The organism is Micromonospora sp. NPDC051924 (assembly GCF_055586005.1).
In genome coordinates this window covers 19,535-75,337 of sequence record NZ_JBVJJA010000032.1, presented here as the reverse complement: position 1 = coordinate 75,337, position 55,803 = coordinate 19,535, and the positions used below count along the sequence as shown (strand labels likewise).

The window sequence follows — 55,803 nt, the reverse complement described above, 5'->3', positions numbered from 1 at the left end:
GGCGGCGGCACCGCCGGCTGCGTGTGCGCGGCCCGGCTCAGCGAGGACGGCGGTCGTCGCGTACTGCTGCTGGAGGCGGGGCCGGACTACCCGACGGTGCCGGACCTCCCGGCAGACGTCGCGGACGCGGCCGGACCGACCATCGACCACGACTGGGGTTTCGTGTCGGAGCCCGACGAGCTGGGGCGGGTGATCCCGCTGCCGCGTGCGCGGTTGGTGGGTGGCTGTTCGGCGACCAATGCCTGCTTCGCGCTGCGCGGCTGGCCCGCGGACTACGACGGGTGGGCGGCCCGGGGCAATGCCGGCTGGTCGTTCCGGGAGTTGCTGCCGCAGTTCCGGGCCGTCGAGGCCGACGGTGACGTCGGCGGGGCGTGGCACGGGCAGACCGGTCCCGTCCCGATCCGCCGGCCGAAGGACCTGTCGCCCCTGCAACGGGCGTTCCTCGACGCCGCCGTCGCCGTCGGTCATCCCCTGATCGAGGACCACAACCGGCCGGGCGCGATCGGCGTCGGCGCGGCGCCCCGCAACGTCCGCGGCGCGCTTCGGATGAGCACGGCGCTGACCCATCTGGCGGCGGCACGGGACCGACCCAACCTGACCGTCCGACCGGGTGCCGTGGTCGACCGGGTGGAGCTGGCCGGGTCCGCGGTGCGCGGGGTCCGGCTCGCCGGCGGCGAGCTCATCGAAGCGGAGACGGTCGTCGTGACAGCCGGTTCGTACGGCAGCCCGGCCGTCCTCCTGCGCTCCGGCATCGGTCCGGCCGCTCACCTGCGTGCGCTCGGCATCCCGGTGGCGGTCGACCTCGCCGGCGTCGGCGAGAACCTCGTCGACCACCCGCTGGTCGCCGTGGACCTGCCGGCACCGGCGGACGATGCGGGGCCCGGCTTCCAGGTGATGCTCACGCTGCGCTCGATCCGCGCGTCGCCCGACGGCCCACCGGACCTGCACCTGTTCGCGGTCGGGCCGTTCGAGGACAGTGGCAGCCCCAGCGGCCGGGTGTTCGGCGTCGTCGCCGGACTGGTGGCGGTGCGGTCGCGCGGGTCGGTACGCCTGCGGTCCGCGGACCCGGCCGACCCGCCGCGGATCGACGTCGGCCACCTGCGGCACCCCGAGGACCTGGCGCGGATGGTCGAGGCGGTCCGGCACGCCCGCCGCCTCAGTCGTACGCCGCCGCTGGCCCGGTTCGTGCGGGGGGTTGAGCTGGCGCCCGGTGGCGCGGTCGAGGACGGAGACGCCGTCGGGCTGGTTAGGGCGATCAGGAGCCGGGTCGGCTCGTACCATCACCCGGTCGGCACCTGCGCGATGGGGCCCGACCCGGGTCGGGGCGCGGTGGTCGACGCGTGCGGCGCGGTGCACGGCCTTCGGGGCCTGTGGGTGGCCGACGCCTCCGTGATGCCGACCATCCCGTCGGCGAACACCCAGCTGTCCACGATCGTGGTGGCCGAGCGGATCGCGGCCCGGCTGACCCCGGGCTGAGCGACCGTCGGGCAGGTCAAGGCCCATTTCTCGAACAACTGTGCGAAGATGTGCCGGTGTCGAGCGACGCGACCATCCTGCACGCCGACCTGGACGCGTTCTACGCCTCCGTCGAGCAGCGCGACGACCCGCGGCTGCGCGGCCGGCCGGTGATCGTCGGCGGCGGCGTGGTCCTCGCCGCCAGCTACGAGGCGAAGGCGCGCGGGGTGCGCAGCGCGATGGGGGGCCGGCAGGCGCGCCGGCTCTGCCCGGACGCGGTGGTGGTGCCACCGCGGATGGCCGCGTACACGGCGGCGAGCCGGGCGGTGTTCGAGATCTTCCGGCAGACCACGCCGCTGGTCGAGGGGCTCTCCATCGACGAGGCGTTCCTCGACGTGGGTGGGCTGCGCCGCCTGGTCGGGCCGCCCGCCGACATCGCGGCGACGCTGCGCCGGGAGGTACGCGCACACGTCGGCCTGCCGATCACCGTGGGCGTGGCGCGGACGAAGTTCCTCGCCAAGGTGGCCAGCGGGGTGGCCAAGCCGGACGGGCTGCTGGTGGTCGCGCCGGAACGGGAGCTGGCGTTCCTGCACCCGCTGCCGGTGGAACGGCTGTGGGGCGTCGGCCCGGTGACCGCGGCGAAGCTGCGGGAGCGGGGCATCCGGACGGTGGGGCAGGTGGCCCGGCTGGACGAGCCGACCCTGGTGTCGCTGCTCGGGCCGGGGGCGGGCCGGCACCTGCACGCGCTGGCGCACAACCGCGATCCGCGCGCGGTGCAGGTCGGGCGGCGGCGCTCCTCGATGGGCGCCCAGCACGCCCTCGGCGGCGGGCCGCACTCCCCCGCCGAGCTGGACGCCGTGCTGGCCGGGCTGGTCGACCGGGTCACCGGGCGGATGCGGGCGGCCCGCCGCACCGGGCGCACCGTGACGCTGCGGCTGCGGTTCGGCGACTACGCCCGGGCCACCCGCGCGCACACCCTCGGCAAGCCGACCGCGCAGACCGCTCCGCTGCTGGGCGCGGCGCGGGTGCTGCTGCGGGCGGCGTTGCCGGAGATCGAGGACCGGGGCGTCACGCTGCTCGGGGTGTCGGTGGGCAACCTGGACGAGGGGCACGTGCAGTTGACGCTGCCGTTCACCGGCGACCCCGGGGTGGAGCTGGACGCCGCCGTCGACGCGGTCCGTGACCGGTTCGGCTCGGCGGCGCTGACCCGGGCGGTGCTGCTCGGCCGCGATTCAGGGCTGGAGATGCCGCGCCTGCCGGACTGATACGGTCCGACGATGTCGATGTTCCGGACCCCGCAGGTGATCCTGTTCAGCGAGGACGTGACCCGGGCCGCCGCCTTCTACAGCGGGCTCGGCTTCACCGAGGTCTTCCGGGTGCCCACCGAGGGCGAGCCGATCCACGTCGACCTGGTCCTGGACGACTACCGGATCGGGATCGCGTCGGTGGCGTCCACCCGGGACGACCACGGGCTGGACCCGGTGCCGTCCGGGCAGCGGGCGGCGGTCATCCTGTGGACCGACGACACCGCCGCCGCGTACGAGAAGCTGATTGCCGGCGGTGCGCCGGCCGTCGCGGCCCCGCACGTCTGGCTGGACCGGCTGCTCATCGCCTGGACTGCCGACCCGGACGGCAACCCGATCCAGCTCGTGCAGCACCTGGCCGCCGAATAACGGGTCGCCCCAGGCCCGACCGCCGCCGGACAATCGGCCCGTCATGAGCACCCGACTGCGGGCGATCGCCCGCCACACCCTGGACATCCTCGACGCCGGCGCGTACGTCAACGGCCGGGGCGAGACCGTGCTGCTGGCCCAAGCGGTCCGCGCCGCGGTGGCCGGCACCCGCCTGCACCTGCCCGACGAGCCGCTGGACACCCCGCCGGTCGGCGGGCCACCGGCCCGGATCGAGGTGACCGGCGAGAGCACCCTGTTGGCCGCCCGCCGGCTCGCTGCCGACGGGGAGGTCGCCGCGCTGGTCTTCGCCTCGGCGAAGAACCCGGGTGGCGGCTTCCGCACCGGGGCACAGGCGCAGGAGGAGAGCGTCGCCCGGGCCTCCGCGCTCTATCCCTGTCTGACCGCTGTGCCCGAGTTCTACGAGTTCCACCGGCAGCAGGGGGACCTGCTCTACAGCGACCGGGTGATCCACTCGCCGCGGGTGCCGGTGTTCCGCGACGACAAGGGACGGCTGCTCGACGCCGCCCACCAGGTGTCCTTCCTGACCGCCGCCGCGCCCAACCTCGGGGCGGTGCGACGCAACCAGCCCGCCGACGTCGACCGGGTGGCGCCGGCGTTGCGGGCCCGGGCCCGCCGGGTGCTCGCCGTCGCGGCCGCGTACGGGCACCGGCGGCTGGTGCTCGGTGCGTGGGGCTGCGGGGTGTTCCGCAACGACCCGGCGACCGTCGCGGAGGCGTTCGACCTCGCCCTGGCCGACGCGGCGGGCTGGTTCGACCAGGTCACCTTCGCGGTCCTCGACAAGAACGGCGGCCCCACGTACACGGCGTTCGCGGCCCGTCTCCTCCCTGGGTAGGAGGCGGCGTTCCGACCGGCGGCCGCAACCGGGGCCTCGGGTCGGGCGCGATCGGGGTGATCGGTCACGAGCATCTACAGGCATGACTGCTACCTCCACTTTGCGCCGGGCGGCCCACTGGCACCGCCCCCTGATGCTCTTCGTCGCCGCGATGGCGGTGCTCGCCGTCGTCGCCGCTGTCGGTGTGTTCACCGACCCGCGCGTGCTCACCGGTGTGCCGATCTGGCTCAAGCCGTTGAAGTTCGCCATCTCCTTCGTGCTGTACGGCACCACCCTGGCCTGGATGCTCTCCCTGCTGCCCCGGCGCAGCCGGCTCGCGGAGCGGGCGGCCACGGTGGTCGTCGCCATGTCGGTGGTGGAGATGGTGATCATCGTCGGGCAGGTGTTGCGCGGCACGACCAGCCACTTCAACGAGACGACCCCGCTGAACGCCGCCCTGTGGCAGGTGATGGGGGCGGCGGTGATGGTGCTGTTCACCGGCCACCTCGTGCTCGGCATCGCGGTGCTGCGCCAGCGGATCGCCGACCGGACCGCCCGGCACGCGGTCGGGTGGGGGCTCGGCCTGACGCTGCTCGGCATGGCGGCGGCGATCCCGATGGTGGCCGCCGCGGACACCGGGATCGAGGGCGTCGCCGGGGCGCACAGCGTCGGCGTGGCGGACGGCGGTCCGGGTCTGCCCCTGGTCGGCTGGAGCACCACCGGCGGGGACCTGCGGATCGGGCACTTCGTGGGGCTGCACGCCCTGCAGGCGCTGCCGATCCTGGCGATCCTGCTGAACCGGTGGGGCGTCCGGCTGGACGAGGCGACCCGGGTGCGGCTGCTGGTCGTCGCGGGCGCCGCGTACGGTGCGCTCACCGTGCTGTTCACCTGGCAGGCGCTGCGCGGGCAGCCGCTGCTGCGGCCCGACGCGCTCACCCTGACCGTGGCGTCGCTCCTGCTCGTCGGCACCGCGGCCGCCGCCGGCCTGGTGCTGGCCCGACGGCGCCGAGCGGAAATGGCGCTGGCGGCATGACCGGCACGCTGTTCGGCCTGACGTTCGCCCTGGCGGCGCCGTTCTGGGCCCTGATGATCCTGGCGCCCCGCTGGTCGGTGACCGCCAGGATCGTCGGCTCGCCGCTGATCGTGGTCCCGGTCCTGGCGATCTACGCGCTGCTGGTGCTCCCGGCGCTCGGCGAGGTGCTGCCGGCGGTGATCTCGCCGACCCTGGACGGCGTCCGGGCGCTGCTCGGCACGCCGGACGGCGCGGCGGCGGCCTGGGCGCACATGGTGGGGTTCGACCTGTTCGTCGGCCGCTGGATCTGGCTCGACGGCCGGGAGCGGGCCGTGCCGGCGCTGGTCCTGGCTCCGGTGCTGCTGCTGACGATCCTGCTCGGGCCGCTCGGGCTGGCCGTCCACCTGGGAGTGCGGGTCCGGTGGGCGCCCGTGGTGGCGGCACCTGCCGCCGCGCCGCAACCCCTAGGCTAAGGCCGTGGGCTGGATGGGGCGGCTGTTCGACGCGCGGGACACCCTCGCCCGGATGCTGCTGCTCGACCTCAGTGGCGTGGGCTATCTGGTCTTCGGCCACCAGGACGGCCGGTCGCCGACGGTGACGCAGTTGATTCTGGCCGGACTCGCCTTCACTCTCGTGCTGCTGCTGCACCGGCGGCCGCTGCTCAACCTGCTCGGCCAGGCCGCGCTGCTGGGGATCGCCTTCTGGCTGATCGATGACACGACGATCAACCAGGTGGGCGCCGGCTACGCGTTGCTGGAGCTGGCCATGTGGGCCCGGCGGCCACGCACCATCTGGCTGGCCGCCGGCCTGCTGGCCGCCGTCGACCTGACCGACTCGATCGGCGACCCGCTGGGCCGGGTCGCCTCCGGATTCTTCGGGTTGACCGTCGATGTGGGCCTGCCGTTGCTGCTCGGCCTGGTCATCCGGACCACCCGGGAGCTGGGCCGGCAGGCCGCCGAGCGGGCGGAGGCGGAGCGGCGCCGGGCCGAGTCGGAGAGCCGGGCCGCGCGCGCCGACGAGCGCAGCGCCATCGCTCGCGAGCTGCACGACGTGGTCGCGCACCACGTGGCGTCGATGGTGCTGCGGGTCGGCGTGGCCCGGCACGTGCTCACGGATCTGGATCCACGGGTAAGTGCGGTGTTCGACGACGTGCACGCCACCGGGAGCGCGGCCCTGACGGACCTGCGCCGGCTGGTCGCGGTGCTGCGCGACCCCGACGGGGTACGCGGGGACGCGGCGCTGACCGCGATCGAGCCGTCCGCGCTGCCGGCCGCGCTGGACGCCGCGGTGGACCGGGCCCGGCAGGCTGGCGTCACTGTGGAGGCTGACGTCGACGCGGCGGCCGGCGCGCTCGACGCGGTACGCGGCATGGCGGTGTTGCGGCTGACCCAGGAGGCGCTGACCAACGTCGCAAAGCACGCCGGCACCTCGGCGCGGGCCCGGCTGGCGGTGTCCGTGGTCGACGGGGCGGTCCACTGGGAGGTCTCGGACAACGGCCGCGGGGTGCCGGCGGCGGTGCCGTCCGGCGGGGGCCACGGCATCATCGGCATGCGGGAGCGGGTCGAGGTGCTCGGCGGCGTACTCGAGGCCGGGCCGACCGGCGCGGGCTGGCGGGTCCGCACGGTCCTGCCGGCCGCGGTCGCCGCGGAGTCGCCGGCCGCTCCGGCGCCGGGCCAACGGGCGGCGACGGCCGCCCCGGAGCCGGCATGATCCGGGTCCTGCTGGTCGACGACCAGCACCTCATCCGCGCGGGCCTGCGCATGCTCTGCGACGCCCAGCCCGACATCGAGGTGGTCGGCGAGGCCGACAACGGGCGGGACGCGATCTCGCTGGCCGCCCGGCTACTGCCCGACGTGGTGGTGATGGACCTGCGGATGCCCGGCGTCGACGGGATCACCGCCACCAGTCGCATCCTGGCCGACCGTCCCGCCACCCGGGTGCTGGTGCTCACCACGTTCGGCGACGACGACCACCTCTACCCGGCGCTGACCGCGGGCGCCTGCGGCTTCCTGCTCAAGGACGCGCCGCCCGCCGACCTCCTCGACGGCATCCGCCGGGCCGCCGGCGGCGACAGCCCGTTCAGCCAGGAGGTGCTGCGCCGCCTGGTCCAGCGGGCGGTGCACGCCCGCGCCGAGACGCCCCGCCCGGTCGACGGCCTCACCGCCCGGGAACAGGACGTGCTGAACCTGGTCGCCGAGGGACTGTCCAACACGGAGATCGCCGAGCGGCTGCACATCGGCGTCACCACGGTGAAGACCCACATCACCAGCCTGATGACCAAGACCGACAGCTCCAACCGGGTACGGCTGGCCCTGTACGCCCGGGGGGCCTGAACCGTCCGGAAGGAGGCGGCGCCCGTGCCGATCCTTGACGACATCCGCCGGCAGGCGACGCCGGCTGACTACTCCTCGATCGCGCCGCCGACGGCGCGCAGGTGCTCGCGGAAGGTCAGCGCCGGGTTCTCCGCCCGGCCGGCCAGGTACGCGCCGAACCCGACCTGCGCGCGCAGCGGCTCGCCGGCCCGGATCCGGTCGGCCTGCCGCCGCTCGGTGTCCCGGATCGACTCGGCCAGGTCGAACAGCTCCCCCGCCCGGTCAACCGGCACGAACAGCACCCCGTCCTCGTCGGCCAGGGCGACGTCGGTGGGATTCACCGTCCACGCGCCGACCCGCGCGGACGCCAGCGCCTCGGCGGGTCGGGGATCGAGGCGCTGCGGCCCGGTTGGAGTGGCCCCGAGGCTGAACACCGGCAGGCCGACCGCCCGGATGTCCACGGTGTCGCGGTGCAGCCCCCAGACCACCAGGCCGGCCAGGCCGGCGGCGCGCGCCTCCAGCACCACCAGGTCGCCGACGCAGGCCTCGTCGGTGCGCCCGCCGTTGTCCACCACCAGCACGTCGCCGGGCGCGGCCCGGTCGATGGCCTCGAGGAAGATGTCCACGCTGCCGACGTGCCGGGTGGGCAGCACCCGCCCGGCCATCCGCCCGCCGGGCAACACCGGGCGGACCTCGGCGGGGGCGCAGCGCACCGCGACGCCCGCCCGCAGGCAGGCGTCGGCGACGTGGGCGGTGGTGAGGGCGGCGAACCGCTGGGTCAGCTTGTCCGGGTCCGTGGTCATGGCCCGACGCTAATCAGCCGGGCCGGCCGTGGGAGGGGCCAGTTTCCGGTCCGTGGCCTGCTGGGGCGGGCTCTGGTGCGGCGCGGCACCGGCCCACCGTCGGGCGGACGAGGGCCCTCAGGCCGTGACGCCGGCGGCCTCGGCGGCGCGCTCGAGCAGCGGCAGATAGAGCTCACGGTCGGCACGGTCGAGCAGGCGCCGCAACCGGGTGTCCAGGTCACCGCCGTCGACCACGGCCAGCGTGGTCGACACCGCCGGCCGCCCGGTGGTCGGGTCGCCCGAGCCGGTGTTCGTGAGCGATCTGCGCGCCCGGGCCACGTACGCCTCCGACCCCGCGTCCACGTCCCCGGCCAGGAAGCAGTGGACGTTGATCGCGCGCTCGGCGTACCGGGCGGCGATGTGCCGGATGTCCCGCGGCGCGGAGGGAGGCCTGCCGAGATAGGCGGCCACGGCCGACCGGATGCTCTCGGGCTCCGGCAGCCTTCCCGGTTTCGTCGCCCCGAGCAGCAGCGTTCGGCCCATGACGACGGCGAAGTCGAACGGGCCCTCCGCCGGTGCGAAGCCCCGGGCCGCAGCGAACTCCTGGACCAGACGACTCACGAACGGGGGCAGGGCGGAGGCGCCGATCTCCTTGTCCCGTTGCACCTTCTCGGCGATCGTCCGCCGTCCGTCGGCCCACGTCCTGATCGTCCGGGCGGTGCCGATCGGATCGGCGAGTTCGAAGACCGCGGCACCGAGCAGTACGACGGCCAGGATGCCCCCGGCCGTGCCGACGAACGGTGTCCAGCCCACCACCGCGTCGGTGAAGATGGCCCGGTACGCGCAGAACAACAGGGTCACCAGATGGATCCCGCCGACCGCGCAGGCCAGACCGACGGTCGTCGCCGCCAGCGGGTAGCGGCGCAGTCCGTAACCGGCGACGAGGAAGACCAGCATGAGCGCGCCGGTGGCGAGCGACGCCCACATCCCGAGGTCGTGCCAGCGCGTCAGGGTGAACCAACCGCCGGTGGTCGCCCACATCAGCCACGACACCAGCGCGAACGAGAAGGGTCCCGGGGCGACCGCCGGTGGGGTCAGTCGGCCCGTCACCGGTACGCGGTCCGCCTCGCGGGCGGCGGCCGCACGCCGCTCGTGGTCGAGCGCCCGGTGCTCGTGCGCCGCCTGGCGCGCCGCGCCCCGCGCCACCAGCAGTTCGGGCTCCTGCGGCGGGTCGACCGGATGACCGGACGCCGCCGCGACCGCCTGCGCGACCGGCGGCAGATTCGATCCGCCACCGGCGAGCACGACGACGTCCACGTCGCCCCAGGTCAGGTCGTGCCGGGCAAGCAGTCCGTCGCAGGTCGCCACGGTGGCGTCGACGCTGAGCCGGATCGCCTCCTGGAAGCCGTCGCGGTCCACCTCGAAGGTGAACCCCGGCTGCACGAGCGTCACGTAGGTGCGCACGCGCGGCTTGGTGCTGAGCAGGATCTTGACGCTTTCGGCGAGTGCCTGCAGGCCGGCGATGCGGTGCCGCTGATCGGCGTCGGGCGACGGGGCGTCGAGCAGTTCGCGGGCGGCCGGTGAGCAGGCCGCCATGGCGGCGAGGAGCTCGTGATCGAACAGGGCGGCACCGAGGTCGGCCCGGGTGGCCGGCTGCCCCACCGGGATCAACCGGCCGGCCCCGGTGCGGCGTACCAGGCTGCAGCCGAAGGTGGCGCCGCCGAGGTGGTAGACGAGCAGGTGCTGCGGCTTGTGGCCGGTCAGCCGCTCGGCGGCGGTCGAAGCCGCCGCGACGGGCCGGTCGATCAGCACCAGCCGCAGCGGGTCGAACCCGCCACTGGCGGCGGCCTCGAGGATCGCCCGACGCCGGCCGTCGCCCCAGTCGGACGGCACCGCGAGAGCCACCCGCGCCACCGCGCCCGGGACCGTCGCTTCCGCGGCAAGCCGCAGCTCGCGCAGCAACTGCGACATGAGCAGCCCGGGATCGGCCGGGAGCTCGCCGAGCCAGATCTGCTCATCCTGCCCGAACGCCCGGTTGAGTCCGCGGCGGTAGCGCGAGGGATCGTGGCGCAGCTCCCGCTGGGCGGACCAGCCGGCCAGGTAGCTGCCGTCGTCGGTGACGGCCACCGCCGACGGGATCACCTGCGCCGCCAGCAGGTCGAGGGAGGCCCGGTGGCGACCGACGGCCACCACGCAGTTCCAGTCGCCGATGTCGATCCCGTATACCAGGTCGGCAGCTTCTTCCGTGTGGTCACTCATCGCCGACGGCTCCCGTCGTGGTCCCGGATCCCGCTTCCACCGTGGACAGCCGCCGGCCGATCTCGTGCAGCCGGGCGGCGTACCCGGCGATGACGTCGCGCTGCCGCCGCAGCTCGGCGGCGCGGGCGGCCCGGTGGTCGGCGTCGGCCCGCGCCGCCTCCCGCGCCCGGTGTCGGGCCTGCTCGATGGTGGACAGCTGGGCCTGGTTGAGCGTCCGCATCTGCAGCTTCAGGTGCTGGAGCAGGTCCTGCTGGGTGCTCTCGATCCGGGCGGCGGTGTCGCCGCGGTGGTCCTGCAGCCGGGTGATCAGCTCGTCGGCGTACGTGCGCAGCGCCCGGGCCCGGGCCTTGGCGTTGGTCTGCCGCACGTGGTCGAGGAGACCACCGAAGAAGCCGACGACATGGCCGATCAGCCCGCCGATCGTCGTGCCGAGCGCCGCCCCGGGACCGGTGAACAGCCCACCGACCAGCCCTCCCAGTGCGGCCAGCGGCGCCCCCAGTGCGAGCGCCCCCTGTCCACCGCCGGTGACGGCGGGCGTGAACTCCACCCGCTGCCGGGTGGGCCGGGGCGGACTCGGCAGCTGCAGCGGGTCGTCGGCGCTGAGGTCGAGCACCCGCAGCGGTTGAGCGGTCCGGCGTTCCCACTCGGCGGCGACGGTGAGTGCGCTACGGCGCAGTTGCGCGAACGCCGTGGGCCCGGCCTCCGCGACGGTGCGCGCGAGTTCGGCGAGGGCCTCTGGCGTCACCGGTTCGGCGTCCTCCGCCGCGGCCTCGCGGACCTCCCGCAGCACCCGGTCGACGCTGTCGCGGAACCCTTGCTCGATCCCGCGGACACGGGCGGAGAAGTCCTGTTCGAGCCGGCCGCGGTCGGCCAGTTCGGACCCGACGGCGAGCGCGGCCCGCTCGTTCTCGTCGAGTTCCGCGAGGACCGCCGCGAGCGCGTCCGGGCCGCCGAGCGCGGCGAGCTCGCTGGCGATCGGCGCGGTGGCGTCCTCGGTGAGGCGGGTCAGCATGGCGACCGCCGCTCGCAGCCGGTGGGCCGCGGCCTGCGTCAGCAGGGTCGTCCAGATCTCGTTCTCCAGCGCGGGCAGGCCGGAGGCGGCCAGGCGCTGCTGGTCGCCCGCCCGCATGGCGTACCACGCCTCGGTCGACGAGACCGGCAGGACGTTGATCCCCTGGGGAGGCCGCCCCAGATGCGACGCCAGGCGCGTACGCGTCGCCTCGACCCGCCGGCCGATGTCGAGCGTACGGTCGGCCATCGCCAGCGCGAAGATGGCCGCCGGATTCTCGGCCACCGCGCGTCTGGCGAATTCGAGTTCGCTGACCGTGGCTGGTTGCACCGCCGACAGCACCACGACCGTGGCGTCGGCGTTCGGCAGAAAGCCCAGGGTGATCGTCGAGTGGACTTCGTCGACGCCGCCGAGACCCGGGGTGTCCACCAGGACGACGCCGGAGGCCAGCCGATCGTGCGGCAGCTCCACGTCGACCTGGCTCACCCGCCACGCCTGCGTGCCCTCGGCCGCCGAGACGTAGCGGGCGAGGTCGTCGAAGGGCACCTCGGTCTCCTCGACCGTGCCATCCTTGGTCGCCGTGCGGACGACCGCCCGGGGTGCCGGCCCCCACCGGAGGGTCATCACGGTGGCGGTGGTCAGCTCCTGCCCGGTCGGGAACAGCTGCTGCCGGCCGACGATCGCGTTGAGCAGGCTCGACTTGCCGCGTTTGAACTCCCCGCACACCACGACCTGGTAGGCCTGGCTGCGCACCGAGGCGGCGACCGCGCGTACCGCCTCGGCGGCGTCGGGCCCCACCTGGTCCTGCGCGAGGCCGGCGACGTCGTCGGTCAGGGCGAGCACCGATTCCCGCAGCGCGGCCAGTGTCCGCTCTGCCTCACGACCCTGCATGGCGGCCTTTCTCAGTCGACATTGTCCAGCAATGACGTGGCTTCGCTGATTCGAGCGATCAGCCGTTCGTAGGCACGGACGACCGTCGGCCCGAGCGCCGGCAGGGCCATCTCGCGCCGGCTCCAGTGCCGCTGCCGCTCGAACGCCCTGCGCCTCAGCTCCCGGACCCCCGTGTTCACCGGCAGTCCCAGGCGCTCCATGCAGGTCGCGCCGCACGCGCCGGTGAGTTCGGCGAGCTGCGCGATCTCCGCCGCGGTCAGCCGGTGCTCGTGCCGGTGGATCAGTCCGACCAGGGTCAGCTCGTCCAGCCCGAGGCTGGTGGCCCGCAGCCGTTCGATCCGCCGGTCCACCTCGACCACCTGCGTGGGCATCGCCGCGCCACCGAGCTGCCGCCGGGTACGTCCGTCCGCGAGGACCCTCTCCAGCGACCGCAGGTGCTGTTCGAGCTTGAGGTAGGTGCCACGCCGGACGAAGTGGTCGAGGATGGCCGTCCGCAGCCGCGCGACGCCGCTCTCCTCGTCGAGGTGCACCCGGAGCCCGTCCTCGTCTCCGGTCGGGTCCCGCAGGTAGTCGCAGGCCAACTGCACGCCCCACAGGCCGAGCCGCTCGACCAGCGCGCGCCGCTCCGTCGGGCCGGCCACCAGATCCGCCTCCACGAACCTGGCCTGGCTCTCCAGGTGGCCGGCGAGGGCGCGCGCGTCGCACCGCTTCGCCAGCCCGGCCAGCACCTCGAGCTGAGCGGTCGGGAGAGTCCACCCGCCCTCGGCGACGAGCGCGGCGACCGGCAGCACGGCGTAGAACAGCTCGTGATTGACCGGGTTGCGGTCGATCTGCCGGATGATCGCCCCGGCGTGGTCCCGCAGCGGATGGAAGCGGAGCGGATCCCGGGCCCCGCCGTGGTCGGGCCCGGGCGGCCAGGACAGGTCGCACGCGCTGATCACCGCCAACACCCTGGTCGGTAGGGGTTGCGTCCCGTCCCGGGCGAGCAGGCCGCGAAGGTAGCCGACGTCCGCCTGGTGCACGCTGCGGTGGAACAGATGCACCGCGCAGTCGGCGCGCAGGCCGGCATTGCCCTGCGTGTCGTTGACCGGACTGCCCAGCCCGGGGGTGTCGATCAGGCGCAGGTCGCTCGGGAGCGCGGCGGGGACCGTGGTGACGACGTGCGCGGGCGTCCGGCGTCGCGAACCACGGCGAGCCGGGGCACTCGCCGGCGTCTCCCCGGCCGGGGGTGACCCGGCGGCGAAGTGGAACTCGTGGAAGTCGGCGGTGACCTCGTCCACCCCGGTCTGCGCGATCGGCGCCCGGGTCAGCGCGTTGATGAGGGTGGACTTCCCGCGCTTGATCTGACCGGTGACGGCGAGGCGCATCGGCCGGTCGACAGCGTCGACGGCGTCGGCGAGCGCCGCCTGCACGGCTGCGGTCAGCGGGTCGGAGACCGGCGTCGCGGGCAGCAGCTGCGCCATCGCCCGAAGCTGATCGACGGCTGGCGGTGCGGCCATGCGCGGGCTCCTGTGTGGACCTTGGTGTCCGCACGAGTATCGGTGACCACTACGGAGCGCACAAGACCGCCGGCTGTCACCGATACGACAGCCGCCGGGTACGGACGACGCGGCGCGGCCCCGAATGTCCGGCCGTCCGGCGGTCGGCGCTCAGTCCGGGCGCACCGTCCGGCGGTCGGCTGGGCCGGCGTCGTACGACGATGGCGCGACGTTTCGTCCGGGACCGTGCGACGGTCGGAATTCCCCGTGCCGCCGGTCGTGGGTCCGCCGCATGATCCGGGTCCGGCGCCGCGCCCGCGGGGTGTGCCGCTCGGGCCGGACCATCTGTGCCCGCGCGGGCGGGCGCAGCTGCGCCTCCCCCGCGCCGGCCGCCCGCCGCACCGCCTGGTTGGCGTCCGTCGGCTCGCACCCGGTGGCCCGCATCAGCTCACTGTCGGCCGTCCGCAGGTCGGTGATGATCCCGTCGCCGTAGGAGCGGACGCCGCGGGCCCAGGCCCGGCCGGCCAGCTGGGCGCTCTCCTGCACAAGCCGGTGGGTGGCGGACATGTCGTCGCCGCCGGTGCGGCACTCCCGCTGCAGCTCGCGGACCGCCGCGCTGAGCCGGGCGACGGCGTCGGCCAGCTCAGCCGGCACCGGCTCGCCGTACTGCAGGGCGGTCGCCGAGCGCCGGGCCACCGACCGGGCGTAGAGGATCAGGCGCTCGAGGTGGTCGGTGGCGTTCGCGTACCGGTGGAACTGGGCGCGGCGCCGCCAGCGGGCCGGCGCGATGGTGACCACCTCCTCGGCGCCGCTGATCGCGTCGTTGAGCCGGCTCACGTCCGGGTCGAGCGCGCGCAGGTCGTCCAGGGCCCGGATCGCGGCGTCGGCGTCCCGGTAGGTCAGGGCGTGCGCGACCGCGTCGAGCCGCGCGGTGAGGCCGGCGAACACCGGCTCGGCCGCACGGTCCAGCACCCGCTGCGGGTTCACCGGCAGCAGCAGGGCCACCACGGCCAGGCCGACCACGCCGCCCACCAGGGCGTCGAAGATCCGGGGCAGCTCCAGGCCGGGTTGGACCGGGGCGAGGGTGGCGATCAGGACCGCCGTACCGCCGGCCTGGCCGACCAGGGCGCCGCCGCGGCCGGCGACCAGCAGGGCGGTCGCGATGGCCAGGGCGACCACCACCCCGGTCTGCCACGTACCCGAGCCGAGCAGGAACCGCAGCAGGTCACCCACGACGATGCCGAGGCCGACGCCGATGAGCAGTTCGAAGGTGCGCCGGGCCCGCTGGCCGATGGCGGTGGCGATGGTGCCGACCGCGGCGGCGGGCGCGAAGACGTGCGCGCCCGGGCCGAGGACCCGCTGGGCGAGCAGTGCGGCGAGCCCGGCGGCGAGCCCGGACTGCACGGCGATCACGGCGGTGATCTCCAACTGGCGCAGCCGCAGCCGGCCGGCCTGACCACCCTGGCTGCGCGCCCGCGCCACCGCCCGGCCGCCCCGCCGGGCGGCCCGGTCCAGCGGCGAGCGGACGGTGTCGGCAATGTGGCGGTCGTCGGCCATGGCGGCGGTTACCCCGCGCGGGGCGGGTGAATCGTCCGGTTGTACTCATCCTGTGCCCCGACGTGCCCCGGACAGGGAGGCAGCTGGCGACGGCGGCCCGAGGAGCGCTCCACCGGACGAGCCGTGAAATAGGAGAGGGAGAGATCACGAGGTGCGCAGCGCGCCCATGATCGACGACGCGGGCCGGTCGCCGCGGGTCAGCGGCCGAAGGTGCGATCGAGCAGGTCGAACAGAGCGGCCCAGTGCCGCTCGGTGGCCTGCTCGTCGTACATCGGGGTGTCCGCCTGGGTGTAGCCGTGCCGCGCCCCGGCGTAGACCTCGGAGGTGTAGGTGACCCCGGCCGCGTCGAGGGCCTTCTCCAGGGTGGCGATCTGCTCGGCGGTCATCGACTGGTCCTGGTCGGCGTGGCCGAAGTACAGCTCCCCGGTGACCGCGCCGACGCCCAGGTGCGGGCTGTCCGAGGCGTCGGTGACCACCCGCCCGGCGTGGAAGGCGGCCGCCGCGGCGATCCGGTCCGGGTGCGCCTCGATCGCCCGCAGCGCGTTCGTGCCACCCATGCAGTAGCCGGTGATGGCGACCGGGCCGGGCGCGGCGTCCGGCTGCCCGGTCAGGAAGTCCAGGTAGGCGGCCGTGTCGCGGGCCACCACTTCGGGGGTCAGCGACCTGATCATCGGGGTGAGCTGCTGGAACAGCGCCCCGCGCTGCGCGTCGTCACCGAGCCCGGACAGGTCGACCAGCGGCGCGCGGCCGAACCGGTGGAACAGGTTGGGCACCAGCACCAGGTAGCCGCGGGCGGCGACGGTTTCGGCCATCTCCGCCATGCGGGGGCGCAGCCCGAACGCGTCCATGAACATCAGCACCCCCGGGAAGGGGCCGTCGCCGTCGGGCCGGACGAGGTAGGCGTCGGCCGCCCCGTCGCCGGTCGGCACGTCCACGGTCGTCGTCCGCACTCTGGCCCTCCTTGCGCTGCGCGTACCGCACCGCACGCTACTCCCGCCCGTGGCGGCCGGCACGTCGAGGCCTTCCCGTCGGCGCGGCGACCGGGCATGCTGGGTGGATGGGAGAGGTGCGACCGATGCCCAGCTTCGGTGACCTGTTCACCGACCTGCGCGGCGAGGACCGGACGATGCGGGTCAGCTACCACCCCGACCGCGGCGCGGTGGTGCTGTCACTGTGGAGCGGCACGATCTGCCGCGGCTCCTTCCGGATGCCGGTCGACGACGTGGACCGGCTCCTGGTCCTGCTCGGCGAGGTGCGGCAGGCCAGCCCACCGGCCGGCGACGACGGCACGGCCACCGCCGAGGGCACGGTGGAGGTCCCGTCGCCGTCGGTGGAGCGCACGGGCGACATCACGGGTACGGCGCACCGCGCGGCGATCCTGCCGACGCCCCGGGTCGCCTGAGCGCCCTCCACAATCGAGCCGAAGAGGGGCAGACACCCTCGATTCCGCGAACTACCGTCGAGTCAGGAGTTCGCGAAGGGAGGGGCCATGCTTCCCGTCTCACCACCCACCACCCGCCGTCCCGGTGCCCGCGCCGCGCTCGGGATGGCCCTTCTGATTGCCGCCGGCCTGTCCGTGCCGGCCACCGCACCGCCGGTCGCCGGGTCGACGACCGGCACGCTCACCACCGTGACGCTGGTCGCCGCCACCAGCCAGCCGACCATCCAGCAGGGGTCCCGGGGCGCCGCGGTGACCACCCTGCAACAGCGGCTCACCGCCCTGCACTACGACGTCGGCGGCGTCGACGGCATCTTCGGCCCGTCGACCTTCCACGCCGTGGTCGCCTTCCAGAAGATCAACGGCCTGGTCCGGGACGGCATCGTGGGCCCGCGCACCTGGGCGGCCCTCGACCACCCCGTCATCCCGAAGCCGAAGTACTCGCACACCGGCTACTCGCTGGAGGCCAACCTGAGCAAGCAGGTGCTGTACCTGGCCCGCGGGGGGTCAGTGGTACGGATCCTGGACGCCTCCAGCGGCAAGGCCAGCACCCCCACGCCGACCGGCAACTACACGATCCAACGACGGATCGACGGCTGGCGGCAGAGCGACCTGGGCCTGCTGTGGCGGCCGAACTACTTCTACCGGGGATACGCGGTGCACGGCGCCACCTCGGTGCCGGCCTACCCGGCCAGCCATGGGTGTGTCCGGGTGCCGATCCCGGCGATGAACCGGCTCTGGTCGAAGATCGGCATCGGCGTGCCGGTGCACATCTACCGCTGATCCTCGCGCTGCGGCGGCTTCCGGGGCGTCCCGGGGGCCGCCGTCGCCATAGGATCGGCCGGATGATCCGGTTCCGGCTGCTGATGCTGGTGGCGGCGGGGTTCTTCCTGGCCGTGGCGCTCACCGTGCGGGCGCTCACCGACGGGCGGCCGGAGCAGTTCTCCGGCACCGCCCTCTACGCCTCGATGGCGTACGCGGGGGTGCTCTTCCTGTGGCCGCGGATGCGGCCGGTGCCGGCGGGGACGCTGACCCTCGCCTGGTGCTGGGCGATGGAGGTCTGCCAGCTGACCGGGGTGCCGGCCGCGCTGTCGGCGCGCAGCCTGCTGGCCCGGCTGGTGCTCGGGGTGCAGTTCGACCCGGTCGACCTGCTCTGGTACCCGGTGGGCGTGCTGCCGCTGGTGGCGCTGCACGCGCTGGTGCCGTTTGCCGGGGCGCTGAGGGGGAAGACCGGGCATCCAGCCGAGAGAAGGGCCCTGACGATGGACGACAACCAGTTCATCGGCCTGGTGGCGAAGCGTACCGGGACGTCGTCGGAACAGGCGACCGCCCTCGCCCGGGCCACGCTGACCACCCTGGCGGAACGGATCGACGGCGGCGAGGCGCGGGATTTGGCCGGCCAGCTGCCCACCGGTCTGCGGCCGTACGCGTTCGCCTCCGGGGAGACCGCCGAGCGGTTCGGGCTCGACGTCTTCGTGGAACGGGTCAGCGGGCGCGCCGACGTGGACGTGGACCAGGCGAAGGACGGGGTGACGGCCGTGTTCGACGTGCTCCGCGAGGCCGTGTCGCCGGAGGCGTACGGGCAGGTCGTGACCCAGCTTCCCGCCGAGTACGGCGAGGTCGCCGACCAGACCGCGCCGTTCGTGGAACGCACCCGCTGACGCGGCTGCTCGCCGTCGGCCCGGACTCACCGGGTGCGGTTCAGCCCAGCAGCTCCCGGACGGCTGCCTCCTCCAGCCAGGTCCGGTAGCGGTCGACGGTCCAGCCACGCTGGCGGCGCAGCAGCTGGTGCAGGTGCGGCGATCCGAGCGCGTAGAGGATGTCGGCGGCGGCGCGGGCGTCCAGGTCGTCGCGCAGCGCGCCACGGGCGTGCAGCCGCCGGGTGAGCGCGAGATGGACCTGATGGGTGGCCTCGGCTCCGGCGTCGGCGGCGGCCCGCATGTCCGGGTCGGCGCCGGCGGCCTCGACGCTGACCATGATCAGGTCACCGGCGCGTTCCAGCAGCGCCGTGGAGTAGGCCACGAGTCGGGCGATCGCCGTCCGGGGGTCGGGCTCCTCCCCCAGCGCGGTGATCTCGGGACGGTCGGCGACGCGGACCGGCTCCTCGTCGCCGACGGTGGCGACGCCGAGGACGTGCCCGAACAGGTCCGCCTTGGTGGGGAAGGCGTCGTAGAGGGTGCGCTCGCCCACCCCGGCGGCCCGGGCGATCTCCCGCATGGTGGTGGCGACGTAGCCACGGTCGACGAACAGGTGGGCGGCGGCCGCGCGGATCCGGGCGCGGGTCGCCGCCGCGGACGCCGCCCGGGCCGGGGACCGGTAGGACCTCTTGACGCTCTCGGCCATGGGGCGCATCATACCCATATTCGCCGCAGCGTCACTGCGGTCAAGTTTCCCCGGGGGGATGCCACCTGTTGCGCGATTCATCACTGAACCTCAGTCTTTTTCCGGTATTCTTCATCTTGTGAAGTTGTCCGAGTGGGCGAAGCGGGCTGGTGTGCACTATCAGACCGCTTGGGAATGGGCGCGGGACGGCAAGATGCCGGTTCCTGTGGTCAAGACGCCCTCCGGCTCGTGGCTGGTGCTGGAGCCGAAACCGGCGTCGAACGGCCGTGTGGTGGTGTACTGCCGGGTGTCCTCCGCTGACCAGGAGCCCGATCTTGACCGGCAGGTTGCCCGCGTTGTGCAGGGAGCGACCGCGCACGGTCTGGCCGTGGGCGAGGTTGTCACCGAGATCGGCTCTGGCCTGAATGGCAAGCGGCGCAAGTTGCATCGCATCCTCTCGGATGCGTCGGCGAGAGTGATTGTGGTGGAGCACAAGGACCGGCTGGCGCGCTTCGGCGTCGAGCACCTGCAAGCCGCTCTGACCGGTGCCGGCCGGGAGTTGCTGATCCTCGACCCGGAGGAGTCCACGGACGACCTGGTGAAAGACATGACTGACGTGCTCACCTCGATGTGTGCACGTCTCTACGGCCAGCGGGCGGCGAAGAGCCGTGCCGCCCGCGCTGTTGCCGCCGCAACCGGGGAAGAAGGCCGTGGGTAAGAAGATCAGCCCGCAGAAGAAGGCCGACCGCGCCCTGTGTCCGGTGCAGGTGGCAAACATCATGCAGTTGAAGGTGCATGATGTTGCGGCGGCAATGCGTGCCGCTGATGTGATCGAGCAGCTCACTCCGCAGCACGCCAGGGAGTGGATGAAGGATCCGGCCGCTGCGCCGCAGTGGTTCATCGGACTGCTGGCTGAGAGTGCGGCGCGGCAGGCGCAGCGGATCGCCCGCGAGGAACGTGAACAGCTGGAGCGGCGCCACAAGTTGGTCATCGCCGAGGAGAAGGTCACCCGCCGGCTCCTGGCGGGGGCCAAGCACTTGCGGAGCCCGGAGGAAGAGTTGATCGCCTCCGACATGGCATTTCGTGCCAGTAAGGAGCTGGTGCGTGCCCACACCGATACCTGCGGGGAGATCGACCCGCAGCTGTTGAGCGACCTGGACATCGCCGCCCTGCGATGGGCCGGTGTTGATCCGTGCAACCACTCGACGTGGGTAGTGCATCGTGGAGACTGCGGGCGGTGAAGAAGTTCGAACCGCGCCCCGGCTGCGTGGTGTAGGCGTTCCGCTTCGCGCTCGACCCAAACGCCAGTCAGCAGCAGGCGCTGCGGTCGCACTGCGGTGCAGCGCGTGCGGCCTACAACTGGGCCGTGTCGTGGGTTTCGGCACCGTGGTGGCAGCGCGGGGCGGAGGAGTCCTACGGCGTTTCGGGGCAGGATCTGACGCCGTGGCGGCCGTGGTCGCTGCCCGCGCTGCGCAAGGAGTTCAACCAGGTCAAGAAAACCGACCCGCGTTTTTGCCGATGGTGGCAGGAGAACTCCAAGGAGGCATACAACACCGGGCTGGCAGCCGCAGCTGCCGCGTTTGACAACTACGCCAAGTCCAAGCGTGGGCAGCGCAAAGGCCGGCGTATGGGCGTTCCTCGCCGCAAGTCGAAGCACCGGGCGCGCATGTCTTGCCGGTTCACCACCGGCACCATCCGTGTCGAGGCGGACCGGCGGCACATCACCCTGCCCCGGCTCGGGACGATCCGCACGCACGAGACCACCCGCAAGCTTGAGCGCCGCGTGAATAACGGCACCGCCCGCATCCTGTCCGCCACGGTGCGGCTGGAACGTGGCCGCTGGTTCGTGTCCTTCCAGGTGGAGATCGAACGCGCCCAGCGCACGCCGAGCCGGCCCGAAATGGCCGCCGGCGTGGACCTCGGCGTGAAGTGGCTCGCCGTGATGGCCGACTCGGCAGGTGAGATCCGGTACGTGCCCAACCCAGCCCAGTACGTGCCCTGGCCGGCGTCCACCACGTGAAGATCCCGGTCACCGACCTCGACCGCGCCCTCGACTGGTACGGGCGGGTCTTCGGCCTCCGGACCACCGTCGAGTTCCCCGACGCCGACGGGGTGGTGCGCGGCGTGGCCGGTGACCTGCCCGGCCTGGACGGCACGCTGGTGGCCCTGCGGGTCAACCCGCGGGCCGCCGAGGGCTGCCAGGGCTTCGACCCGATCGGTTTCGCCGTCGACGACCGCGCCGACCTGGAGGCCTGGGCCGGTCACCTCGACCGGCTCGGGATCGGGCACTCACCGGTGATCGAGGCGTCGCTCGGCTGGCTGCTGGTCTTCGCCGACCCCGACGGCCTCGAACTGCACCTCTACACCTGGGCGACGCACGGGATCGACCACTCCGACCGGCCCGGCTACGGCCGCCCGGTCCGCGCCCGCCCCTGACCGGGCCCGCGCCGGCATGACCGGCACGGCGGCGGGTACGCAGGGCGTCCGCGTACGTGACCGGACCCGCAGGGAGCCGCGATGACCGACTGGGACGAGCAGGGCGATCCGCTGCGTCGACCGCCGGAAGCCGACGCCCAGGAACAGCGGCAGGACGAGACCGTGGTCGGGCCGCCGGACCGGGCCTCGGACGCGGTCCCCGAGGCGTCCGAGGCCGACCTGGCGGAACAGGGCGTGCTGGCGCCGCCGAGCGACCGCACCGACCTTGCCCACGCGGTGCGCGACGACCTCACCCCGGCCGACGCGGTGGAGCAGAACCAGGAGATCCCCCTGCCCGACGAGGACCGCCGCGACTGACGCCACGCGGCCGATCGGACAACCACCCCGGACCGGCGACCCACGGGACCGAACGCCGGGTCGCCCCGCGGCGGCCCGGCCGCCCGGACCGGAGGACTACCGGTCGGGGCTGTCCGCCGGGGCCATGATGCGCAGCGCGTTCGGGTCCAGCCCGATCCGCACCGGGGTCTCCCCGTACGGCTCACCGTCCACCTCGATCCGGGCCGGCCGGTCGGTCTCCAGCCAGAGCTGACCGACGGCGAGGAACGGCTCGTCCCCGAGCGTGCGGCGGTGCCCGGTCGCGGCGTTGCGCGCCGTCGCGCGCAGCAGGCCACGCCGGGTCGGGCCGCCCACCGGGTACGCGACCAGCAGCCGGTCGTCGGCGTTGGCGTCGGCGGTGATCGGCCGGCCGGCGTGGAAGCCGCCGTTGGCGACGTACACCTGGTGGGTGGTGAAGGCGTGCTCGCGACCCTCCGCGCGGACGGTGACCCGCAGGGGCCGGTGCCGGGCGAGCAGTCCCAGGGCGGTCGCCGGGTACGCGAGCCGGCCGACGACCCGCTTCAGCTGGGGCGGCGCGCTGAGCATGATGTCGGCGGAGAGCCCGATACCCACGTGGTTGGTGAACCGGGTGTCGCCCACCAGGCCCAGGTCGACGTCGATCACCTTGCCGGCGGTGAGCACGCCGACGGCGGCGTCGAGGTCGAGCGGGATCCCGACCGTACGGGCGAAGTTGTTGGTGGTGCCCAGCGGCAACAGGCCGAGCGCGATGTCGCGGTGGGCGAGCAGTCGCGCGGCGGCGCCGATCGTGCCGTCGCCGCCGCCCACGACCAGCAGGTCCGGGCCCAGGTCGGCGGCCTCGGCCAGCACCCGGTCGAGGTCGCCGGCCCGCTCGACCGGGTACGCGCGCAGCAGGGTGACGCCGGCGGCGCGGAGCCGGTCGTGGACGGCCTGGTAGAGCCGGCGGCCGCGACGGGAGTGGGCGTTGACCACCAGCGCGGCGCGCCGGTCGCTCCGGATGGCCTCGGTCAGCTCCTGTTTGCTCCGCACGGGTTCCGACCCTATCCGCCGCCGCTCCCCCAGGCCGTTCGACGCGGCGGCGGCTTCCGCCTCCGGCTGCGCGGTCGGGCCAGCCTGCGCCATGACGCGGAGGTGCTGCGCCGGGGACCTGGCACCACCATCCGAGCTCCGTGGACGGGCGCGGCCGGGGACTCATGCTGGTGGGCACCATGGCGGACCGGGCCGTCCTCGAGATCGGCCGGCACGGCGCCCGGGTCCTCCTCACGCTGCGGTCGTCCTGACCTGTCCGGCCGCCCTCGCACCCGTCGGGCCACCACGGAGGCTGGCCGCCGAAGCAGCACTGGGGTTCCGCCCGGACCATTCGTCGAGTGACAGCGGCCGGTCGCCGCTCACGCCTGTTCGCTCACCGCTGGTCCGGAGTGGACCACTGTGCCTCATCGGGTCGGAACGCAACGATCGGCGTGTTTCGACATGAACCATGACGGCCATCCGGTCACCGCGGTCAGGAGGAGTCATGAGGAGATCGTTGGTACGAGGCATTGTGGTCGCGGTCGGGCTCGCGTTGGCCGGACTCTCCGCGCCGGTAGGCCCGGCCGGCGCAGCGCGCGCGGGTGTCGCCGACCCCGCCACCGTCCGGGCGTCCGACGGCGCGTACGTGGTCCAGGAGACGGTCGTCGGCCCCCGGCTGTTCGATCTCACCATCGAGTCGCCGGCGCTGGGCCGGACGGCCAACGTCCGCCTGCTGACGCCGGTCGGGTGGGAGCAGCGGGCGCCCGGGGACCACTGGCCCGTGCTCTACCTGCTGCACGGCTGCTGCGACTCGTACGTGAGCTGGACCCGGTCGACGGACGTGGCGAGCATCCCGGAGCTGCGGGACGTCCTGGTCGTCATGCCCGAGGCGGGTGCCGCCGGTTGGTACAGCGACTGGTGGAACGGCGGCCAGGGCGGCACCCCGGCATGGGAGACGTTCCACCTCACCGAGGTACGCCAGATCACCGAGCGGGGGTACGGCGCGGGACCGAAGCGCGTGGTGGCCGGCCTGTCGATGGGCGGCTTCGGGGCGATGTCGTACGCGGCCCGCAACCCGGGCATGTTCCGTGCGGCGGCGTCGTTCAGCGGGGTCGTGCACCCGATGCGGGACCCGTCCTACTGGCTGCCGTTCTTCGGGCGCACCGGGTCGGACCCGTACGCGCTGTGGGGCGACCCCGTGGCGCAGCGGGACATCTGGGCCGCGCACGACCCGTACCACCTGGTGAAGCAGTTGCGGCACACGGCGCTCTTCGTCGCCAGCGGCGACGGCACCGCCGGCGGTCCGTTCGATCCGCCGGGGCGGACCAACAGCTTGGAGGCGCTCATCTACCAGGAGAACGTCGACTTCGTCGCGCAGCTGCGCGCGGAGGGCGTCGCGGTGGAGACCGACTTCTACGGCCCGGGCACCCACAGTTGGCCGTACTGGGAGCGCGAACTGCACCGGGCGCTGCCGATGCTGCTCGACGCGCTCGAGACCGGGCGCGGGGTGGCGACCAACTCCATCGATCAGTAGTGCCCAAGGTCCGCGGGTGACCAGCCTGGTCGCCCGCGGGCGCCCGTTCGGGTGACGATCAGCCGTGCCGTCGTCAGGGCGTGGTGAGCGGGCGCTGCCGCGGGGTCGCGCCGGGGGCGGCGTCGTAACCGGCGGCCTGGAGCGTGAACAGCTCGGCGTAGCGGCCACCGGCGGCCATCAGCTCGTCGTGGCTGCCGGCCTCGACCAGGGCGCCGTCGTGCAGGACGAAGATCCGGTCGGCGTGGCGGACGTTGGCCAGCCGGTGCGTGATGAGGATGGTGGTGGCCCGTCCCTGCCGGTCCCGGATGGCCTGGAACAGGGCGTCCTCGGCGCGCGGGTCGAGGGCGGAGGACGGCTCGTCCATGATCAGCAGGTCGGCGTCGCGGAGGAAGCCGCGGGCCGCGGTGATCCGCTGCCATTGCCCGCCGGAGAGGTCCTGACCGTGGGCGAAGGTCCGGTCGAGCAGCGTCTCGTATCCGTGCGGCAGGTTCTGGATCATGTCGTGGGCGACGGCCCGGACGGCGGCGGCCTCGATGCGGTCCTGGCGGGCGTCGCTGTCGACGTCGCCGATGGCGATGTTGGTGGCGGCGGTGAACGGCCACTTGTGGTACTCCTGGGTGACTACGGCGGTCCGGGCCCGCAGGCCGTCGGTGTCCCAGTCGGCCAGCGGCCGGCCGTTCCAGCTGACGACGCCGTCGGTGGGGGCGCGCAGGGCGCCGATCACGGCGGCGAGACTGCTCTTGCCGGAGCCGTTCTCCCCGACGAAGGCCACCGTCTGCCCGGCCTGGATGCGCAGCGTCACGCCGTCGACGGCGGGGGTCTCGCGGTCGGGATAGCGGAGGCTGACCTGGTGGACGGTCAGCTCGCGCAACGGCTCCACGGGTGCGGCACGGTCGGCCCGCTCGGGCAGGTAGGCGGCGGCGCGGGTCATGAACCCGGTGTAGTCGCCGAAGTGCTGACCCTCGGTGTAGACCTGGTCGACCTGGAACGTGACGATGCCCAGTGACCGTTGCGCGGACTGCAGGGCGATCACGCAGGTCGCCGCGGCGGCGAGCGGGATCTGCCCGTTGACGAGCAGCAGCCCGAGCAGCGCGTACACCGCCCCGGTGGCGAGTCCGCCGATCACCGAGCCGACGGTGGTGGTCGTGGTGACCCGGCGGGCGAGCGCGAGCTGGATGTCGGTCTCCACCCCCATCACCCGGTCGTACTGGTCCAGCAGGAACCGGCGCAGCCCGTACGAGCGCAGCTCCGGCGCCGAGACCCGGTCGGCCATCAGGCGGTGCAGCAGCCACAGTCGACGCCGCCGTACCGAGCCGGCGGTGTAGGTCTGGTAGCGCAGGTGGCCCGCGCGCAGCGCCGCCCAGGCCTTGGGCAGCGTGGCGACCAGCAGCGCCAGCAGCAGCAACGGGTGGATGACCAGCACGGCGACCGCGACGGCGATCAGTCCGGCCAGGCCGGCGGCGAAGTTCATCGCGGCCTGGACCAGCCCGATCGCGGAGTCGCTGCCGCGGGAGGCGCGTTCCATGTCGTCGGCGAAGGCGTCCGCGTCGAACGCCTCCAGCCGCACGGCGGTGCTCATCTCGAACAGGCCGCGCTCCACCTCCCGACTCACCCGGGGGGTGAGACCGTTCTGCGCGTACCCGGTGGCGATGCCCATGCCGGCGCGCAGCGCGGTCGCCCCCGCCAGGGCGAGGATGGCGGGCAGCGCGGCTACCACCTTGTCGGCGGTCGGGCCGCCGGCGAAGAGCTCGACCAGCACCTGCTGGGTGGCCAGCAGCCCGAAGGCGGCCAGCACGCCCGCGCCGACGGTCGCGGCGGCGACCACGCTCGTGCGGATCCGGTCGGCCCGCCAGCTGATCCGGAACGCGGCCCGGACCAGTCGGGGCAGCTCGGCGAAGACGGCGAAGAGGCCGGCTTGCGCCCGGGCACGCAGCCCCGTCTCCCACCACATCTCCCGCAACTCGGGCAGCACCGACTCGGCGGAGGCCGGGGTGGACGGTCGCGGGACGGTGCGATGTTCGCCGGGGATGCCCGTTTCGGTCATGCGGGCGCCTCCTCAGGGTCGACCGGACTCGATGGCACCTCAGCCGCCGACCGCCACCACGTCGCCGCCGGCGTCGCCCGCAGAATATCGGTGCGTAGTCGCGCAGTCACGAAGCGCCAAGCCGACAGAGCGCCGCCACGCGCGGGCCGGCGCTGGCGCCGGCTCGGCTGGCACGGTGATGGACCGCGTGGCCGGCCTATCCGCCGGCCATCGCGCCGAGGATGATGTACGGCTCCTCGCCGACGACGACCCGCTCGGGCAGTGGCGCGTCGGGCGACTCGTTGGACAGGTCCTCCTCACAGGCGTAGAAGCGGATGAACGCGCGGCGCTTGCCGCTGTGGTGGTCACGGATCGTGCCGAGCAGCATCGGGTACCGCGCCTCGAGGGTGTCCAGCACGACGCGCTGGGTGACCGGCCCGGTGGCCGGGCCGGTCACGTCCAGGCGCACCTCGCCGGTGACGCGCGCGAGGTTCTTCAGGTGCGCCGGGAGGACGACCCGGATCACGGCAGCACCTGGGCTTCCACGGAGAGCACGGCCGGCAGGTCCCGCACGATCGGCGCCCAGCTGTCCCCGCCGTCGGCCGAGTGGTAGACCTGGCCACCGGTGGTGCCGAAGTAGATCCCGCACGGGTCGAGCGTGTCCACCGCCATGGCGTCCCGCAGCACGTTGACGTAGCAGTCGGACTGCGGCAGGCCCCGGGTCAGCGGCTCCCAGTCGTCACCACCGGTGCGGCTGCGGTAGACCCGCAGCTTGCCCTCCGGCGGGTAGTGCTCGGAGTCGCTCTTGATCGGCACCACGTAGATGGTCTCCGGCTCGTGCGCGTGCACGGCGATCGGGAACCCGAAGTCCGACGGCAGGTCGCCGCTGACCTCGCGCCAGTTCGCCCCGGCGTCGTCGCTGCGCATGACGTCCCAGTGCTTCTGCATGAACAGGGTGTCCGGCCGGGACGGGTGCTGGGTGATGTGGTGCACGCAGTGGCCCACCTCGGCGTCCTCGTCGGGGATCTCGCCCGAGCGCAGGCCCTTGTTGATCGGCAGCCAGCTCGCGCCGGCGTCGTCGCTGCGGAACGCGCCCGCCGCCGAGATGGCGACGTAGATCCGGCCCTGGTGCACCGGGTCGAGGATGATCGTGTGCAGGCACATCCCGCCGGCGCCGGGCTGCCACCTCGGGCCGGTCGGGTGCGTCCGCAGCGCGGTGAGCTCGGTCCACTTCCCGCCGCCGTCGGTGCTGAGGTAGAGGGCGGCGTCCTCCGCGCCCGCGTACAGCGTGTCGGGGTCGTCGCGGGACGGCTCGAGGTGCCAGATGCGCTTGAACTCCCAGGGGCGCGGGGTGCCGTCGTACCACAGGTGCTCGCCGACCTCACCCGAGTAGGCGAAGTCGTTGCCCACGGTGTTCCAGGTCCGGCCGCCGTCATCGGAGCGCTGGATCAGCTGCCCGAACCAGCCGCCGCTCTGCGACGCGTAGAGCCGGTCCGGGTCGGCCGGCGACCCGGTGAGGTGGTAGATCTCCCAGCCGCCGAAGTGCGGCCCCTCGACCGTCCAGTCGCCGCGCCGGCCGTCCGACGTCAGCACGAACGCGCCCTTGCGTGTGCCTACCAGCACCCGTACACCGGTCATGTCCTCATCCCTCCGCTCGGTTCGACGATGCCGTCGGGAATGACCGTCCGGCACGCCGAAACTCATCGGTCCCGTCCGTCCTACTCCTCGGGTACGACGAACCGGCATCCTGCGAACCGACAATCGAGCAGTACCTCGAGGACGACCGCGCCGACACGCCGTGCCGGCCGCCGCCGTGCCCGAACGGACGGGCGGGCCGTCCGGCGGGCCGAGGATGTCGGAGGGGCCGGGTAGCGTCCCGGGCGTGACCGGCCCTGGCGACGTCCCACCCGAGATCCTCGACCGGCTCCGGCCCGTCTGCCTCGGGCTGCCGGAGACCTACGAGGAGCCGGCCTGGGTGGGGACGCGCTGGCGGATCCGCAAGCGCACGTTCGCGCACGTGCTCACGGTCGACCCCGACCACCGGGCGGCCTACGCCCGAGCCGCCGTGACCGACCAGCCGTTCTGCGTGCTGACGTTCCGGTCGTCCGGCGACGAGATCGCCGGGCTGATCGGCGGCGGCCCCCCGTTCTACGCACCGGGCTGGGGCACGGACGTCGTCGGCATGGTGCTCGACGACGGCACCGACTGGGCGGAGGTCGCCGAACTGCTCACCGAGAGCTACTGCGTGCTGGCGCCGAAGAAGCTGGCCGCCCTCGTGGACCGGCCCGCGTAGCCCCGCCGGCGCGTGGCCGATCGGCACTCGTGGACGAATTTGTACAACATCCGCTGGTGATAAACTCTCCCCCATGGCGACAGCACCGTGGCAGGCGGTGACCGCCCTCGTCGACCAGGTACGACGGGCGCTGTACGACTACGTCCGCAGCCAGGACCACCCGGTGACCCGGGACGAGGCCGCCGAGGCACAGCACATCTCGCGCAACCTCGCGGCCTTCCACCTCGACAAGCTGGTCGGCGCCGGTCTGCTGCAGGCCCGGTACGAGGCGCCGGCCGACCAGCCGCGCGGCCCGGGCAGAACCCCGAAGGTCTACGAGCCGGCGCCCGGCTGCATCGCACTGACCATCCCGGAGCGCCGCTACGACCTGATCGGCCAGATCCTCGCCCAGGCGGTCGCCGACGAACCCACCGATGCCCGGTCGGCGGCCCTTCGGCTGGCGGGGCAGCGCGGCGTCGCCACCGGTCGTCAGGTCGGTGGCGGCGGGGCGGTCAGGACCGTCCTGGCCGAGCTCGGCTTCGAACCGGTCGGCGACGACGAGCTGATCCGGTTGCGGAACTGCCCCTTCCACGAACTGGCCGCCCAGCAGACCGAGCTGGTGTGCGGCCTGAACCAGGCCTTCCTCACCGGCCTGCTCGACGGCCTCGGCCGCACCGATCTCCACGCACGGCTGGTCCCCAGCCCCGGCGCCTGCTGCGTACAGATCCGTCCGGCTTGACACCGCCCCGCCGGGTCCGCGCGGCGCTCAGCTCAGCAGATCGCTCAGCGGCACCCCCGGGTCGGCAAGCCTGGCCAGGTCGACGGACCTGCCGCCGTGGCCGGCGCGCACCAGCGCCTGGATCTGGTCGGTCACGTCCCACACGTTGGCGTTCATCCCGGCCAGCACCCGACCGTCCTTGATCCAGAACGCCAGGAACTCCGGCGCCCCTCCGTCTGCCACGACGGGATCGCCGCGGAACACCACCCGGTCGTAACCGCCCGGGGCAACCCACCCCGAGTACTCCATCCCCAGGTCGTACTGGTCGGAGAAGAAGTACGGCAACCGGGCGTACTCGACCTGCTGGCCCAGCATGGACCGCGCCGCGGCCGGGCCGCTGTTGAGCGCGTTCGCCCAGTGCTCCACCCGGATGTGCCGCCGCAGCAGCGGGTGGTAGGCGTTGGCCACGTCGCCGGCGGCGTAGATGCGCGGGTCGGCGGTGACCAGCCGGGCGTCGGTGACGATGCCGTTCTCCACCTTCAGGCCCGCCGCCTCGGCCAGCTGCACGTCGGGGCGGACGCCCACGCCGACGACGACGGTGTCGGCGGCCAGTTCGGTGCCGTCGGTCAGCACCACCGAGGACACCCGCCCGGGGCCCCGCAGTTGCCCGACCCCGACGCCGAAATGGAAGGTGACGCCCTGGCGGCGGTGCAGGTCGGCGAAGACCCGCGCGACCTCGTCGCCGAGGACCCGCCGCAACGGCAGGACGGCGGTCTCCACCACGGTCACGGCGGCACCGTGCCGGCGCGCGGCGGCCGCGATCTCCAGACCGATCCACCCGGCGCCGATCAGGACGAGGTGCGCCCGGCCGGTGAGGGCTTCGGCGATCCGATCGGAGTCCGCCAGCGTGCGCAGGGACAGCACACCGTCGAGGTCGGCACCGGGCACCTCCAATTGGCGGGGCGTCGAGCCGGTGGTCAGGAGCAGCTTGTCGTACCCGAGCCGATCGCCGCCGGCCAGGACGACCTGGTGGGCATCGCGGTCGATGCTCGTGACCCGGGTGCCGGTACGCAGCTCGACGCCGTTGGCCGCGTACCAGTCGGCATCGTGCACGTACACGTCGCGGCGCGGCGTGGCCCCCAGCAGCAGGCCCTTGGACAAGGGTGGCCGCTCGTACGGCCGTTCCGGCTCCGCGCCGAGGAGCATCACCCGGCCGTCGAAACCTTCCTCGCGCAGGGTCTGGGCGGCCTTGGCGCCGGCGAGACCGGCCCCGACGATGACGAACGTGGGACTGTGTGCCATTCCGCTCTCCAATCCGGTCAGTGGGCTCCGGTGAGGGAGATGAACTCGGCCCTGGAGCGGGCATCGTCGCGCAGGGCCCCGAGCAGGGTGGACGTCACGGTGGTGGCGCCAGTGGCCCGCACGCCCCGCAGCGACATGCACAGATGCTCCGCCTCGACGACGACGCCGACGCCCCTGGGTCCCAGTTCGAGGGCCAACCAGTCCGCCACCTGCTTGGTCAACCGCTCCTGCACTTGAGGACGGTGGGCGAAGTACTCCACGACGCGGGCGAGCTTGGACAGCCCGAGGATCCGGTCACCAGGCAGGTAGCCGACGTGCGCGACGCCCACGAACGGCAACAGGTGGTGCTCGCACACGGAGCGGACGGGGATGGACCGGGCCAGCACCAGTTCGTCGTACCCCTCGTCGTTGGGGAAGGTGGTCAGGTCGAACGGGCGCGCGGTGAGCAGTTCGACGTACGCCCTGGCCATCCGGCCCGGCGTGTCCCGGAGACTCTCGGAGTCCAGGTCGATGCCGAGCGCGGTCAGGAACTGGGTGGCGGCCGCTTCGGCGGCGACCAGGTCGCGGGCCGGTCGGTGGTCGACGCGACGTGGGGCCGGTGCGATGGTCACGTCCGTTGTCCTCCCGGGTGGTCGTCGCTTCAGTCGCCATCCTGAGCCCTCGCGGCCCGGTTTTCAATAGCGATCGCTGGTGAAATTACGAGGGGCATTCGAGACCACAGTGGGCGGTGCCCCCGGCACCGCCCATCCGCGGGCCACGACCTCGGCGGGCCTGCCGCTACCCGATCGGGGATCTGACCACCGACCGGTCCCGCGCCGACGCGCGACCGGACCGCACCCTGGGCGCGGGCGGTGCGCGCCTCACCGCCTTTTGCCCCCGGTTCAGACTTTCGCCTCTCCCGCACCTTTCGACGACGGCCAGGCCCATGCGTCATTTCTTCGGATTCATCGAGCCCGGCCCGGCGTGAAAACCTTTTCCCTGCTCCTTACGACCCGACCAGACCGGAAATCCTGTTCGCTACTGTTGCGACAAAACCGGCGGGGCACTGCTCGCCCATCCGCTACCGGCCAGGTTGCGCCCACCGTGCCCGCAACCCCACGACCCGCCCACTTCCTGCGAGTCGGACAGGGGTTCGACCCGGCCGCCACGCGGTGCTTCGCCATGAATGCACGGATCGCCGCCCGGGCCGCCATCCGGAAGACTTTCCCGAAACGGAGCAAGGGCGATCGAACCTACGCGGCGCACCCGAGACCGGAATTCCCGCCGCCCCGGGAGAATTTTTACAACCGGGCTGAGGCGGCGTTGTCGGCGATTACGGTGCTTTAACGTGACCGTCATTCGAATTGCTGCCGCTGCGCTCAGCGCATTTCTGGCCACGCCGGCCGTGGTGACCGCGTCACCGGCCTCGGCAACGGCCGCGTCGTACGTGCCCTGCCCGGCCGTGAAGCCACCGGTGCCCCCACCAGCCGCACCGACGCCACCGCCGGTCGGTGCCGCCGACCTGGCCGTCGGCGGCGAGTCGCTGGCGACGGCGGGGCTGGCCACTCCCGCCGGTGCGCCGCCGGCGCCGGCGGTGACCGCCACCTCGTGGGTCGTGGCCGACCTCGACAGCGGCGCGGTGCTGGGCGGATGCGGCCCGCACGAGCGCCGTACGCCGGCCAGCGTGCAGAAGATGCTGCTGGCGGCGGCCCTGATGCCCCACCTCGACCCGGCACAGGTGGTCGAGGTGACCCGGGCGGACCTGCAGGATCTCGATCCGGCCAGCTCACGGATGGGGGTGGTCGAGGGCGGCCACTACTCGATCGAGAGCCTGTGGCAGGGACTGCTGCTCAGATCTGGAAACGACGCCGCCAATGTACTGGCCCGCGTCGGCGGCGGCGCCACCGAGCGGCAGGGCGGCGTCCAGGCGATGAACGACGAGGCACGCCGGCTGGGCGCGAACCAGACACACGCCGCGACGCCGTCCGGCCTGGACGGTCCGGGCCAGTACACCAGCGCGTACGACCTGGCGCTGATCGCGCGCGCCACCTACGCCCGCGCGGACTTCCGGCGATACGTCGCCACCCGGGCGGCGGAGATACCGGCCAGGTCGGGAACGCCCGGCTTCTCCATCACCCACGACAACACCCTGCTGGACCACTACCCGGGGACGATCGGCGGGAAGACGGGCTTCACCGACCTGGCTCGACAGACGTACGTGGGAGTGGCCGAACGTAACGGCCGGCGGCTCACCGTGACCCTGCTCGGCGCGGAGACCGCGCCACTGGGCAGCCTGGGCGAGGCGGCGGCCCTGCTCGACTGGGGCTTCGCCCTCTCCCCCGACGCGTCGGTCGGCCGCCTGGTCACCCCCGATGAGAAGAAGCACGACGGTCCCGTCGCCCAGGTCCAGGGCGTACGCCACGCCGCGGCCGCAGGCTCGTCGGCGGTCCCCCTGCGGACCGCTGTCGGCGCCGGCGCCGGCGTCGTGCTGGCCGTCCTGCTGCTGGCAGCTCCCTGGCGGCGCCGGACCCTGCGACGCGCCTCCGGTCCCGGTCACCCGGTACCGACGCCACCTGCGGCGAGTGACCGGTCGCCGTCCGACTGCGCCTGAGCCACACTCCACCAGACGTCAACGGGCCCGGGGGCCGTTGCGGCGCCAGCCCGCGACGGCCCCCGGCCGTCGTCGAGCGACACGAACGCCGCCACGCCGACGACGTTGGCGACCAGCATGGCGACGCTCGCGAAGCCGAGGAGACGACGCCGCCGGTCCTTCATCACCCCGCCGAGCAGCACGAACAGCAGCATCGCGAGCAGGCCGGCACCGCAGCTGATCGCCAGCCCGGACCAGGCCCGGTCCTCACCCCTCGCGCATTCGTCCGCACAGCCCAACGAATCGGCCGCGCCGATCAGGCCGACGCCGAAGAACATGGCCATGCCCCAGACGAACAGCAGGGCCGTCCACCGCAACTCACCGATCGGTCGCCGGTTGCTCACCAGAAACACCCTTCCAGCTGGACCACGGGCCGATGTTAGTGCCGTCGTGACCTCACGAGAGACATGCCGGTTGTCCACGAAGCAGGCGCAGCCGGCATCCGGCTCGACACCACCAGCCGGATCAGGCACGCTGCCACCGTCGCGATCGGCACCACCGGCCGAGCGGCCGCCTGCGACGATTGCGGGTCCGCGAGCGCGTGCTCCCTCGGGCCACGGGCGACGCGCGAACCGTCTATCTTGGACCGGCAGAGCGAGCCGGTGAAGGGAGACCGTCGTGTCGGGTAGTGGTGCGCAGACCGAGGAGGCCGGTCCGCCGACCGTGGACACCAGCGTCCCCCACTCCGCCCGGGTCTACGACTGGTGGCTCGGCGGCAAGGACAACTTCGCAGTCGACCGGGCTATGGGCGAGGCGATGATCGGGGCGATCCCGACGCTGCGGCAGATGGCGTCCGAGAATCGCCGCTTCGTGCACCGGGTCGCTCGTCACCTCGTCGCCGACCGGGGCATCCGGCAGTTCCTCGACATCGGCACCGGCATCCCCACCCGCCCCAACCTGCACGAGATCGCCCAGTCGATCGCGCCCGAGGCCCGGGTGGTCTACGTCGACAACGATCCCATCGTGCTGGCCCACGCCCGGGCCCTGATGATCAGCACGAAGGAGGGGCGCAGCAGCTACATCCACGCCGACCTCCGCACACCGGAGGCGATCCTCGAGGACGCCACGCTCGTCGACACCCTCGATCTCACCCAGCCGGTGGCGCTCACCCTCATCGCCGTACTCATGCTGCTCAGCGACGACGACGCCCCGGCGGCCAGGCTGCGGACCCTGATGGACGCGCTGCCGTCCGGCAGCTGTCTCGCGATCAGTCACCCCACCCAGGACTTCAATCCGGAGGAGATGGGCGCCGCCGTCGCGGCGGCCACCCACGGGGGCATGACGTTGGTTCCGCGTACGCGGGACGAGATCGAGCGGTTCTTCGACGGCTGGGAGCTCATCGAGCCGGGCATGGCACCCGTAATGGCCTGGCGGCCCGACGGCGAGGCTCCGGCCGACCCCTACGCCGCCTACTACTGGGCCGGGGTGGCACGCAAGCCGTAACCACCACCCGCCCCCGCGCGGGCTGTTCTCAGTCGGGCGAGCCACCTGCCGGGACGGAGTCGGCGCCGTGCCGCATCGCGTCCCGTACCTCCTGGTTCGCCGATGTCGGGTCGCAGCCGGTGGCCCGGAGCAGGTCGCTCGCGGCGGTGCGTAGCTGGGTCACCACGGCATCGCCGAAGTCGCTGACTCCCCGTGCTCGGGCTCGACCGGCCTGCTGCACAGCGCCACGTATCTTCTCGTGGGTGAGTTCGGTGGGGCGCCCGGCGCGGTGCTCACGGCGCAGGAGCTCCACCGCGTCGGCCAGGTGGCCGACGCCGACGGACAGGTCGGGGGGTATCCGCTCGTGGTACTGCAGCGCCATCGCCGACCGGCGGGCCAGACCTCGGCTGTGTTCGATGACTCGTTCCAGGTAGACGGTCGCGCGGGCGAAGCGTTCCACGTCCTGGCGGCGCCGCCATCGGGCGGGTGCCAGGCTGACGACCTCCTCGGCGCCGCTGAGCGCCTGGTGCATCCGGTCGAGTTCGGGGCCCATGGCGCGGAGCGTGTCCAGCGCGCGCACCGCCCGCTGTTGGTCCTGGGTCGACAGCGCTGCCGAGACCTCCCTCAGTTGGCCGGCGAGACACTGATAGATCGGGGCGGCGTCGCGGTCGAGGATCCGCATCGGGTTGATCGGCAGCAGCAACGCGACCACCACGAGGCCGACCACGCCACCGACCGCCGCCTCGACGATCCGCGGCCATTCCAGGTCCTTCTGAGCGGGGGCCAGGGTCGCGAGCAGAACCGCCGTGCCGCCGGCCTGGCCGACGGCCGCCCCGCTGCGGCCGAACAGCAGGAGCGTGGCCAGGATGGCACCTCCGACGATGAGCCCGGTCTGCCAGAAACCGGTGCCCAGGATCTTCAGCAGGAAGTCGGTGGTGGCGATGCCCAGCCCGACGCCGAAAAGCAGTTCGGCGGTACGGCGGGCGCGTTGGCCGAGCGCGGCGACGATCGTGCCCACCGCGGCGGAGGGCGCGAAGACCGGCGCGGGGTTGCCCAGCACGTCGTGCCCGATCGCCCAGGACAAGGCCGCGGCGAGTCCGGCCTGCAGGGAGATCACGAGGGCCACCTCGAGCTGATGCAGCCGCAGTCGGCCCGCCTGGCCACCTCGACCCCGGATCCTGGTGGCGGTGGCCTTCACATTCTCCGATACCCGATCACGCCGTGACCGGCTGGCGCCCGGTCGGCGGCCGTCAGTACTCACTGAGCACTCGTACCACGGCCACGCCCGGGAATCCGGCCATCCGCGAAGGCCACCCGCGAAGGAACCGCCGGCGGTGCCGCATGCTCATCGGTCGTGCCGCCGCGGCCGTCATTCGCCCGAGGATCTCCCGGCCTACGCGGCAGCCTGCTCGCCCTGCTGGTCGTCACCGGCTCGCCTGTTCTGCCGAATTTGTCCCAGGCCGAGGCAGTCATGTCCCGCCTGGCACGTCTTCCGACTGCCACCTGGAAGGAACGGGGATGTGGTGTGATCTTCAGGCATGAGGGTCAGGGTCGTCGGTGCCGGTGTCGTGGGGTTGACCAGCGCGCTGCGGCTGGCGGAAGCCGGTCATCAGGTCGACGTGGTGGCCGCGGCGACGGGGCAGGGCACCACCTCGTCGGTCGCGGCGGCACTCTGGTACCCCTACCGCGCGTACCCCGAGGCGGACGTGACCCGATGGTCGGCGGCCACCTATCAGGTGCTGCGCGGCCTGACCTCCGATCCGTCCGCCGGCGTGCGGATGCGGGTCGGGCAGGAGCTGTTCCGCCGGCACGCCCCTGACCCGTGGTGGCGGGATGCGGTTCCCGAGCTGGGTCGGGTCACCGCCGAGCGACTGCCGGACGGCTACGTCGACGGTTACGAGCTGAGCGTTCCGGTGGTGGACATGGCGGTGCATCTGCCGTGGCTGCTGGATCGGATGGAAGCGGCGGGGGTCGCCGTCCGGACCGGGTACGTGGACGATCTGGCCCGGGCCTTCGAGGACGTGCACGCCGTGGTGAACTGCACCGGGCTGGGCTCCCGGGAGCTGGTCCACGACGAGACGCTCAGGCCGGTGCGGGGGCAGGTGATCGTCGTCGCCCAGTTCGGCCTGACCGGGTGGCTGCTCGACCAGAACGACCCCGAACGACTGAGCTACGTCGTACCCAGGATCGACACGGTGCTGCTCGGCGGCACCGCCGAGGAGGGCGACGAGGATCTGGCCGTCCGACCGCAGACGACCGCGGACATCCTGAAGCGGTGCACCGCACTGGTGCCCGCGCTCGACAGGGCCCGCATCCTCGGCCATCGCGTGGGCCTGCGTCCCGCGCGCCCGGCCGTGCGGTTGGAGAACGAGTTCACCGACCATGGTCCGGTGGTGCACTGCTACGGCCACGGCGGCGCCGGAGTCACGCTGTCCTACGGCTGCGCCGACGACGTCGCCGAACTCGTGTCAGGACTGTCCTGACCCCAGGAAACCGAAGAGACGAACGGCCGGCGACGCCCGGAAAACGGGCCCGGAGCGGCAGCCGAAGCACCACTACGCTGCGAGCGTGACTCAGGTTTCTCCGGTCCGGAAGCCGTACCCGCTGCTCGCCGCGGCGATCGTCCTGTTGCTGCTGGGCGCGGGCGTGGCCTGGGGCGTCGGCGACGCGCTCGGGCTGAGCCACACTCCCGCCGCCGTGCCGCGCGAGGACGCCACCGCCGCGCCGCGGCGGGTGGCGGCACCCGCGCCGCCGTTGGCAGCCGTCGTCGTGCCGGACGAGCCGCGCACTCTGAAGGCCGCGTCCGCCGTCGCCGACGCGCTCGCCTCCCGCGGCCGGCCCCGCCCGGCCGTCACCCCGGCCACGCCGGGCCCGACACTGCGGGCCACCACCGCCGCGCGGTCCGCCACCGCCGCGCAGCCGACGACCGGGCCGGCCACCGGCACCCGCCGGGCCGGTACCGCCGCCGCCTCGGCGGGTCCGGATCTCTCCGCGGTGGCAACCCTGCGGGCCGCCGTGCTCGCCACCCTGACCAGGACGCCGGAGTCGTACCGGGTCAGCGTCCGCGGGACCGAGCTGGCCGTCGAGGGGGCCGACATCGCGGGTACGGCGGCCGGGCTGTACCGGATCGCCGACCGGATCCGCTCCGGCGCCGAGGCGCTGCCCGCCGCCGACGCGGGCCGGCTGGTCACGCCCCGGCTGGGCCTGCGGCTCACCGACGCGGGCTCGGTCGGCCGCGAGCCCGCCCCGGCCGCCTTCGCCGCGGGCGACGACTACAGCCTCAACACCGACGTGGTCGGGCCGGCGCTGCTGCCACGGGCGCCGTGGGTGGAGGCCGACGCGGTGGCCCGCATCGGCGCGCAGTTCCGGCAGTTCGTCGACCACTCGGTGGCGCAGGGCTACAACGCCGTGGTGCTGCCCGGCTTCCTGGAGTACGTCACCTTCGCGAAGGTCGGCGACGGGCACGCGGTGTATCCGCCCGGCGACCCGCACGTCGACCGCGCGAAGGCGATGGTGGCGGCGTTCGGCCCGGTCTTCCGGTACGCCGAGGAGATGGGCGTGAAGATCTTCCTGCTCACCGACATGCTCGCCGTGTCGCCACCGCTCGAGGCGTACCTGACGAGGACCGTCGGCGGGCTCGACGTGACCGATCCCCGGCTGTGGGCGGTCTACCAGGCCGGGCTGGCCGAACTGTTCGAGAGCATGCCGTTCGTCGACGGCCTGATCGTCCGCATCGGTGAGGGCGGCGCGGTGTACGCGGGGGACGGCTGGGACTACTCGTCGAAGCTCGCGGTCACCACGGACGTGTCCGTGCGCGCGATGCTGCGGGCCCTGCTGGACACCGCCGGGCGGGCGGGCAGGGAGATCATCTTCCGTACCTGGACCGTCGGCGTCGGCGCGGTCGGCGACCTGCACACCAACCCCGAGTCGTACGCGCAGGTGCTCGGCGGATTCGACGACCCGCACCTGATCGTGTCCACCAAGTACACCCTCGGCGACTTCTACAGTCACCTGCCGCTCAACTCAACCCTGCTGGCCGGTGCGCAGCGCCGGATCGTGGAGTTCCAGGCCCGGCGTGAGTTCGAGGGGTTCGGCGCGCTGCCCAACGACCTCGGCCCGCTGCACCGCCGGGCGCTGCGGGAGTTCCTCGCCGCCAACCCGAGGGTCGAGGGCGTCTGGAACTGGACCCAGGACGGCGGCCCGCTACGCGCCGGACCGATGTCGCTCTACCTGCGCGCCGGCTTCTGGCAGCTGTACGACCTCAACACGTACGCCGTCGGGCGGCTGGCCTGGGATCCGGACGCCGACCCGGCGCAGGTCACGGCGGACTGGGCGTACCGCACGTTCTCCGCGGACCCGGACACCGTTGCCGCGATCGGGCAGGCCATGGCGCTGTCGCGGCAGGCGGTCACCACGGGTCTCTACATCGGGCCGTACGCCGACGAGTCGGTGCGGGCGCTCGGGCTGGAGCCGCCACCGATGATGTGGATCTTCGAGTGGGACATCCCGACCGGTGACTCCGCCGCCCTCGACAGCATCTACACGGTGACCGGCGGTCGTGTCGACGCGGCGATCGACGAGGGCGAACAGGCGGTCAGGCTGGCCCGGCGGATGCGCGACCTGGTCGCCGCGACCGACCCGGCGACGTGGCGCGACGCCGAACTGCGCCGGCGCTTCACCGGCACGCTCGACTACCAGGTGAACCTCTTCGAGACGTTGGGCGCCTACCGGAGCATGGTGCTGCGGCACGCGCAGTGGCTGGACAGCGGCTCCCCCGCCGCCTACGACGGCTGGCGGCAGGCCGAGACGGCGTACCGCGGCGCGCGCGACGCGCACCGGCAGCGCTACGGCACCGACCTGGACCTGCCCGCGTACAACTTCACCGCCGCCGACCTCGGCGCGCAGCGCGCGGACCGGGACCCGGCCATGGCGTCGGCGGCCCGGGTGCTGCTCGTGCTGATGCTGATGCTGGTGCTGCTCGGCCTGCGCGGGCGCGGGTTCGGCGGCGCGGCCGCGCGCGGGCTACTGCTCGGAGCGGTCCGGCCGTGGCGGGTCGCCGCGCTGCCGGCGCCCGCGACGAGGGCGGACCGGCTGCTGGTGTGGCTGGTCCCGGTCGTGGTGCTGGTGGCCAGCCGGCTCGTGTTCACCTGGTTCGCCGCCCCCGCGCACCTGCTGGTCACGCTCGGCGGCTGGGCACTGTTCGCCCTGGTCGTACGCCTGGTCGTCGGCCGGCGGGACCCGTTCCACCTGTGGGCCGTGGTCGGCGGCGTCGCGCTGCTGCGCAGCGTGTTGCTGCTGGTGGCGCTCGCCGGACGCGGGCCGGGACGATACTGGTTCGCCTTCTGGACCGCGCCGACCCTGCGCGCGGTCCACGTCACCGTCGCGTTCGCGGCGTTCTGCTGGCTGTTCGTGGCCACCGCCGTGGTCCTGCGCGACCGGTACGGCCTGCGGCGTCAGCGCGCGGTCGGGCTGACCCTGACCGCCGCGGGGGTTCCGCTCGGCGTGCTGTCCGCCCTGGTCACGACGGTCGGTCTGGAGCGCGCGCTGACGGTGTGGAACGACCAGCTGGCGCTGCTGCCGTGGGGCCTGTCCCGCATCCTCGGCATCACCGTCTACCTGGGCCTCCCCGCCAACCTTCCGACCTACGCCGTCGTCGCCGGAGCCGCCCTGACCGCCGCCGGCCTGCTGCTGTCGATCGGCCGCGGACCGCGGACGGCCTGACCGCCCCCGGCGACCGGGAGCGGCATCTTCCGGGGGTGACGTCCCCCGATCCCGTGGTCTGTTGTCGACGCCCCTGGCATGGTCTTATAGCCGGACGAGGATGTGGGTCACATTGGCGCGGCGATCTGTTCACCCCGCACTCTGTCCCCCACATCTCCCTTGTGTGAAAGGTGCAACGATGCGCAAAAGACCGACGTTCCAACTGGCGGTCCTGACCGCCACCGCTGCGACATTCGTGGCGGCCGGGGGAGCTTCCGCGGCGGTGGCCACGGCAGCGCCCGCGACCGCCTCCGCGGGTGTCACGGCGTGCGAGCCGGGCGCCGCGAACAGCGCGGCGCGGGTGGCCGAAGGCGCCACCGCACAGGAGCCGGAGCTGTATTCGGAGAACGAGGCGAACGCCTACGGCGTGATCAAGGATTCGCCGCGCCTGCCGGACGGCAGCGTCTCCATCCCCACGGTCTTCCACATGGTCTCGGACCACCCGCTCAGCCCGGCCGAGACGGACCGCTGGAACACCCTGATCGCGGCGCAGATGACGGTGCTCAACGATTCGTTCGCCGGCGACACGGCGGCGGACGCCTCCGACACGCCGTTCCGCTTCTCCCTCGTCAGCACGACGTGGACGGTGAACAGCGACTGGTACACGGTCGTGCCGGGCAAGAACGAGCGGGACATGAAGAAGGCGTTGTACACCGGCGACGCCCGCACCCTCAACGTGTACGCGGCCAACATCGGCGGCGGGCTCCTCGGCTGGGCGTACTTCCCGAAGGGCTACAACAACGGCCGGGACTACATCGACGGCGTGGTGATGCTCGACGAGTCGATGCCGGGCGGCACGGCCGGCAAGTACGCCCTGGGTGACACGCTGACGCACGAGGTCGGGCACTGGCTGATGCTGGAGCACACCTTCGCGCACGGGTGCTCCGCCTCCGGCGACTACGTCGCGGACACTCCGCGGGAGGCCGCGCCGCAGTTCAACTGCCCGGTGGGCGCGGACACCTGCGCGGCGCCCGGGCTGGACCCGATCCACAACTTCATGGACTACACGCAGGACTCCTGCATGAACATGTTCACGGCCGGACAGGCCGACCGGATGAGCGACGCCTGGATCGCTTTCCGCGCCGGTGGCGGCAAGTAGGTAGGCACGCCCCTGGTGGGCAGGTGAAGGGGTTGACGGGACGCGTCCAGCGGCCGGTCGACCCCTTCGCTGTCCACGTCGGTTGAGGCGAGTTCGGCGCCCCCTCCCCCACGCCCTAGGGTCGACGTCATGCGCCTCACCGCCGTGCACCTCCACCCCGTCAAATCGCTCGGCGGCGTCGGCGTCGACCATGCCGCGGTCGAGCCGTGGGGGCTGCGCCATGACCGGCGCTGGCTCGTCCTCACCGCCGACGGCGGCTACCTGACCGCGCGCGAGGAACACCGGATGCTCGGTGTCACCGCCGTGCCGGCCTCCGGTTCGATCACCCTCACCGGGCTGGACGGCTCGATCCTCACCGTCGCCGAACCGGCGGACGGGCAACCGGTGGCCACCGCCGTCTCCCGGCTGGACACGGTGCGGCTCGCCGGCGACGAGGCCCACGAGTGGCTGTCGGCTCAGCTCCACCGCCCGGTACGGCTCGGCTGGCTCGACGACCCCCGCCGCCGGCCGGTGTCGGCCGACCACGGCGGCCGCCCTGACGACCCGCTGAACCTGTCCGACGCCGGTCCACTCCTCGCCGCCACGCTGCCCTCACTGCGCCGCCTCAACGAGTGGATCCGCGAGGGCGCCGCCGAGGGCGGCGAGCAGGCGCCACCGGCCCTGCCGATGGCACGGTTCCGGCCCAACGTGGTCATCGACGGGCCGATCGAACCCTTCGCCGAGGACAACTGGAGCACCCTCCGCATCGGCGATGTCAGCTTCCGCTTCGCCGAACGCTGCGACCGCTGCCAACTGACCCTCATCGACCCGGACACCCTCACCACCGGCAAGGAGCCCATCCGCACCCTCGCCCGCCATCGCAAGGAACATGGGCGCACCTGGTTCGGCGTCCGGCTCATCCCCCTGACCGTCGGTGAGATCCGCGTCGGCGACGAGGTCACCGCCGACCGAGCCTGACAAGGAATCGCCGGTGCGACGGCGGCTAGGGTGGCGTGACCGTCACCTTCGGCCATCGTCGGTGCGGTTGGTGGCGGGCCAGGCGGGCTCGGGACAGCTCGACGGTGATTCGGCGTGGGTTGCGCCGCCATACGCCGTCGAGCAGGTCGTCCAGCCCGAGCGGGGCACAGATGTGCAGTGCCTCGGCACGGTCGAGACGCACCGCGACACAGGTGGCGGTCTCGGGCCACGTCGCCACGGCATCGGCCACGGAGCGGAGGGCATCGACCGGTCCCGCGCCGAACGCACTCTCGTACCAGGTGTGCACGGCGGCCTGGTTGGTCGCTTCCCACGGCACCGTCGGTTCGCGGCGCCGGAGCAGCTCGGTTGCCGCGACGTCGTTGCCGGGGGTGAGATCGTCCGGGTCGAAGAAGGCCACGTCGACGTCCCGGACGTCCCGCGGGTGGAAGCCGCTTCCGTACCGCGTGCCCCAGACGAGATCGCGAAGCACGCCGGCCCCGACCCACGCGTCCGGTAGGCCGGCTTCCCGTACCACGGCCAGCACATGACGCAGCCACGGGCAGGAGGTGACCAGCTCGGCCAGCTCGGCTGCCCGGGGGCCCGGAGTGCTGGGCCTCGACACGCTCATCGCGCCAGCCTCTCAGGTGACGGTGATCCACGCGGCACCACGCAATCCCGATCGACCCTGGCAGGGCGTGCGCGTACAGTCCGGCGCATGGCCCTGGACACCAGGCCGCCCACCCGGCCGGTCAGTCGCGGCCTGCTGTCTCTGGGGCTGGTCTTTCTGACGGTCGGTATCTCCACCGCGGTGGTGATGCCCTTCGTCTCACTGTTCCTGAGCACCGCGGTACACGCCGGCCCGCTCCGGGTCACGGTGTTCCTGATCGCCGCCCCGCTGTCGGGCGTCCTCGTCGCCACCCTGGTCGGGCGGCTGTCCGACCGGCGGGCGATCCGCCGGAGACTGCTCATCGGCGCGTCCCTGGCCGGCGCGCTCAGCTCCGGCCTGACCGCGTTCGTGCGCGACTACTGGATCCTGCTGGCCTTGACGATGACCGCGACCGCACTGGCGGGGTCGCTGTTCCCACAGGCGTTCGCCTACGCCCGCCAGGTGCTCGAACGGGACAGACCCGAGCGGGCCGCGATGGGCATCAGCACGATGCGTACCGTCTTCTCGCTCGCCTGGGTGGCCGGCCCACCGCTGGCCGCGTTCCTGCTGCGGGCAGGGGGCTTCGGGCTGGTCTACGGTTTCGCCGCCGTGATGTACGCGGTGGCGGCCCTGGTGGCGACCCTCCGGCTGGACGAGGTGACCGGGCCGGCCGCGGTCACGGCCGGCGACCTCGATGACGGTCGAGGCGCGCCCGAGGTGTCGCGGTGGGTACTGGCGCTGACGGTGGCCGCGTTCACCATGCTGCAGTGCCCGCTGACCCTCGGGGTGCAGGCGCTACCGCTGCTCATCGGCGGAGAGTTGGGCGGCGATCCGTCGGATGCCGGTTTCATCCTCGGGCTGTGCGCAGCCCTGGAGATCCCGTTGATGCTCGGACTCGGCGCGCTGACCACGCGGGTGCGACTCCACCTGCCGGTGCTCGTCGGCGCGGGGTGCGGCGTGGCCTACTACGTGATCGCCGCCTGCGCACCGAACATCTGGGTCCTGGGTCTCGCGCAGGTCGTCAACGCGCTCTTCATCGCCGCGGTGTCGGGTCTCGGCATCTCATACGTGCAGGACATGCTGCCGCGGCAGCCCGGCCGGGCCACGACGCTGTTCACGAACACGTTCCCGATCGGCGCGGTGATCGCCGGCCCGCTGGTGGGGCTCTCCGCGCACGTCGGCTACCGGCTGGCGTACGGCATCGGGGCCGCGCTGTGCGCGGCCGGCCTGCTGATCCTGCTGCTGATCCGCCCCCGCTCGACGCGCGTTGCGGGCATCTCCGCGACAGCCTGACCGGTCAGCCGTACACCTGCGGATTCGCGCAGTGGCGCAACGGCTCCCGCCGCAGGTACCGGCCGACCTCGTCGGCGGCTGTCCGGGCGGCGTTCACGGCCGTCTGCCTACTGGCTCCGGCGAGGTGCGGGGTCAGGACGACGCCGGACGTCCTGAACAGGCGCGACCCGGCGGGGATCGGTTCCTGCGGGAAGACGTCGAAGGCTGCGCCGAACAGGTGCCCACGGTCGAGTGCGTCGCAGACGGCGTCGTAGTCGAGAAGCGCGCCCCGGGCGCAGTTGACGATGACCGAGCCCGGCGGCATCAGCGCCAGCTGCGCGGCGCCGATCATGCGGGTGGTCTCCGGGGTGACGCGGGCGTGCAGCGAGACGATGCCGGCGCGGGACAGCAGGTCCTCGAGGGTTGTCGGCTCGACCTCGTCGCCGAGTTGGTGCGGCGGGAGGTAGGGGTCGTGGACGAGGAGGTGGACGCCGAATCCGCGCAGCGCCTGCGCGACGCGGCGGCCGACGGCGCCGTATCCGATCAGCCCCACGGTGCTGCCGCTCAGTTCCGGCCCGACGCTGTCGTACCGGTAGTGGTCGCCGCGCCAACGACCGCGGGTGAGGTCGGCGTGGGTCGCGGGTACGCGTCGGAGGACGGCGAGGATCATGGCGATCGTGTGCTCGGCGGTGGCGGTGGCGTTGCGTCCCGGGGCGGAGCAGACCGCGACGTGACGTTCGGTGGCGGCGGTGAGGTTGACGTTCACCGGGCCGCCTCGGGTGACGCAGATCAGCTTCAGGTCGGCGGCGGCGTGCAGCACCCGCCGGGTGAGGGGCGCCATCTGGGTCACGCAGATCTGGACGCCGTGCAGCGCCGCGATCAGCTCGTCCTCGGTTCCGGAGGCTTCGTCGACCTCCGCGACGGGCCCGAACGGTTCGATCGGCCACGGCAGCTCCAACCGGCGGATCTCGATCTCGTCGGGCGCCGCGGCGCGCAGCGCGTCGACCAGGAGGCGGTTGAGGACGAAGTGGTCGCCGGCGGCGAGCAGTCGGACAGCCATCAGGCACCTCCCGGCGGTGGGGTCTGGTGGGTGAGCCGCGCGTTGAACGTGAGCAGTGCGAAGAGGTCGGCGTGCAGCCCGATCTCGGTCACGGCGCAGTTGTCGAGGACGGGGAACACCTGGCGGTACCGCCCCAGCGGGAGGCCCATCAGGTGACACAGCGCGAGGCGGATGACCGTGCCGTGGGACACCACCAGCACCCGGCCGTCCGGGTGCCGATGCGCGATGCCGCGCAGGCAGTCGACGAACCGGCGCGCCGCGGTCACCGGGTCCTCGCCGTCGGGCAGGTGGTGGGCGGCGGGATCGGCGACGAAGGCGTCCAGTGCCTCGGGGAACCGTTGGCGCATCTCCGCCCGGGTGAGCCCCTCCCCCGCGCCGAAATCCAGCTCGCGCAGGCGCGCGTCGACGGCGAGGTGGACCCCGGCCGCGTCCGCGCACGGTTGCGCGGTGCGGTGGGCGCGGCTCAGCGTCGAGGTCCACACTCCGGCCAGGTGTGCGGTCGCCGCCCAGGCCGCCAGCTGTTCGGCCTGCCGGTGTCCGCGTGGCGTGAGCGGCACGTCGCTGCTGCCGGCGTACCGGTTCTCCGCGTGCCAGACCGTCTCGCCGTGGCGTACGAGGACGAGGTTCGTCATCGGGTCGACCTGTTGCGGGCGTGGACGGCGGTGGCCGTGGGCAGCCAGCCCAGTCGTTCGAGAGTGTCGACCAGCCGTAGGTATGCCGGCAGGAACCGGTCTGCTGCTCCCGGGCGGGGTTCGACGACGGTGCGGATCCGGACCATGGCGGCCGCGGTCGCGGTGAGGTCCCGGTCCGCGGCCGCCGCGAGGATCGCCATCCCGAGGGCGGGCTCGACGTCGTCGGGCAGCACGACCGGCCGGTCGAGGATGTCGGCCCGGATCTGGTTCCAGTAGCCGTTGCGGGTGGCGCCGCCGGTCAGCGCGATGTCCCCGTGCAGCGGAGCGCCGAGCAGGTCGAGGTGGTCGAAGCAGAGCCGCTCCAGGTAGGCGATGCCCTGCAGCACGGCGGCGAATCGTTCGGCGTCGTCGCGCGGCGTGCTGGCGAGGAAGCCGCGGGCCGCTGGGGCGACGAAGGGGAACCGCTCGCCGGCGGCCAGGAGCGGGTAGCACACGGGGGTGGCGGGTTCGTACGCGGCGGCGGCGCGGGTCAGTGCCGGGAGGTCGTCGGGTGGGTATTCGCGGGCGATGACCCCGGCGCCGGTGCTGGAGGCGCCGCCCGGCAGCCAGGTTCCGTGCGGTCCGCGGTGGGAGTAGACGGCTCCGGTGGGATCGCGGAGGGGAGACTCGGTGACCCCCTTGAGGACGAGGGTGGTGCCGAGGACGGAGTTCCAGCTGCCGGGCCGCAGGGTGCCGGACGCGAGCTGCGCGGCGCAGCCGTCGGTCGTGCCGGCGTACACGGGTGTGCCGGCGGGGAGGCCGGTTTCCCGGGCGGCGGCGGCGCAGACGGCACCGAGGCGGGTGCCGGGTGGAACGAGCGGGGGCAGCAGGGTCTCCGGGATGCCGAGGGCCTCGAAGACATCCCGCGGCCAGGCGCACCGCACGAGATCGGCCCCGGTCTTCAGGGCGCTGCTGAGGTCGGTCGCCACCTGGTGGCCGACCAGCCGCCGGTTGATCAGGTCGTTCTGGTGTGCCAGCGTCAGGCCGGTCTCCGGGCGGTACGGTTGCCGGAGCAGCCAGCGCAGCTTGGGTAGGGCCCAGGTGCGTTGCATCCGCTGGTAACCCAGCTCCGCCCAGAGGTGTGCCCCCGCCTCGTTCACCCGGGAAACCTCCGCTGCCGCCCGGGCGTCGTCGTACATGATGCCGGGGGTCACCGGCGTGCCCGTGGGCCCGAGCAGGACCACCGTGCCCGAGGTGCCGGCGACCGCCACTCCCCCGACCGCCCCCACCGGTACGGCGCTGAGCGCGTGGCGGGTGGCGCGGGTGACCGCCGTCCACCACTGCTGCGGATCCTGCTCGTGGCGGTTGCCGAGGCGGCGGCTGGTCAACGCCGAGCGTGCCCGGCCCAGCACGGCACCGGAGGAGGTGACGGCGACGGCGCGGGCGCTCTGGGTGCCGACGTCGATGCCGACCCAGACGTCACCCTCACGCGGCACGGCCGGCCTCCCGGCGAAGCGTGGCGAGGTCGGCCCAGGATCCCGCGGCGTGCCGTCGGAGGAGTACGAAGTGCTCGAACAGGGTGTCGTAGCGGTGGGTCAGCGTGGGGTCGGGCTCGACCGGATCGCCCAGGTCCACGTACTCGGCGACCGCCGCCTCGACGTGTGCCGCCGCGCCGGTGGCGGCGCGGCCGACGAGGAAGGCGCCCCGGGCGCCGATCTCGGTGTCGGTGCAGCGGCGTACGGGCAGGCCGACGATGTCGGCGATCAGCTGGGTCCAGGTGTCGCTGGCGGCGCCGCCGCCGCAGACGCGCAGCTCGGCGGGGGTGACTCCGGAGGCGGCGAGGCAGTCGCGGATGACCAGGGTGAGTCCTTCGACGACGGCCCGGGCGATGTGCTCCCGGTCGTGGTCCAGGCAGAGGCCGAGCAGTGCGCCTCGGGCCCGCGGCGCGAGGAAGGGGGCACGTTCGCCCGCCGGGGACAGGTACGGCAGGAACACCAGGCCCGAGGGGCCGGCCGGGGTGTGACCGGCGAGGTCGATCAGCTGGCTGGGCCGCGCCAGGCCGAGCAGGTCACAGGCCCAGGTGAGGATCTGCGTGCCGGCCAGGGTCGGCAGGGCGCGCAGGCGTCGTCCCGGCACGCCCAGTGCCACGGTGAGGCCCAGTGGTTCCGGGCCAGGCGTGAACCGGTCGGTCACCACCTCGGTGCAGAGGGTGGTGCCGAGGATGGTGCACGCCTGGCCGGGTCGTACGGCGCCGACGCCGATCGCGGTGGCGGCGATGTCGTACGGCGCGGCGACCACGGGTGTGCCGCCGGGCAGGTGGAGTGCCGCGGCGACGCCGTCGCGCAGCGGGGCGATCCGCCGGCCGTCGCCGGCTATCGGGGGCAGGAGCGGCTCGGCCCAGCCCAGGTCGAACAGATCGAGCAGGTGGTGGTCGTACCGGTCGGGGTGGTGCGGGTCCCCGAAGGGTGCCGAGGCGTCGGACTCCTCCATGACCACGGCGCCGGTCAGTTGGGCGAAGAGCCAGCCGCCGCAGGTGAGCATGGCGGTGGAGGTCGCCAGCCGGTCGGGGTCGTGGCTGCGCAGCCACGCGAGGATCGCGTTGGGCAGTCCGGGGAAGGTGACGCAGCCGTTGCGGCGGTACGCCTCGCCGAGCAGGCCACTGTCCGCCCACCGCTGGACCGTGGGCGCGGCCCGGCTGTCGTTCCACAGGACGGCGTGACCGGTGGGGGCGCCGTGCCGGTCGATCAGCCAGCAGCCGTCGCCCTGGGCGGTGACGGCGAGGAACTCGACCGGACCGGGCAGCTGGTCGGCGACCGCGCGGACCGCCCCGAACGCCGCGTCGCGCACCTGGACCATGTCCTGCTCGGCCCACCCGGGCCGGGGGTGCAGGACGTGCGTCGGCTGCCGGACGACGACAGCTTCCCGGCCGCGGTCGTCGTACCCCACCGCCTTGAGCATGGTGGTGCCGGCGTCGATGCAGATCGCTGCCACCGCGACCTCCGTCAGTGAACTGTTCTGGCGCCGATGTCGGCGGCGAAGGCGTGCGCGCCCGCGAGGAGCCCGCCGTCCACCGCGAGGTCGGTGCCGTTGATCCAGGACGCGCGGTCGGAAGCCAGGAAGGCCACGGCGTCCGCGACGTCCTCGGGGGTGCCGACGCGACCCATCGGGTACCAGCGGCGGGCGGCCTCCAGCGCGTCGGCGTGGATCCGGAGGCGTTCGTTCCAGCCGGTGGTGGCGATGGTGCCGGGTGACACCGAGTTGATCCGTACGCCGAAGCGGCCGTACTGGACGGCGAGGGCGCGGGTGAGGTTGAGCAGACCGGCCTTCGCGGCGCTGTACACGTCGTTGCCGAAGTAGCGGTGGCCGTTGACGGAGGCGACGTTGACCACCGCTCCCCGTCCCGCCTGCCGCATCGTGGGCAGGACCGCCTGGCACATCCGGATCGCGCCGCCGAGCACGACGTCGAGGTCCGCCGTCCAGGTCGGTTCGGTGATGGTTTCGAACTGCTCGTTGGCGCAGACGGCCGCACAGTTGACCAGGACCGCCAGGGGTCCGTGCCGGTCGGTGAGGTCGGCGACGGCGCGATTGACCGCGCCGGTCGATCGGACGTCGAGTTCGAGGGCGACGCCGCCGGGCACCTGTTCGGCCCCGTGCCGGGCCCGGTCCGGGTCGAGGTCGCTGACGACGACGTGGAGGCCGGCGTCGGCCAGCGCGCGGGCGATGGCCACGCCGATGTCGCTGCCGGCGCCGGTGACCAGTGCGTACGGCGACGCGGTGTCGGCTGGTGGCTGGTCCATCGACGCTGCCTCCCTTGTGGCGTGTGATGTGCGGCGTCGGCCTGCGGCCTCGACCTCGGGCGGTGGGTGGCCTGTCCCGGCCCCGCCGGCATGTCCGGTCAGCCGGAGAGGTCGGGCAAAAGGTCCTGGAATTCGAGCAGGAAGCGGTCGATCATGCGGCGTTCCTCGGCGTCCAGCTCGTGGGCCGGACCGCGGCACAGGTCGCTGCCGATCAGGCCGCGGCGGAAGGAGATGTGCTTCTCGGCGGCGACGATGAGTTCGGTGTCGAGCATCCAGTAGGAGATGTACGGCAGGAGCCGCCGGTGCAGGTCCTCTCCCCCGGCGTGGTCACCCTCGCTGAATCGGCGCCAGATCTCGTGGTAGATCTCGGTGAAGGAGCAGCCGGGCTGGGTGCCGACCGCTCCTCGGCGGATGGCGTCGGGCAGCTGCACCCCGGCGTATCCCTCGATGGACGGCAGCGGCGGGTCGAGGGCGGCGAGCTCGGCGATCAGGCGGCCGGGCGGGCTGGACTCCACCTTGACCAGTCGAAGGTTGGGGTGCGCCGCCGCGATCGCGGCCACAGTGGCGCTGTCGAGGTTGGTGCCCGTTTCGGTGGGTGCGTACTGGAGGACCACCGGGGTCGGGGCGACCGCGTCGAGGACGGCGCGGACATGGGCGACCAGCGCCCGGCGTGGCGGCGACAGGAAGTGCGGCGGCAGCAGGTTGATCAGGTCCGCGCCCGCGGCGATGGCTTCGCGCGCCCGGTCCACCGCGAGCCGAGTGGCGTGATCCTGGACCGCGATGATGGCCGCGACGTCCGGCCGCGGACCGGTCTCGGCGAGCAGCACGTCGGTCAGGGTGCGCCGCTCGTGCTCGGCCAGCTTGTAGAACTCGGAGGCGAAGCCGGGAAACATCATGCTGCTCACCCCGGTGCCGAGGACGTAGCGTACCACCCGGCGGAAGCCGTCGGGGTCGATGTCGCCGCTGGCCGTGAACGGCACCGCCAGGACCGGTGACACGCCGCGTACCAGGGCGGCGGGGTCGTCCCCGGTCGAGGTGTCGGCGGGTAGGGGCCCGGGCCGGGAGGTCGTCGCTGGCGTAGCACTCATTGTCCGCGCACCGTCCCTCGCTCTCCGAACCGGCCGACCAGTCCGACCCTTCGATATGTCGAATATGTATTCTGATTGTCAGATAAGGTTATGGCCTCTGTCGATCCGTAACAAGCCCCCGGCCGCGCTCAGCCCAGGAGGCGTTCGAGGTTCCCGCCGAGCACATCCCGCCGGGCGGCCTCGTCGATCGGCCAGTCCAGGACCCGGCGCAGCTCGGCCCGGGGCACGGCGTAGGGCGCGTCGGTGGAGAACACCAGCCGGGCGGGGCCGATCTCGGGATCGCGGCCGAGTTCGTCGAGCACCGTGTCCCACGGCGCGTAACACGTGTCGCCGTACAGGTTGGGGGCGTGTCGCAGCGCCGGCGCGGCGTCGATCCAGAAGTCCGTCGCACCGCTGCGGCCCATGATGAACGGCACGTCCGGGTACCGCCGGGCGAGCGTGGCCAGCGGCAGTGGCAACGCGTTCGGTGGGGTGCCGGTACGGACGTAGACCGGCCACCCGTTGTCCGCGGCGAACTCCAGCAGCGGGTCGACCAGCCCGTCCAGGAGGTCGAAGCCCTGCAGCACGCTGTCCACGTGCAGCGCCCGGGCGCCCGCGTCGCGCGCCCGGGCCAACTCCTCCACCGCATCCGCGGCCCGCCACGGATTGGCCACCGCGTACGGCACCAGCCGGCCCGCCGACCGCGCGGCCGCCGCCGCGACCGCCAGGTTGCCGCCCCGGTTGTGATACGCCACGCCCCGCTCGTCCGGTGCCACCAGGGCGCGGTCGATGCCGAGCTCGTCCATGGTCGCCAGCAACTCCGCCACGCTCAGGGACACCTCTCGACCCTGGCCCAGCCGCACATGCGCGTCGATGATCACGTCGATCTCCCCCCGCTTCCCGGGACGGCTTCGGTCGCCGACGGGCGGGGCAGCCCGAGCGCGTCCAGCGCGTCGGCGTGGATGATCCGCTCGATCAGCTCCGCGGGCACGCGCGGCAGCGCGGTGCCGTCGAGGATCCGGTTGACCCCGCGCAGCCCGGCGACGGCTTCGGCGGTGTCGGCGATCGGGAAGTCGGATCCGAGCAGCAGCTTGTGCGTGCAGCCCCACTCGACGGCTGCCAGCAGTGACTCGTAGCAGACCCACGACCGGAGGTAGATCGAGGACACGTCCGCGTAGACGTGCGGGTGCTTGCGGATCGTCACCACCGTCTCCCGACCCCACGGATGCCCCATGTGCGCCATGACGATGCGCAGCTCCGGGAAGCGCAGCGCGACCTCGTCGGTGACCAGCGGGTACGTGTAACGCAGCGGTGCGGCCCGGATCGGTGAGGCGCCCTGGTGGAACAGGATCGGCAGGCCGAGCCGCTGGCAGTAGTCGTAGAACGCGAGCGCCGGCGGTGAGAGCGGGTCGAAGTTCTGGTAGTTGGGGCCGAGCTTGACCCCGACGAGGCCCAGTTCGCGACAGCGCTCCGCTTCCTCGAAGACGTCCGGGTCCAGGGGGTTGACCGACATGAAGCCGATCCTGCGGGCGGGATCGGCGGCCACGAACTCGGCGGTCGCGTCGTTGGTCCGCTCCGGCGGGTGCGGAATCCCGGTCGCCGCCAGCGGATCCGGCACGGCGATGTTGAACACGATGGAGAGGTCCGCGGCAGCCGTCGCCGCGTCGTAGTCCGCCCAGGAATTCGTGGTGACCACGTCCCGGTCGGTCCGCCATCCGGTGAACATCCGCCGCTGCTCGGGCGGGACCGCCTCGCGGTGCGTGGGCGTGTGCGTGTGTACGTCGATGATCACGGCTTCACCAGACCTTCACTGAAAGGCGTCCACCAGATCGGGACGGGGCACCACCCCGAGCCCGGGCTCGGCGCCGAGACGGACGGTCGTTCCGTCGCTGTCCAAGGGGCGGGCCAGGATGTCCTGCGGGTAGTAGTGGGCGCCGATGATGTCCGACGGGAACTCCGACAGGGTGGGCAGCGCGCAGGCGACGTGCAGCTGCGCCGCCGCGCCGATGCCGAATTCGCCGTTGGAGCCGAGCAGGGTCTCGACGCCGAAGGCCCCGGCGAGCCGACCCATGGCGACCGCCCGGCCCGGCCCGCCGCTCTTGCCGATGTAGAGGCTGACGCAGTCGGCGGCCTCCGCCCGGACCAGGGCGACGAGGTCGGCCAGGCCGAAGACGGCTTCGTCGGCGACCACCGGTATCCCCTGTCCGCGCAATGCGCCGAGGCCCGCCAGGTCGGCCGGCGCGACCGGCTGCTCCACGAATCGGACGCCGTGGTCGACGAGCTGCCGCACGGCGCGGGCCGCGTCGGCGCGTGACCAGCCGCCGTTGGCGTCCACGCCGAGGAAGGCGTCCGGGCCGACGAGTTCCCGCGCCCGGGCGACCCGGGCGACATCCCCGGCCACGCCCAGTCCCACCTTGACCTTGAAGGCGCGGAACCCGAGGGCGTGCGCCGTGGCGTACACCCGGTCGAGGGCTGGGCCGTCCCCGGACAGGGAGAGCTTGATCGGGACCTGGTCGCGGTAGGAGCCGCCGAGGGCGACCGCCAGCGGCACCCCCAGGGCGCGGGCGTGGGCGTCCCACAGGGCGGTGGCGACGCCCGCCTTGGTGAAGGGGTTTCCCGCCAGCAGCCGGTCCATCAGCATTTCGAGGGCGCCGACCGGCGTCAGCGGCTGCCCGACAAGGGCCGGTGCGAGGAGGCGGCGGATGAAGTGGTCGGCGCTGGTGCCGTCCTCACCGCTCCACAGTGGCGTGCCGCTCACCTCGCCGTACCCGACGATGTCGTCGCTGGTGACGACCCGTACGAGCAGGAAGTCCGAGCGGTCGTGCACGCCACGGGCGCCCCGGACCACCAGGCCCGGGTGCACCGGCAGGCTCACCGGCAGGGTCTGAACCGTGGCGATCGTCGCGGTCATCGGGTCGTCCGGGCGAGCAGGCGCCGGGGGTTGTCCACCAGCATGGCGCGACGCTGGGCGTCGGTGATGCCCCAGCCGTCGATCTCGGCGACCCGGGCCACCGCGTAGTCCTGGCTCTTGCGGTCCGACAGCCCGGCATCGGTGCCGAACAGCACCTTGTCGGCCGGCGCCTCAGCGAGGATCCGCCGGGCGGCGTAGGGCGGGGTGCCGCAGATGCACAGGTGGAGGTTGGCGGTCTCGCGGGTCACGGCGAGCGCTTCCCGCCAGCAGTCGTGCAGGCCGCCATGACCGAGCACGACCGGCAGGCTCGGGTGCCGGCGGGCCAGCGCGGCGATCTGCGCGGGCGTGGAGTAGGGCGGAGTGCCGTCGTGGCTGAGCAGGATCCCGTCGTGGGCGGCCAGCATCTCGCAGATCGGGTCCAGCGAGGGCTCGTGCATGCTGAAGCCCTGCAGCCACGGGTGCAGCTTGAGGCCGCGCAGGCCGAGCACGGTCATCATGCGGTCGACCTCGGCCGCCGCATCCGGGTGGCGCGGGTCCACGGTGCCGAAGCCGACCAGCCGCTGCGGGTACCGCGCCACGAACGCCGCCAGTTCGTCGTTGGCCTCCGGTCGGGGGTCGAACAGGCCGTCGTGGCTGAGGACGACTGCCTGGTCCACGCCGGTGGTGTCCATGAACGCGACGAAGTCGTCCGCGCTGAACGGGGCGCCGCCCAGCCAGGTGGCGGTGCGCCACGCCGGGGTGTGGGTGTGGAAGTCGATCACAGGATCCTCGCCAGGTCGACGATCCGGTCCGCGAGACCGGCGACCAGCCGGTCGAACCGCTGTTTCCCGGCTGCGGCGTCGGCCGCCCCGGGCCGGTCGGTGTAGCCGTCGATGGCCTGCCACACCGCCGCCGTGTGCAGGTCGACGCCGGGCACGGCGGGCGGCTGCGGCGGCTCGGGTCGGGGCGGCGGGTCGCCCACGAGGTGGGGACGCAGCGTCAGCACGAGGGAGGTCTCGAACTCTCCGGCGTGGCCGGGCACCGGTACGTGCTGCTCCGCGTCGGCCAGGTGCCAGTAGTCGATGTGCCCGACCGCGAGGTGGTAGCGGGTGCTGGCCGCCGCCGCGGCGGCGTGGCAGACGCCCACGTTGCCGCCGTGCCCGTTGACGATCACCAGCCGCCGGCCGCCCTGCACGGCCACCGAACGGGCGAGGTCCACCAGGACGGCGGTGAGGGTTTCCGGGGTGAGGGAGAGGGTCCCGCCGAACGGGAGATGGTGGTCGGAGGCGCCGACCGGGATGGTCGGCGCCACGAGGAGGGGCCGGTCGCAACGGTTCGCCGCCTGGCCGGCGGCGGCCGCGCACAGGCTGTCGGCGATCAGCGCGTCGGTTCCGGTGGCCAGGTGGGGGCCGTGCTGTTCGGTGGCGCCCACCGGCAGCAGGACGATCGCCTCGGGGAGCTGCCTGGTGAGGGTCTGACGGTCGGTCTCGGCCCAGCGCACGGCGGACGCCATGGGCGCCACCCTTCAGTATCCGGGAGAAATCTTCCGTTTCACGGATACTAGGAGACAGCCTTCGCCGCTGGCAATGCCGCCGGCGGACATCCGAGCCGCCGGGATACCTCCGCCGCCACCCGCAGCACTCCGACCGCTGCCTGCTTCCGCCGCCGGCCTCGCAGGTCGCGGGAGAACCCGGTCACGCCGACCGAGCCGGCGACCCGCCCCTCGGCGTCGAAGAAGGGCGCGGCCACGCAGGCCACCTCGGCCTGCTCCTCCTCGTCCTCGACCGCGTAGCCGCGGCTGCGAACCTCGGTGAGCAGCGTGCGGAAGGCCTCGGGACCGCTGTCGGGGGGGGGGGGGGGGGGGGGGGGGGGGGAGAGGAGGAAAAAGAGAAACACCCCCCCCGCCCACCCCGCCCAAGAACATGG

Annotated in this window: 54 protein-coding genes and 1 pseudogene (1 of these 55 running past the window's edge); 27 read left to right on the top strand and 28 right to left on the bottom strand. The window is 73.3% G+C overall.

Going from position 1 to position 55,803, the window contains the following annotated elements:
* The 8 genes from ACZ6S5_RS23855 to ACZ6S5_RS23820 all read left to right on the top strand — a co-directional run.
* Window positions 1-1,476, top strand: the 3' portion of a protein-coding gene (locus ACZ6S5_RS23855; RefSeq protein ID WP_466003826.1) for a GMC family oxidoreductase. It extends 39 nt beyond the left edge of the window; 1,476 of the gene's 1,515 nt are visible here — the last part of the coding sequence; the start codon falls outside the window, past its left edge; the stop codon is at window positions 1,474-1,476.
* Between the two features lie 56 nt (window positions 1,477-1,532).
* The gene (dinB, locus tag ACZ6S5_RS23850) at window positions 1,533-2,720 is read left to right on the top strand and encodes a DNA polymerase IV (RefSeq protein WP_466003825.1); all 1,188 of its coding nucleotides are present in this window, start codon (window positions 1,533-1,535) and stop codon (window positions 2,718-2,720) included.
* A 12-nt stretch (window positions 2,721-2,732) separates the two neighbouring features.
* A complete protein-coding gene (locus tag ACZ6S5_RS23845) occupies window positions 2,733-3,128 on the top strand; it encodes a VOC family protein (RefSeq protein WP_466003823.1) in 396 nt (131 codons plus the stop codon).
* A 43-nt stretch (window positions 3,129-3,171) separates the two neighbouring features.
* Entirely contained in the window at window positions 3,172-3,981 is an 810-nt protein-coding gene (locus ACZ6S5_RS23840) for a TIGR02452 family protein (protein ID WP_466003821.1), read from the top strand.
* A gap of 82 nt (window positions 3,982-4,063) precedes the next feature.
* Window positions 4,064-4,993: a hypothetical protein gene (locus ACZ6S5_RS23835; RefSeq protein WP_466003820.1), complete on the top strand. Its 930-nt coding sequence runs from the start codon at window positions 4,064-4,066 to the stop codon at window positions 4,991-4,993.
* Window positions 4,990-5,445, top strand: a complete 456-nt coding sequence (locus tag ACZ6S5_RS23830; protein WP_466003818.1) for an ABA4-like family protein — start codon at window positions 4,990-4,992, stop codon at window positions 5,443-5,445. Before ACZ6S5_RS23835 ends, ACZ6S5_RS23830 begins: the two co-directional genes overlap by 4 nt.
* 4 nt (window positions 5,446-5,449) lie before the next feature.
* Entirely contained in the window at window positions 5,450-6,682 is a 1,233-nt protein-coding gene (locus ACZ6S5_RS23825; protein ID WP_466003816.1) for a sensor histidine kinase, read from the top strand.
* Window positions 6,679-7,305, top strand: coding sequence for a response regulator transcription factor (locus tag ACZ6S5_RS23820; RefSeq protein WP_466003814.1), 627 nt, complete (start codon window positions 6,679-6,681; stop codon window positions 7,303-7,305). Before ACZ6S5_RS23825 ends, ACZ6S5_RS23820 begins: the two co-directional genes overlap by 4 nt.
* Window positions 7,306-7,373: 68 nt before the next feature.
* Here the strand turns inward: ACZ6S5_RS23820 and ACZ6S5_RS23815 are convergent, their stop codons facing one another.
* The 6 genes from ACZ6S5_RS23815 to ACZ6S5_RS23790 form a co-directional block, all read right to left on the bottom strand.
* A complete protein-coding gene (locus ACZ6S5_RS23815) occupies window positions 7,374-8,087 on the bottom strand; it encodes an RraA family protein (RefSeq protein WP_466003812.1) in 714 nt (237 codons plus the stop codon).
* A 117-nt stretch (window positions 8,088-8,204) separates the two neighbouring features.
* Window positions 8,205-10,325 carry an Hsp70 family protein gene (locus tag ACZ6S5_RS23810; protein WP_466003810.1) on the bottom strand — a complete coding sequence of 707 codons (2,121 nt, stop codon included), beginning with the start codon at window positions 10,323-10,325 and terminating at the stop codon, window positions 8,205-8,207.
* Window positions 10,318-12,225 carry a dynamin family protein gene (locus ACZ6S5_RS23805; protein ID WP_466003808.1) on the bottom strand — a complete coding sequence of 636 codons (1,908 nt, stop codon included), beginning with the start codon at window positions 12,223-12,225 and terminating at the stop codon, window positions 10,318-10,320. The genes ACZ6S5_RS23810 and ACZ6S5_RS23805 overlap by 8 nt, the downstream gene beginning before the upstream one ends.
* Before the next feature lie 11 nt (window positions 12,226-12,236).
* Window positions 12,237-13,724, bottom strand: coding sequence for a GTPase (locus ACZ6S5_RS23800; protein ID WP_466003807.1), 1,488 nt, complete (start codon window positions 13,722-13,724; stop codon window positions 12,237-12,239).
* Between the two features lie 150 nt (window positions 13,725-13,874).
* Entirely contained in the window at window positions 13,875-15,260 is a 1,386-nt protein-coding gene (locus ACZ6S5_RS23795) for an FUSC family protein (protein ID WP_466003806.1), read from the bottom strand.
* Between the two features lie 197 nt (window positions 15,261-15,457).
* Window positions 15,458-16,210: a dienelactone hydrolase family protein gene (locus ACZ6S5_RS23790; protein ID WP_466003805.1), complete on the bottom strand. Its 753-nt coding sequence runs from the start codon at window positions 16,208-16,210 to the stop codon at window positions 15,458-15,460.
* 125 nt (window positions 16,211-16,335) lie between these two features.
* On the opposite strand from ACZ6S5_RS23790, the gene ACZ6S5_RS23785 reads away from it, so the two are divergent.
* The 3 genes from ACZ6S5_RS23785 to ACZ6S5_RS23775 all read left to right on the top strand — a co-directional run bounded on the left by ACZ6S5_RS23785 (window position 16,336) and on the right by ACZ6S5_RS23775 (window position 18,359).
* Window positions 16,336-16,662, top strand: a complete 327-nt coding sequence (locus tag ACZ6S5_RS23785; protein WP_466003803.1) for a hypothetical protein — start codon at window positions 16,336-16,338, stop codon at window positions 16,660-16,662.
* A gap of 87 nt (window positions 16,663-16,749) precedes the next feature.
* Complete coding sequence (locus ACZ6S5_RS23780; protein WP_466003802.1) at window positions 16,750-17,481, top strand: L,D-transpeptidase family protein; 732 nt, start codon at window positions 16,750-16,752, stop codon at window positions 17,479-17,481.
* A 62-nt stretch (window positions 17,482-17,543) separates the two neighbouring features.
* Entirely contained in the window at window positions 17,544-18,359 is an 816-nt protein-coding gene (locus tag ACZ6S5_RS23775) for a DUF2809 domain-containing protein (RefSeq protein WP_466003800.1), read from the top strand.
* Between the two features lie 40 nt (window positions 18,360-18,399).
* On the opposite strand, the gene ACZ6S5_RS23770 is transcribed toward ACZ6S5_RS23775, so the two are convergent.
* The gene (locus ACZ6S5_RS23770) at window positions 18,400-19,041 is read right to left on the bottom strand and encodes a TetR/AcrR family transcriptional regulator (RefSeq protein ID WP_466003799.1); all 642 of its coding nucleotides are present in this window, start codon (window positions 19,039-19,041) and stop codon (window positions 18,400-18,402) included.
* Between the two features lie 118 nt (window positions 19,042-19,159).
* Between ACZ6S5_RS23770 and ACZ6S5_RS23765 the strand changes: the two genes are divergently transcribed.
* The 6 genes and pseudogenes from ACZ6S5_RS23765 to ACZ6S5_RS23740 all read left to right on the top strand — a co-directional run bounded on the left by ACZ6S5_RS23765 (window position 19,160) and on the right by ACZ6S5_RS23740 (window position 21,813).
* Window positions 19,160-19,738: an IS607 family transposase gene (locus ACZ6S5_RS23765; RefSeq protein ID WP_466003797.1), complete on the top strand. Its 579-nt coding sequence runs from the start codon at window positions 19,160-19,162 to the stop codon at window positions 19,736-19,738.
* The gene (locus ACZ6S5_RS23760) at window positions 19,731-20,261 is read left to right on the top strand and encodes a hypothetical protein (RefSeq protein WP_466003795.1); all 531 of its coding nucleotides are present in this window, start codon (window positions 19,731-19,733) and stop codon (window positions 20,259-20,261) included. The genes ACZ6S5_RS23765 and ACZ6S5_RS23760 overlap by 8 nt, the downstream gene beginning before the upstream one ends.
* A 47-nt stretch (window positions 20,262-20,308) precedes the next feature.
* A pseudogene (locus tag ACZ6S5_RS23755) lies at window positions 20,309-20,377 on the top strand (helix-turn-helix domain-containing protein); the annotation flags it as partial.
* Window positions 20,378-20,386: 9 nt separating this feature from the next.
* The gene (locus ACZ6S5_RS23750; protein ID WP_466003793.1) at window positions 20,387-21,040 is read left to right on the top strand and encodes a hypothetical protein; all 654 of its coding nucleotides are present in this window, start codon (window positions 20,387-20,389) and stop codon (window positions 21,038-21,040) included.
* Window positions 21,037-21,456, top strand: coding sequence for a VOC family protein (locus ACZ6S5_RS23745; RefSeq protein ID WP_466003791.1), 420 nt, complete (start codon window positions 21,037-21,039; stop codon window positions 21,454-21,456). The genes ACZ6S5_RS23750 and ACZ6S5_RS23745 overlap by 4 nt, the downstream gene beginning before the upstream one ends.
* An 81-nt stretch (window positions 21,457-21,537) precedes the next feature.
* Window positions 21,538-21,813 carry a hypothetical protein gene (locus ACZ6S5_RS23740; protein ID WP_466003789.1) on the top strand — a complete coding sequence of 92 codons (276 nt, stop codon included), beginning with the start codon at window positions 21,538-21,540 and terminating at the stop codon, window positions 21,811-21,813.
* A 96-nt stretch (window positions 21,814-21,909) separates the two neighbouring features.
* On the opposite strand, the gene ACZ6S5_RS23735 is transcribed toward ACZ6S5_RS23740, so the two are convergent.
* Window positions 21,910-22,839 (bottom strand): diacylglycerol/lipid kinase family protein, encoded by a 930-nt coding sequence (locus ACZ6S5_RS23735; RefSeq protein WP_466003787.1) that lies wholly within the window; start codon window positions 22,837-22,839, stop codon window positions 21,910-21,912.
* Window positions 22,840-23,323: 484 nt separating this feature from the next.
* Between ACZ6S5_RS23735 and ACZ6S5_RS23730 the strand changes: the two genes are divergently transcribed.
* Complete coding sequence (locus ACZ6S5_RS23730; protein ID WP_466003785.1) at window positions 23,324-24,352, top strand: alpha/beta hydrolase; 1,029 nt, start codon at window positions 23,324-23,326, stop codon at window positions 24,350-24,352.
* A 73-nt stretch (window positions 24,353-24,425) separates the two neighbouring features.
* On the opposite strand, the gene ACZ6S5_RS23725 is transcribed toward ACZ6S5_RS23730, so the two are convergent.
* The 3 genes from ACZ6S5_RS23725 to ACZ6S5_RS23715 form a co-directional block, all read right to left on the bottom strand.
* Entirely contained in the window at window positions 24,426-26,396 is a 1,971-nt protein-coding gene (locus ACZ6S5_RS23725; RefSeq protein WP_466003783.1) for an ABC transporter ATP-binding protein, read from the bottom strand.
* A 196-nt stretch (window positions 26,397-26,592) separates the two neighbouring features.
* Window positions 26,593-26,901: a MoaD/ThiS family protein gene (locus ACZ6S5_RS23720; RefSeq protein WP_466003781.1), complete on the bottom strand. Its 309-nt coding sequence runs from the start codon at window positions 26,899-26,901 to the stop codon at window positions 26,593-26,595.
* Window positions 26,898-28,013, bottom strand: coding sequence for a WD40/YVTN/BNR-like repeat-containing protein (locus ACZ6S5_RS23715; RefSeq protein WP_466003779.1), 1,116 nt, complete (start codon window positions 28,011-28,013; stop codon window positions 26,898-26,900). Before ACZ6S5_RS23715 ends, ACZ6S5_RS23720 begins: the two co-directional genes overlap by 4 nt.
* A gap of 244 nt (window positions 28,014-28,257) precedes the next feature.
* On the opposite strand from ACZ6S5_RS23715, the gene ACZ6S5_RS23710 reads away from it, so the two are divergent.
* Window positions 28,258-28,668 (top strand): MmcQ/YjbR family DNA-binding protein, encoded by a 411-nt coding sequence (locus tag ACZ6S5_RS23710; RefSeq protein ID WP_466003777.1) that lies wholly within the window; start codon window positions 28,258-28,260, stop codon window positions 28,666-28,668.
* A gap of 73 nt (window positions 28,669-28,741) precedes the next feature.
* On the top strand, window positions 28,742-29,386 hold the full coding sequence (locus ACZ6S5_RS23705) for a helix-turn-helix transcriptional regulator (RefSeq protein WP_466003775.1): 645 nt from the start codon (window positions 28,742-28,744) through the stop codon (window positions 29,384-29,386).
* A 27-nt stretch (window positions 29,387-29,413) separates the two neighbouring features.
* Here the strand turns inward: ACZ6S5_RS23705 and ACZ6S5_RS23700 are convergent, their stop codons facing one another.
* A complete protein-coding gene (locus tag ACZ6S5_RS23700) occupies window positions 29,414-30,667 on the bottom strand; it encodes an NAD(P)/FAD-dependent oxidoreductase (RefSeq protein WP_466003773.1) in 1,254 nt (417 codons plus the stop codon).
* Window positions 30,668-30,684: 17 nt separating this feature from the next.
* Complete coding sequence (gene folE, locus ACZ6S5_RS23695; protein ID WP_466003771.1) at window positions 30,685-31,278, bottom strand: GTP cyclohydrolase I FolE; 594 nt, start codon at window positions 31,276-31,278, stop codon at window positions 30,685-30,687.
* 716 nt (window positions 31,279-31,994) lie between these two features.
* Between folE and ACZ6S5_RS23690 the strand changes: the two genes are divergently transcribed.
* Window positions 31,995-33,257 carry a D-alanyl-D-alanine carboxypeptidase family protein gene (locus ACZ6S5_RS23690; protein WP_466003769.1) on the top strand — a complete coding sequence of 421 codons (1,263 nt, stop codon included), beginning with the start codon at window positions 31,995-31,997 and terminating at the stop codon, window positions 33,255-33,257.
* On the opposite strand, the gene ACZ6S5_RS23685 is transcribed toward ACZ6S5_RS23690, so the two are convergent.
* Entirely contained in the window at window positions 33,200-33,640 is a 441-nt protein-coding gene (locus tag ACZ6S5_RS23685; protein ID WP_466003768.1) for a hypothetical protein, read from the bottom strand. The genes ACZ6S5_RS23690 and ACZ6S5_RS23685 overlap by 58 nt on opposite strands.
* Before the next feature lie 274 nt (window positions 33,641-33,914).
* Between ACZ6S5_RS23685 and ACZ6S5_RS23680 the strand changes: the two genes are divergently transcribed.
* On the top strand, window positions 33,915-34,739 hold the full coding sequence (locus ACZ6S5_RS23680; protein WP_466003766.1) for an SAM-dependent methyltransferase: 825 nt from the start codon (window positions 33,915-33,917) through the stop codon (window positions 34,737-34,739).
* A 28-nt stretch (window positions 34,740-34,767) separates the two neighbouring features.
* Here ACZ6S5_RS23680 and ACZ6S5_RS23675 read toward each other — a convergent pair whose 3' ends face one another.
* Complete coding sequence (locus tag ACZ6S5_RS23675) at window positions 34,768-35,835, bottom strand: FUSC family protein (RefSeq protein ID WP_466003764.1); 1,068 nt, start codon at window positions 35,833-35,835, stop codon at window positions 34,768-34,770.
* Between the two features lie 421 nt (window positions 35,836-36,256).
* Between ACZ6S5_RS23675 and ACZ6S5_RS23670 the strand changes: the two genes are divergently transcribed.
* The 4 genes from ACZ6S5_RS23670 (at window position 36,257) to ACZ6S5_RS23655 (ending at window position 42,534) form a co-directional block, all read left to right on the top strand.
* Window positions 36,257-37,201, top strand: coding sequence for an FAD-dependent oxidoreductase (locus ACZ6S5_RS23670; protein WP_466003762.1), 945 nt, complete (start codon window positions 36,257-36,259; stop codon window positions 37,199-37,201).
* Between the two features lie 85 nt (window positions 37,202-37,286).
* Window positions 37,287-40,439 (top strand): hypothetical protein, encoded by a 3,153-nt coding sequence (locus ACZ6S5_RS23665; RefSeq protein WP_466003761.1) that lies wholly within the window; start codon window positions 37,287-37,289, stop codon window positions 40,437-40,439.
* A 178-nt stretch (window positions 40,440-40,617) separates the two neighbouring features.
* Entirely contained in the window at window positions 40,618-41,577 is a 960-nt protein-coding gene (locus tag ACZ6S5_RS23660) for a zinc metalloprotease (RefSeq protein ID WP_466003759.1), read from the top strand.
* A 129-nt stretch (window positions 41,578-41,706) separates the two neighbouring features.
* The gene (locus ACZ6S5_RS23655) at window positions 41,707-42,534 is read left to right on the top strand and encodes an MOSC domain-containing protein (protein WP_466003757.1); all 828 of its coding nucleotides are present in this window, start codon (window positions 41,707-41,709) and stop codon (window positions 42,532-42,534) included.
* A gap of 25 nt (window positions 42,535-42,559) precedes the next feature.
* Here the strand turns inward: ACZ6S5_RS23655 and ACZ6S5_RS23650 are convergent, their stop codons facing one another.
* Entirely contained in the window at window positions 42,560-43,162 is a 603-nt protein-coding gene (locus tag ACZ6S5_RS23650) for a nucleotidyltransferase family protein (RefSeq protein ID WP_466003755.1), read from the bottom strand.
* An 87-nt stretch (window positions 43,163-43,249) separates the two neighbouring features.
* On the opposite strand from ACZ6S5_RS23650, the gene ACZ6S5_RS23645 reads away from it, so the two are divergent.
* Window positions 43,250-44,473: a sugar efflux transporter gene (locus ACZ6S5_RS23645; protein ID WP_466003753.1), complete on the top strand. Its 1,224-nt coding sequence runs from the start codon at window positions 43,250-43,252 to the stop codon at window positions 44,471-44,473.
* 4 nt (window positions 44,474-44,477) lie between these two features.
* On the opposite strand, the gene ACZ6S5_RS23640 is transcribed toward ACZ6S5_RS23645, so the two are convergent.
* From ACZ6S5_RS23640 to ACZ6S5_RS23585, 12 genes are all read right to left on the bottom strand, one after another.
* On the bottom strand, window positions 44,478-45,512 hold the full coding sequence (locus ACZ6S5_RS23640; RefSeq protein ID WP_466003751.1) for a 2-hydroxyacid dehydrogenase: 1,035 nt from the start codon (window positions 45,510-45,512) through the stop codon (window positions 44,478-44,480).
* Entirely contained in the window at window positions 45,512-46,144 is a 633-nt protein-coding gene (locus ACZ6S5_RS23635; RefSeq protein ID WP_466003749.1) for a histidine phosphatase family protein, read from the bottom strand. Before ACZ6S5_RS23635 ends, ACZ6S5_RS23640 begins: the two co-directional genes overlap by 1 nt.
* The gene (locus tag ACZ6S5_RS23630) at window positions 46,141-47,619 is read right to left on the bottom strand and encodes an FGGY-family carbohydrate kinase (RefSeq protein ID WP_466003747.1); all 1,479 of its coding nucleotides are present in this window, start codon (window positions 47,617-47,619) and stop codon (window positions 46,141-46,143) included. Before ACZ6S5_RS23630 ends, ACZ6S5_RS23635 begins: the two co-directional genes overlap by 4 nt.
* The gene (locus ACZ6S5_RS23625; protein ID WP_466003745.1) at window positions 47,609-49,114 is read right to left on the bottom strand and encodes an FGGY family carbohydrate kinase; all 1,506 of its coding nucleotides are present in this window, start codon (window positions 49,112-49,114) and stop codon (window positions 47,609-47,611) included. The genes ACZ6S5_RS23630 and ACZ6S5_RS23625 overlap by 11 nt, the downstream gene beginning before the upstream one ends.
* A gap of 11 nt (window positions 49,115-49,125) precedes the next feature.
* Entirely contained in the window at window positions 49,126-49,920 is a 795-nt protein-coding gene (locus ACZ6S5_RS23620) for an SDR family NAD(P)-dependent oxidoreductase (RefSeq protein WP_466003744.1), read from the bottom strand.
* A gap of 98 nt (window positions 49,921-50,018) precedes the next feature.
* Window positions 50,019-51,008 (bottom strand): dihydrodipicolinate synthase family protein, encoded by a 990-nt coding sequence (locus ACZ6S5_RS23615; RefSeq protein ID WP_466003742.1) that lies wholly within the window; start codon window positions 51,006-51,008, stop codon window positions 50,019-50,021.
* A gap of 128 nt (window positions 51,009-51,136) precedes the next feature.
* Entirely contained in the window at window positions 51,137-51,868 is a 732-nt protein-coding gene (locus tag ACZ6S5_RS23610; protein WP_466003741.1) for an amidohydrolase family protein, read from the bottom strand.
* On the bottom strand, window positions 51,865-52,779 hold the full coding sequence (locus ACZ6S5_RS23605) for an amidohydrolase family protein (protein ID WP_466003739.1): 915 nt from the start codon (window positions 52,777-52,779) through the stop codon (window positions 51,865-51,867). The genes ACZ6S5_RS23610 and ACZ6S5_RS23605 overlap by 4 nt, the downstream gene beginning before the upstream one ends.
* 15 nt (window positions 52,780-52,794) lie before the next feature.
* Window positions 52,795-53,898 carry a mandelate racemase/muconate lactonizing enzyme family protein gene (locus tag ACZ6S5_RS23600; RefSeq protein ID WP_466003737.1) on the bottom strand — a complete coding sequence of 368 codons (1,104 nt, stop codon included), beginning with the start codon at window positions 53,896-53,898 and terminating at the stop codon, window positions 52,795-52,797.
* The gene (locus tag ACZ6S5_RS23595) at window positions 53,895-54,659 is read right to left on the bottom strand and encodes an amidohydrolase family protein (RefSeq protein WP_466003735.1); all 765 of its coding nucleotides are present in this window, start codon (window positions 54,657-54,659) and stop codon (window positions 53,895-53,897) included. The genes ACZ6S5_RS23600 and ACZ6S5_RS23595 overlap by 4 nt, the downstream gene beginning before the upstream one ends.
* Window positions 54,656-55,390: a creatininase family protein gene (locus tag ACZ6S5_RS23590; protein ID WP_466003734.1), complete on the bottom strand. Its 735-nt coding sequence runs from the start codon at window positions 55,388-55,390 to the stop codon at window positions 54,656-54,658. The genes ACZ6S5_RS23595 and ACZ6S5_RS23590 overlap by 4 nt, the downstream gene beginning before the upstream one ends.
* Window positions 55,391-55,437: 47 nt before the next feature.
* Complete coding sequence (locus ACZ6S5_RS23585) at window positions 55,438-55,773, bottom strand: IclR family transcriptional regulator domain-containing protein (protein WP_466003836.1); 336 nt, start codon at window positions 55,771-55,773, stop codon at window positions 55,438-55,440.
* Window positions 55,774-55,803: the final 30 nt, after the last annotated feature.

Excerpts from the sequence above, each read along its gene's own strand:
- ACZ6S5_RS23700 (WP_466003773.1), bottom strand. The coding sequence starts at position 30,667 with ATGGCACACAGTCCCACGTTCGTCATCGTCGGGGCCGGTCTCGCCGGC.
- ACZ6S5_RS23645 (WP_466003753.1), top strand. The coding sequence starts at position 43,250 with ATGGCCCTGGACACCAGGCCGCCCACCCGGCCGGTCAGTCGCGGCCTG.
- ACZ6S5_RS23655 (WP_466003757.1), top strand. The coding sequence starts at position 41,707 with ATGCGCCTCACCGCCGTGCACCTCCACCCCGTCAAATCGCTCGGCGGC.
- ACZ6S5_RS23810 (WP_466003810.1), bottom strand. The coding sequence starts at position 10,325 with ATGAGTGACCACACGGAAGAAGCTGCCGACCTGGTATACGGGATCGAC.
- ACZ6S5_RS23830 (WP_466003818.1), top strand. The coding sequence starts at position 4,990 with ATGACCGGCACGCTGTTCGGCCTGACGTTCGCCCTGGCGGCGCCGTTC.
- ACZ6S5_RS23770 (WP_466003799.1), bottom strand. The coding sequence starts at position 19,041 with ATGGCCGAGAGCGTCAAGAGGTCCTACCGGTCCCCGGCCCGGGCGGCG.
- ACZ6S5_RS23660 (WP_466003759.1), top strand. The coding sequence starts at position 40,618 with ATGCGCAAAAGACCGACGTTCCAACTGGCGGTCCTGACCGCCACCGCT.
- ACZ6S5_RS23835 (WP_466003820.1), top strand. The coding sequence starts at position 4,064 with ATGACTGCTACCTCCACTTTGCGCCGGGCGGCCCACTGGCACCGCCCC.
- ACZ6S5_RS23590 (WP_466003734.1), bottom strand. The coding sequence starts at position 55,390 with ATGGCGTCCGCCGTGCGCTGGGCCGAGACCGACCGTCAGACCCTCACC.
- ACZ6S5_RS23620 (WP_466003744.1), bottom strand. The coding sequence starts at position 49,920 with ATGGACCAGCCACCAGCCGACACCGCGTCGCCGTACGCACTGGTCACC.
- ACZ6S5_RS23725 (WP_466003783.1), bottom strand. The coding sequence starts at position 26,396 with ATGACCGAAACGGGCATCCCCGGCGAACATCGCACCGTCCCGCGACCG.
- ACZ6S5_RS23600 (WP_466003737.1), bottom strand. The coding sequence starts at position 53,898 with ATGACCGCGACGATCGCCACGGTTCAGACCCTGCCGGTGAGCCTGCCG.
- ACZ6S5_RS23795 (WP_466003806.1), bottom strand. The coding sequence starts at position 15,260 with ATGGCCGACGACCGCCACATTGCCGACACCGTCCGCTCGCCGCTGGAC.
- ACZ6S5_RS23805 (WP_466003808.1), bottom strand. The coding sequence starts at position 12,225 with ATGCAGGGTCGTGAGGCAGAGCGGACACTGGCCGCGCTGCGGGAATCG.
- ACZ6S5_RS23705 (WP_466003775.1), top strand. The coding sequence starts at position 28,742 with ATGGCGACAGCACCGTGGCAGGCGGTGACCGCCCTCGTCGACCAGGTA.
- ACZ6S5_RS23815 (WP_466003812.1), bottom strand. The coding sequence starts at position 8,087 with ATGACCACGGACCCGGACAAGCTGACCCAGCGGTTCGCCGCCCTCACC.
- ACZ6S5_RS23730 (WP_466003785.1), top strand. The coding sequence starts at position 23,324 with ATGAGGAGATCGTTGGTACGAGGCATTGTGGTCGCGGTCGGGCTCGCG.
- ACZ6S5_RS23820 (WP_466003814.1), top strand. The coding sequence starts at position 6,679 with ATGATCCGGGTCCTGCTGGTCGACGACCAGCACCTCATCCGCGCGGGC.
- ACZ6S5_RS23840 (WP_466003821.1), top strand. The coding sequence starts at position 3,172 with ATGAGCACCCGACTGCGGGCGATCGCCCGCCACACCCTGGACATCCTC.
- ACZ6S5_RS23845 (WP_466003823.1), top strand. The coding sequence starts at position 2,733 with ATGTCGATGTTCCGGACCCCGCAGGTGATCCTGTTCAGCGAGGACGTG.
- ACZ6S5_RS23635 (WP_466003749.1), bottom strand. The coding sequence starts at position 46,144 with ATGACGAACCTCGTCCTCGTACGCCACGGCGAGACGGTCTGGCACGCG.
- ACZ6S5_RS23785 (WP_466003803.1), top strand. The coding sequence starts at position 16,336 with ATGCCCAGCTTCGGTGACCTGTTCACCGACCTGCGCGGCGAGGACCGG.
- ACZ6S5_RS23640 (WP_466003751.1), bottom strand. The coding sequence starts at position 45,512 with ATGGCTGTCCGACTGCTCGCCGCCGGCGACCACTTCGTCCTCAACCGC.
- ACZ6S5_RS23650 (WP_466003755.1), bottom strand. The coding sequence starts at position 43,162 with ATGAGCGTGTCGAGGCCCAGCACTCCGGGCCCCCGGGCAGCCGAGCTG.
- ACZ6S5_RS23775 (WP_466003800.1), top strand. The coding sequence starts at position 17,544 with ATGATCCGGTTCCGGCTGCTGATGCTGGTGGCGGCGGGGTTCTTCCTG.
- ACZ6S5_RS23715 (WP_466003779.1), bottom strand. The coding sequence starts at position 28,013 with ATGACCGGTGTACGGGTGCTGGTAGGCACACGCAAGGGCGCGTTCGTG.
- ACZ6S5_RS23740 (WP_466003789.1), top strand. The coding sequence starts at position 21,538 with ATGACCGACTGGGACGAGCAGGGCGATCCGCTGCGTCGACCGCCGGAA.
- ACZ6S5_RS23670 (WP_466003762.1), top strand. The coding sequence starts at position 36,257 with ATGAGGGTCAGGGTCGTCGGTGCCGGTGTCGTGGGGTTGACCAGCGCG.
- ACZ6S5_RS23615 (WP_466003742.1), bottom strand. The coding sequence starts at position 51,008 with ATGAGTGCTACGCCAGCGACGACCTCCCGGCCCGGGCCCCTACCCGCC.
- ACZ6S5_RS23780 (WP_466003802.1), top strand. The coding sequence starts at position 16,750 with ATGCTTCCCGTCTCACCACCCACCACCCGCCGTCCCGGTGCCCGCGCC.
- ACZ6S5_RS23800 (WP_466003807.1), bottom strand. The coding sequence starts at position 13,724 with ATGGCCGCACCGCCAGCCGTCGATCAGCTTCGGGCGATGGCGCAGCTG.